Origin of the sequence: Neolewinella lacunae (assembly GCF_014349155.1) — a bacterium.
Lineage (GTDB): Bacteria > Bacteroidota > Bacteroidia > Chitinophagales > Saprospiraceae > Neolewinella > Neolewinella lacunae.
In genome coordinates this window covers 1-57,671 of sequence record NZ_JACSIT010000117.1, presented here as the reverse complement: position 1 = coordinate 57,671, position 57,671 = coordinate 1, and the positions used below count along the sequence as shown (strand labels likewise).

38 protein-coding genes and 1 pseudogene (1 of these 39 running past the window's edge) are annotated in these 57,671 nt (G+C 56.3%); 26 read left to right on the top strand and 13 right to left on the bottom strand.

Going from position 1 to position 57,671, the window contains the following annotated elements; genetic code table 11:
• A protein-coding gene (locus H9S92_RS12965; RefSeq protein ID WP_187467136.1) for a hypothetical protein crosses the window boundary here: on the top strand, positions 1–341 show its final stretch. The gene continues 442 nt to the left of window position 1, outside the view; only the last 341 of its 783 coding nucleotides appear in the window; the start codon falls outside the window, past its left edge; its stop codon occupies positions 339–341.
• Between the two features lie 1,397 nt (positions 342–1,738).
• On the opposite strand, the gene H9S92_RS12960 is transcribed toward H9S92_RS12965, so the two are convergent.
• Both H9S92_RS12960 and H9S92_RS12955 read right to left on the bottom strand, forming a co-directional pair.
• Positions 1,739–4,252, bottom strand: a complete 2,514-nt coding sequence (locus H9S92_RS12960) for a sugar-binding protein (protein ID WP_187467135.1) — start codon at positions 4,250–4,252, stop codon at positions 1,739–1,741.
• A gap of 295 nt (positions 4,253–4,547) precedes the next feature.
• Positions 4,548–6,263 (bottom strand): PQQ-dependent sugar dehydrogenase, encoded by a 1,716-nt coding sequence (locus H9S92_RS12955; RefSeq protein WP_187467134.1) that lies wholly within the window; start codon positions 6,261–6,263, stop codon positions 4,548–4,550.
• Between the two features lie 235 nt (positions 6,264–6,498).
• Here H9S92_RS12955 and H9S92_RS12950 point away from each other — a divergent pair, with 235 nt between their 5' ends.
• From H9S92_RS12950 to H9S92_RS12925, 6 genes are all read left to right on the top strand, one after another.
• Entirely contained in the window at positions 6,499–7,146 is a 648-nt protein-coding gene (locus H9S92_RS12950) for an outer membrane beta-barrel protein (protein ID WP_222936092.1), read from the top strand.
• Entirely contained in the window at positions 7,147–8,739 is a 1,593-nt protein-coding gene (locus H9S92_RS12945; protein ID WP_187467132.1) for an FG-GAP repeat domain-containing protein, read from the top strand.
• 259 nt (positions 8,740–8,998) lie between these two features.
• Positions 8,999–10,783 carry an SLC5 family protein gene (locus H9S92_RS12940; RefSeq protein ID WP_187467131.1) on the top strand — a complete coding sequence of 595 codons (1,785 nt, stop codon included), beginning with the start codon at positions 8,999–9,001 and terminating at the stop codon, positions 10,781–10,783.
• 153 nt (positions 10,784–10,936) lie between these two features.
• Complete coding sequence (locus H9S92_RS12935; protein ID WP_187467130.1) at positions 10,937–12,244, top strand: glycoside hydrolase family 27 protein; 1,308 nt, start codon at positions 10,937–10,939, stop codon at positions 12,242–12,244.
• An 18-nt stretch (positions 12,245–12,262) separates the two neighbouring features.
• Positions 12,263–16,495, top strand: coding sequence for a hybrid sensor histidine kinase/response regulator transcription factor (locus H9S92_RS12930; RefSeq protein ID WP_187467129.1), 4,233 nt, complete (start codon positions 12,263–12,265; stop codon positions 16,493–16,495).
• Positions 16,496–16,523: 28 nt separating this feature from the next.
• A complete protein-coding gene (locus H9S92_RS12925) occupies positions 16,524–17,942 on the top strand; it encodes a sulfatase family protein (protein ID WP_187467128.1) in 1,419 nt (472 codons plus the stop codon).
• On the opposite strand, the gene H9S92_RS12920 is transcribed toward H9S92_RS12925, so the two are convergent.
• The 4 genes from H9S92_RS12920 to H9S92_RS12905 form a co-directional block, all read right to left on the bottom strand.
• Positions 17,939–18,682 carry a 3-keto-disaccharide hydrolase gene (locus H9S92_RS12920; RefSeq protein WP_187467127.1) on the bottom strand — a complete coding sequence of 248 codons (744 nt, stop codon included), beginning with the start codon at positions 18,680–18,682 and terminating at the stop codon, positions 17,939–17,941. The two genes, H9S92_RS12925 and H9S92_RS12920, sit on opposite strands and share 4 nt — an antisense overlap.
• Before the next feature lie 31 nt (positions 18,683–18,713).
• The gene (locus H9S92_RS12915) at positions 18,714–20,294 is read right to left on the bottom strand and encodes a sulfatase family protein (protein WP_187467126.1); all 1,581 of its coding nucleotides are present in this window, start codon (positions 20,292–20,294) and stop codon (positions 18,714–18,716) included.
• 11 nt (positions 20,295–20,305) lie between these two features.
• Positions 20,306–21,913 carry a glycoside hydrolase family 43 protein gene (locus tag H9S92_RS12910; RefSeq protein WP_187467125.1) on the bottom strand — a complete coding sequence of 536 codons (1,608 nt, stop codon included), beginning with the start codon at positions 21,911–21,913 and terminating at the stop codon, positions 20,306–20,308.
• Positions 21,914–22,008: 95 nt separating this feature from the next.
• Positions 22,009–23,685, bottom strand: a complete 1,677-nt coding sequence (locus tag H9S92_RS12905) for a hypothetical protein (RefSeq protein WP_187467124.1) — start codon at positions 23,683–23,685, stop codon at positions 22,009–22,011.
• A 352-nt stretch (positions 23,686–24,037) separates the two neighbouring features.
• Between H9S92_RS12905 and H9S92_RS12900 the strand changes: the two genes are divergently transcribed.
• The gene (locus tag H9S92_RS12900) at positions 24,038–26,572 is read left to right on the top strand and encodes a T9SS type A sorting domain-containing protein (protein WP_187467123.1); all 2,535 of its coding nucleotides are present in this window, start codon (positions 24,038–24,040) and stop codon (positions 26,570–26,572) included.
• A gap of 4 nt (positions 26,573–26,576) precedes the next feature.
• Here H9S92_RS12900 and H9S92_RS12895 read toward each other — a convergent pair whose 3' ends face one another.
• A complete protein-coding gene (locus tag H9S92_RS12895; RefSeq protein WP_187467122.1) occupies positions 26,577–27,593 on the bottom strand; it encodes a threonine aldolase family protein in 1,017 nt (338 codons plus the stop codon).
• A gap of 57 nt (positions 27,594–27,650) precedes the next feature.
• Positions 27,651–28,226 (bottom strand): peptide-methionine (S)-S-oxide reductase MsrA, encoded by a 576-nt coding sequence (gene msrA, locus H9S92_RS12890; protein ID WP_187467121.1) that lies wholly within the window; start codon positions 28,224–28,226, stop codon positions 27,651–27,653.
• A 185-nt stretch (positions 28,227–28,411) separates the two neighbouring features.
• Between msrA and H9S92_RS12885 the strand changes: the two genes are divergently transcribed.
• Positions 28,412–29,593, top strand: coding sequence for a geranylgeranyl reductase family protein (locus H9S92_RS12885; RefSeq protein ID WP_187467120.1), 1,182 nt, complete (start codon positions 28,412–28,414; stop codon positions 29,591–29,593).
• Entirely contained in the window at positions 29,590–29,886 is a 297-nt protein-coding gene (locus H9S92_RS12880) for a 4Fe-4S dicluster domain-containing protein (RefSeq protein WP_187467119.1), read from the top strand. The genes H9S92_RS12885 and H9S92_RS12880 overlap by 4 nt, the downstream gene beginning before the upstream one ends.
• Here H9S92_RS12880 and H9S92_RS12875 read toward each other — a convergent pair.
• Complete coding sequence (locus H9S92_RS12875) at positions 29,883–30,497, bottom strand: hypothetical protein (protein ID WP_187467118.1); 615 nt, start codon at positions 30,495–30,497, stop codon at positions 29,883–29,885. The genes H9S92_RS12880 and H9S92_RS12875 overlap by 4 nt on opposite strands.
• A 208-nt stretch (positions 30,498–30,705) precedes the next feature.
• On the opposite strand from H9S92_RS12875, the gene H9S92_RS12870 reads away from it, so the two are divergent.
• The 4 genes from H9S92_RS12870 (at position 30,706) to ilvN (ending at position 35,833) form a co-directional block, all read left to right on the top strand.
• Positions 30,706–31,359 (top strand): autotransporter domain-containing protein, encoded by a 654-nt coding sequence (locus H9S92_RS12870; RefSeq protein ID WP_187467117.1) that lies wholly within the window; start codon positions 30,706–30,708, stop codon positions 31,357–31,359.
• 317 nt (positions 31,360–31,676) lie between these two features.
• On the top strand, positions 31,677–33,359 hold the full coding sequence (gene ilvD, locus H9S92_RS12865) for a dihydroxy-acid dehydratase (protein ID WP_187467116.1): 1,683 nt from the start codon (positions 31,677–31,679) through the stop codon (positions 33,357–33,359).
• Positions 33,360–33,406: 47 nt separating this feature from the next.
• Positions 33,407–35,170 (top strand): biosynthetic-type acetolactate synthase large subunit, encoded by a 1,764-nt coding sequence (ilvB, locus tag H9S92_RS12860; protein ID WP_187467115.1) that lies wholly within the window; start codon positions 33,407–33,409, stop codon positions 35,168–35,170.
• A 126-nt stretch (positions 35,171–35,296) separates the two neighbouring features.
• A complete protein-coding gene (gene ilvN, locus H9S92_RS12855; protein WP_187467114.1) occupies positions 35,297–35,833 on the top strand; it encodes an acetolactate synthase small subunit in 537 nt (178 codons plus the stop codon).
• Positions 35,834–35,952: 119 nt separating this feature from the next.
• On the opposite strand, the gene H9S92_RS12850 is transcribed toward ilvN, so the two are convergent.
• A complete protein-coding gene (locus tag H9S92_RS12850) occupies positions 35,953–36,654 on the bottom strand; it encodes a DUF2490 domain-containing protein (protein WP_187467113.1) in 702 nt (233 codons plus the stop codon).
• A 247-nt stretch (positions 36,655–36,901) separates the two neighbouring features.
• Between H9S92_RS12850 and H9S92_RS12845 the strand changes: the two genes are divergently transcribed.
• From H9S92_RS12845 to H9S92_RS12815, 7 genes and pseudogenes are all read left to right on the top strand, one after another.
• Positions 36,902–38,698, top strand: a complete 1,797-nt coding sequence (locus H9S92_RS12845) for a hypothetical protein (RefSeq protein WP_187467112.1) — start codon at positions 36,902–36,904, stop codon at positions 38,696–38,698.
• 578 nt (positions 38,699–39,276) lie between these two features.
• A complete protein-coding gene (locus H9S92_RS12840; protein ID WP_222936090.1) occupies positions 39,277–41,571 on the top strand; it encodes a hypothetical protein in 2,295 nt (764 codons plus the stop codon).
• Positions 41,572–41,967: 396 nt separating this feature from the next.
• A complete protein-coding gene (locus H9S92_RS12835) occupies positions 41,968–42,306 on the top strand; it encodes a hypothetical protein (protein ID WP_187467110.1) in 339 nt (112 codons plus the stop codon).
• Positions 42,307–42,441: 135 nt separating this feature from the next.
• Positions 42,442–46,752 carry a CusA/CzcA family heavy metal efflux RND transporter gene (locus H9S92_RS12830; RefSeq protein WP_187467109.1) on the top strand — a complete coding sequence of 1,437 codons (4,311 nt, stop codon included), beginning with the start codon at positions 42,442–42,444 and terminating at the stop codon, positions 46,750–46,752.
• 52 nt (positions 46,753–46,804) lie between these two features.
• On the top strand, positions 46,805–48,091 hold the full coding sequence (locus tag H9S92_RS12825; protein WP_246463847.1) for an efflux RND transporter periplasmic adaptor subunit: 1,287 nt from the start codon (positions 46,805–46,807) through the stop codon (positions 48,089–48,091).
• A gap of 6 nt (positions 48,092–48,097) precedes the next feature.
• Positions 48,098–48,894, top strand: a pseudogene (locus H9S92_RS22280) (cation transporter).
• 19 nt (positions 48,895–48,913) lie between these two features.
• Positions 48,914–51,409 carry a heavy metal translocating P-type ATPase gene (locus tag H9S92_RS12815; protein WP_187467108.1) on the top strand — a complete coding sequence of 832 codons (2,496 nt, stop codon included), beginning with the start codon at positions 48,914–48,916 and terminating at the stop codon, positions 51,407–51,409.
• A 399-nt stretch (positions 51,410–51,808) separates the two neighbouring features.
• Here the strand turns inward: H9S92_RS12815 and H9S92_RS12810 are convergent, their stop codons facing one another.
• Both H9S92_RS12810 and H9S92_RS12805 read right to left on the bottom strand, forming a co-directional pair.
• Entirely contained in the window at positions 51,809–51,970 is a 162-nt protein-coding gene (locus H9S92_RS12810; RefSeq protein ID WP_187467107.1) for a hypothetical protein, read from the bottom strand.
• A gap of 88 nt (positions 51,971–52,058) precedes the next feature.
• The gene (locus tag H9S92_RS12805) at positions 52,059–52,586 is read right to left on the bottom strand and encodes a hypothetical protein (RefSeq protein ID WP_222936089.1); all 528 of its coding nucleotides are present in this window, start codon (positions 52,584–52,586) and stop codon (positions 52,059–52,061) included.
• A gap of 447 nt (positions 52,587–53,033) precedes the next feature.
• Between H9S92_RS12805 and H9S92_RS12800 the strand changes: the two genes are divergently transcribed.
• From H9S92_RS12800 to H9S92_RS22840, 5 genes are all read left to right on the top strand, one after another.
• A complete protein-coding gene (locus tag H9S92_RS12800; protein ID WP_187467105.1) occupies positions 53,034–53,549 on the top strand; it encodes an IS110 family transposase in 516 nt (171 codons plus the stop codon).
• Between the two features lie 126 nt (positions 53,550–53,675).
• On the top strand, positions 53,676–54,245 hold the full coding sequence (locus H9S92_RS12795; protein WP_187467104.1) for a hypothetical protein: 570 nt from the start codon (positions 53,676–53,678) through the stop codon (positions 54,243–54,245).
• A gap of 56 nt (positions 54,246–54,301) precedes the next feature.
• On the top strand, positions 54,302–55,453 hold the full coding sequence (locus tag H9S92_RS12790; RefSeq protein ID WP_187467103.1) for a transposase: 1,152 nt from the start codon (positions 54,302–54,304) through the stop codon (positions 55,451–55,453).
• Between the two features lie 4 nt (positions 55,454–55,457).
• The gene (locus tag H9S92_RS12785) at positions 55,458–56,270 is read left to right on the top strand and encodes a hypothetical protein (protein WP_187467102.1); all 813 of its coding nucleotides are present in this window, start codon (positions 55,458–55,460) and stop codon (positions 56,268–56,270) included.
• 201 nt (positions 56,271–56,471) lie between these two features.
• The gene (locus H9S92_RS22840) at positions 56,472–56,804 is read left to right on the top strand and encodes a transposase (RefSeq protein ID WP_187467101.1); all 333 of its coding nucleotides are present in this window, start codon (positions 56,472–56,474) and stop codon (positions 56,802–56,804) included.
• A 6-nt stretch (positions 56,805–56,810) separates the two neighbouring features.
• Here the strand turns inward: H9S92_RS22840 and H9S92_RS12775 are convergent.
• On the bottom strand, positions 56,811–57,671 hold an 861-nt coding region (locus H9S92_RS12775; protein WP_454557405.1), incomplete at its 5' end, for an L-arabinose isomerase family protein.

The following is a 57,671-nucleotide window of genomic DNA, read 5'->3' as shown; positions in this document are numbered from 1 at the left end:
GCACTTACGATGTGACCTACACCTTCACCGATGCCAACGGTTGTGACGCCAGCCAGACGGTGAGTGTGACGGTTTTCCCCTTGCCTGTTTTGGATTGCCCGATGGATCGGACCTTTTGCTTGACCACCGCTCCCTTTCCCCTGGATCTGGCGACGCCCAGCGGAGGGACCTACAGCGGCCCGGGAGTTGCGGCGGGGATTTTCAGTCCATTAGTGGCGGGGCCCGGCACCCACACCATCACTTATACTTACACCGATGGGAATGGTTGTGAAAACAGCTGTGTCTTTAATATCACCATCCTTAAAGTCGATTGCGGCAGCTTCCCCTGGGACGGAAACTAATGGCCCCGAAAAAAGGTGTACGATCTGTTTTTCTTAACCTAAAAAACTGCCGTAAAAAGTGAATTGAATTACTGTTGTTCACTGTTGTAAGAAACGCTTGCAACATATTGTGTGTAATTATTCACGGCCGGGGCGGCCCTTCAGCTGCCCCGGCTTTTTCCCCGGGGACGGATAACATTTTCGCGGTGAAAGTGGCTGCGGCGGCTGGTAATTGATGATGCATATTTTTTTGTCCGGTACACAAGAGCGGGTGCCGGATGAAAGAGGAGACTATAAAATTTGGGCATTTCCCGCCCCACTCCGTTCGTTTTTATTTATACCTCTCTCGTGAAAAATTATTTGGGTTTCATTTTTCATGTTATGATTTGACATTTTCGGGCGGCCCAACAGGGCCGCCCTTTTTATTGGGGTGCGCCAGGCATGGCGTAAGTCTAACGGTCCACTAGTTATTTGGGGTTGACCCGTGCTCCCTTTAGGAGACTGCGCTTTTCCGCTGCGCGGTTTTTTTAACCACTAAGGCTACTGCTTGACTATGGACAAAAAATTAAGGCTAAGAGCTTGTCTAAATTTTTACTTCCTGATAACCAAGCACTTACGAACCTGGCGTCACAAAAAATGGCTTACGTAGTTCACTATGCGCGCAATTTTTTGTCTAACCAGAACCGTAAGTCATTGATTATCAGTTCTTAAAAACTTTAGACAAGCTCTAAAACCCGCCAAGTCGAGCATCCAGCGCCTACGCAAGTCCGGTGATTGGAGAGGATCGCGATAACGGACACTGCTTTTATGGAATATAAATTTCTAAATCATGACCCTTATCTAATTCTACTCGATTGGGATGCGCTTGATGGAAATACTCCTGCTGCTCAGCGCATTGCTCTTCATCCCCATTCCCTGCACCTGCGGCCGCGCCCACAGGCTGTTGTTGCTCAGCGCCTCCACGCCATTATTTATGGCGGGTTATCGCACGCAGAGCGAATTGAATTAATCCTTCTTCAGGCAGGTATTTTGCGCGGCCGCAGGTGCATAGGAAGTTGGGGGAGAATGGTAGTCCGCCAGCCAGCCCTCGCCTCGGCCGCCAACCCATCCCGCTGGTAGTGGAAAATATTTTCCTGAACTTACCTCCTGTTACTTTTCGCTTGATCATTTGCTGCGCGGATATACTGCAAAATTATCCATGGCCCAGTAGGGGAGGGGGGGGCTATGCGCGCTATGCCCCGTAGAAATGACAAAATCCGCAGCGCTAAATAAGGAGCGCAAGGATAATTCCCCCAACACCCTCACCACTAAAAAAGCCGGAACTACGGTGAAGTAGTTCCGGCTGCTGAGCTTATCAGACTTGTGCGTTACGCCGCAAATTCAGCGCGGTAGTGGATAGCGAATACCCGCCTCAACGGTTACTCGGTTTTCAGCACCATGCGCGTTTGCATGCCGTCGTCGCCGAGCATACGCAGTATGTACATGCCATTGGGCAATCCGGTGAGATCAAAATTTACCTGCCGGGCATTTTCCACCTTGATGGATTGGAGCTGTCGACCTTCCATGGAATAAAGATCAAGGCGGCCGTTCAAGCCATTGCCTAGCGCTTCGACCCGGAAAACGTTGGGGGTAGGATTGGGGTAAACCTTGAAAATATTTTCCACTACCCGCGCATTTTCACGCGTATTGGTCGGGATAAAGGTATTGAAATTTATTTCCCCGAGAATAGATGGTCCGTAGGGGAAGAAACTTTCGTCAAGCTCAACGACGTAATCGCCGGATGCAGGAATAATAATGTCTTCTTGCAGGCGCATCCAGTCGGTCTGGGCATTGCCACCGCCGAGGTTTTCCACGCCGTTGCTGACGCTGGTTGAGTCGGCCGGGAAGTTCGAGGTCAGGTCGATGACCTTTTCGAAAATGGGAAATACCATATTGGCGGGGTCGAAAATCCGAAGGGTATACTTGTGTCCACTGCGCACGAAGGCCCGCGTGTCGGCCCGGTAGTTGTACTTGTAGCGGCCGTCCTGGAAATTGACCGTGTAGCGGGTCCATTTTCCAGAGCCCCGCCAAACTTGTGGGCCACCGTTCCAGCGGATGGGCTGGTAAATGATCTGCGTGAGAGAGTCGCCCCCTAGCGTCGTGTAGTTGTGGGTGTTTTGTCCGCCGCGGTCCGTGGGCATCTGTCCTGCCGCAGGAGGGTAGATGCCAAAGACGACGCCAGAGTCCACGGCGATGTTTGCCGTATCGAGCACCACGTCGAACCAACGAACGTCAATGGTTCCCGGCACCAATGCTCCGTTGGAACCAGCGACGAGATCGGGGCCAGGAGCAGACCAAACGGAATCCGTTACACCAAACGCAAAGCCACGGCCAGCGTAAGGCGCATCAATGGCGGGAAACTCATCAGCGTAGTTAAACGTAAAGTCTCCGTAGATGGTAAAACCGTAGGGAAAGTAGCGTTGGTCCATTTCTACGACGTATTCCCCCGCATCTGCAACCTCGATGGGTACCAGAAGCCGTAGCCAATCGGAACCGGCGTTGCCTCCGCCCAAGTTGACGACCTGGTTTGCGATCGCGCCGTAAGTGGTGGGGAAGCCATCCGTTAAGTCCACGGTATAGGTCCAAACTGGATTATCCAGATCGTCCGGAGCATAGATGTTTAGGTCAAAATTGTGGTTCGCCCTGGCGAACTCCCGCACGTCGCCCCGGTAAACCAGGTGGAAGCTGCCTGCGGGCATATCGACGGTATAGCGGGCCCAGTTGCCTCCCTGCCGCCATCCCTGCACGCCGCCGTTCCAGCGGATGGGGGTGTACAAGGGGTTGCCACTGGTCACGTAGCCGCGGATATCCAAGCCACCCGCATCAGTAGGGGCTGGACCAGTAGGTGGGTAAATGCCGAAAGTCATCGCAGAGTCCATGGCCAGGTTGGGCCCAGTATCTCCCACGATGTCGAACAGTTTAGCGTCTACTACGGTGAGGTTGCGTGAGTTGGTAAATATCCCCGTAGTACTGTCCACCAGCGTTCCGGGCATATCCCAGGCCCGGCCAATGATTTCACCGGCGTAGCCCTTACCCGTATAAGCTTCGCCGCCACCGCCGCCACCGGTGGGGAAAACACCGTCTTCGTCTGCCAGGCGCAATACCGGCCAGTTTTCCATGGTAAAGCGGGGCTCATCGGGCGTAGCAATGGTCATGTTGTTGTCCCGTTCCGTGTCGGTTTCCGCCGTTGGCATCACGTCGTCGTCTTCGTTGGCCATGATGGCAAAACGAATGGAATCCCCCGCGGAGGGCGTCGCACCCATGCCTCCGAGCATGGCGCTCCAGCTGACGTCTTTGTACTCATAATAAATGTCGTTCGTACCGCCCGCAGCCGTAATGCTGATCGCTGCTTCCGAAGGGTACATGCCCATGTTGTTCAACGAGACCAACAGATTGTCTTCGTTGGGGTGTAAACGCTCAAAACTGGAATGGGTGGGGTTGTTGCGGTTGTAGCCCACAACGATGTCTCCCTTGCCGCGCACGTAGAACTCTACGGCGTCTTGCCACCACCAATTGCCATCGGGGCGGTAGCTGATGACGTCGTCAGTGATGTGAATCAGGAGATAAAGCGTGTTGTTGTCCCAAACGGCCTTAAACTCCATATCGAAATCCGTGGGGGAGACAGGGTCTTCGGTGGCGGTAGGGTCGTTACCTTTCCGGAATATCTGGTAGGAATTCCAGGGTACCTCGGCCCAGGCCGCATCATTGGGCTGGCCATCGATGGTGGGCGGGGTGGTTACCTTCCGGGCGGTAAAGGTGTTTTGGTAATTTTCCTCCGTGACGCCCGGCTTGAATTTGAAGCCGTTGGAGAAAGTCTGTGCCTGAAGCGGTAGCATAAGCACCAGGGCCAGCACAAAACCCGCTAGTGTTTTCAGGTAAAAGTTGTTGATCATTCAGAAAGCGTTTGCAGTGACTTTAAGCGAAACCGTTCGGGCTGGCGCGAAGGAAAACGGAAGCCCCGTACGAACGGGGTAAAACAGCAGGAGTAAAGCGTGTTTCAAACCAGAGCGAACTACTCTTAATGCCCCTTAGGTGATAAATACAATGTTGAACAAATGTCATCAAGTCACCCAGCGGGGCTTGGCGGATCTGTTTTGTTCTTTAGCCTTTTTGTACAAAAGGCCGGGATAGCGGGAGGTATAGTGCGAAAAAAAGCTGCTTTGCCCTGCTTTTTACCTTAACCAGCCCTCAACGGTTGTGGAGGACGATCCGCTGCGTCGCCGAAAGGTTGCGCCGTTGGTTTTCGAGCAGAATATGGTAAACGCCGGCCTCTGCATTATCGAGCCGCAGTTCGAGCTTACTGGCGGTAATGTTGCCAGTAAGAATGCTACGGCCAAGGTTATCGTATACCGTGTAATGGCCGTTTTGCCACTGGGCCGCAGTGGAAAGATTTACCAGGCCGGAAGTGGGGTTTGGAAAAATGGTCCAGGGCGCTGTCACACGGGCGGCCCCGGTGGTGGCCACGGCCGGGTCATAGCTTATTTCCAGTATCGACCCTCGGTTCAGTAGCGCTTCTTCGTTGGCTCCCGAGGCAAAGGAGGTGCCCCCAATGCTGTCGGTGAGCAAGTAGATTTTCCGGCCGTCGGGGCTGATGGCCAGGTCGCGGTAGCGGTTGCGGCTGGTGAAAAAGCCAATGGTATCCGATACGATCGAGCTGCCATCCTGGGACAACTGAAGGCGGTATAGGGTGCCCCGTTTGAGGGTAGTCACTAAAAGACTGTTCTCCCACCCAGGGATGCCGTTGGGAAAAGGGTAATGCTCCAGGCTAGAGGGGGCAAAAGTCGGCCAGGTAAAAAAGTCGTCGCAGGGCGGGTTCGCAGCTACGAAATAGGACGCCAGGGGTGGATGAAAGTCGGGGTGGTTAAAAGCGAGCTCGGGGGAAGTCGCCGCGTCGTTGGGGGGTTGACAGGCGCTGGAGGAGGAATTGCCACAATTTGCCGACGAGCTCCAATTGTAGTACTGGTACCCAATGCCATCCTTAAACCCGGCAACGTTTGGCCAACCGTAATTTCCTCCGGCCCTAATCAGTTTGACTTCATCATCCGTACGGTGCCCGTGCTCGTTGCTGTACAGCAGTGCCGGGCGGCCATCCACTGGTTCGCCGAAGGCGATGCCCTGGGGGTTGCGGTGTCCGTAGGAGAAAATGTGGCTGCGTACGCCGTTGATCAGCGGGTTATCAATGGGAATACTGCCGTCGAGGTTCAGGCGCAGTATTTTGCCTTGGTAGCTTGTCCAGTCGGCGCTAATGATGGCCTGCTGCGTCGGGGTAGCCTGCGCCAGGTTGGGGTTACACCGGTTCGCCCCTTGGTTGGCCCCCTGGTCGCCAATGGCGTAGTAGAGTTTTGCATCGGCCCCGAAAAGCAGACGGCCGCCGTTGTGGTCATTGCTGGCGGGCAGGCCATTCAGTAATAGGGTGCCGTTGGAGGTGCCGAGTACGCCCGCGTTTTCGGTGATGGTGTACCGGACGATCCGCAACCTGCGGTTCAACTGCGGGCCATTATCGGCATCGTAGACATAAGCCGCGTAAAGGTAGTCTTCCCCCGTTCCTGCGCCGTAATTGCTGTGCAGGGCGATCCCCTGGAGGCCATCCTGGGCCACGCGATTTAGTACGCCATTGTTATTGGTGTACCGGGTGAAGTGAATGACCGGACCCAGGTCTTTAACCACTTGCCGGAGCCCCGTCGTCGGGTCCACCCGGCTGATCCGGCCTGCCTTGCTGCTCACCCACAAAAAGCCGGCCCGGTCCACCAGTATTTCAAAGGGATGGGAGAAACGGTAACGGTCAGCAGCCGCTTGCGGAAGTTGGTTAATTTCCACCGGGGCAGAAAAGCGCGGTGTTTGGGCCTTGACCTCCACCAGGGATAGGCAAAGCAGAAGGAGGAAAGACAGTAATTGCTGGGGCATGGTCAATTATTGGTGGGCAGTTGCTATCCATCGGCTTTAACCGAAGGAGGAAAGCGGAAGAAAAAAGCCACAGTGGTGAAGTGATCCATGAAGCACCGACGAAAATCCGGGTACTAATGGCCGATGCGTACCAAACTCTAGCGTTATTGACCCGGAATGCCCGGTTCCACTCCTCCACCTCCGGGCTTTGTATAATTTTAGGGGAATCGAACCATCGGGCACTATGCTTAAATTTATGCAGTCCTTTCTCTTTCCGTGTTTTCTTTTCCTCCTGGCTGCCCAGGCAGGAGCACAACGCAGGTTTGAGGCGGGCCTGGTCTTGGGCGCTAATCTGTCTCAGGTAGACGGTGATGCCTACGCGGGTTACCGCCGCCTGGGCATCGAAACGGGCATCAAGGGCATCGTCCGGCTCAGCGATCGCTTTTACTTCAGTGTGCAATGGTTGTACAGCCAACGGGGATCCCGACCGAGTTCCCGCGAAGAGCTTCGGGATTTTGGCAATTCCATCAACATCGGAATCTATTACGTCGAGCTTCCCTTCTTGCTGCACATCGCTCCTGGCGATAAAAAGAAGGGAATTTTTCCCGTCGAATTATTTACCGGTTTTTCGGTGGGTCGCCTGATTCGCAGCAAGATCCAGGAAACTGGTGCCAATGTCCGCTTTTATCCTTTTCTGCAAATCAATGAAATCCGGGACCAATTCAACCCTACTGACCTGAGCCACCTGGTGGGCATTCAGTACAATGTTAGCCAGGAAGTCGCTTTTTACCTGAAGCACACCATGTCCTTACGCAATCTTTACACCCCCCTGGATCGCAATGACCCCTATAACCAACTGGAGCCCTATTACCTAACGGCCGGGGCCAATTATATTTGGCGGTAGATGAGACAATACCCCGCTTCCTCCTGCAACGCGGCTTTTGTGGTGAATGACCTACGCACGTGGGCCAAGGCGATTTTTGTGAGCGGCCTGATGCTGACCTTATACTACTGCGCCGAAGAAGTCCCCGCCTCCAACCTGCCTACTCCCGAACTGGCCCAAAGCACCTGCGGAGGATGTCACGCCTTCCCCGAGCCCCAACTTCTGGATAAAGCCACCTGGGAGCGTGCCGTGCTCCCCAAGATGAAATTCATGCTGGGCTTCCGCACGGGGGTTCCCGACAGCATCCTGCAGCAGTTCTCCGAAGCGGGGCTCGGCACCCAGCTCATCGACCAAGCGCGGCTTTTTCCTACCGAGCCGACCCTGGCCACCGCAGATTGGGACCGCCTCCTCGCCTGGTACCTGGAGCAAGCCCCGGCAACCCTGCCCGCCGCCACCTACCGCAGTACGCCCGATACCACCCTGCCGTTTCGACTTCGCTTGCCCAGCCTCCGCTTTTCTCCGCCCGGAACCACCCTGGCCAAGGTGCTGGAACCGGGAAAGCTCATGACCGCAGACGTCCAAAAAAGCCTGGTATTCCAGTGGAACGACCAACTGGAGCTGGTCAAACAAGCCCCTTTCCCTTCGGGGGCCGTTCACCTTAATACAGAAGCCGATGCCTTGTGGCTGACGGGCATCGGCAATTTCCTGGCGTCCGACCGCCCGGAAGGCTTCCTGATCCGCTACCCTAATGATCCTGCGCTCCCGGCCCAGACCCCGCTTCCCGCCCTGCGTCGTCCCGTCCACGCCACCTTCGGCGACCTCAACGGGGATGGATTGCGTGACATTGTGGTGTGCGAATTCGGCAAATGGCTGGGCGCCCTGGCCTGGTGGGAGCGTACGCCCACGGGCTACCGCCGCCACCCTCTACGGGAAAGCGCCGGTGCCGTCAAGACTTTCCTGCGGGATATGAACGCCGATGGCTTCACGGACGTAGTAGCGCTCTTCGCGCAGGCCCGCGAAGGCATCTCCATTTTTTATAACGACGGGACCGGAGGCTTCCGCGAAAAAAGCATCCTGCAATTTCCCCCTTCCTACGGCTCCACCTCCTTTGAGTTGGTCGATTTTGACGGCGATGGCGACCTGGATATCCTCTACACCGCCGGAGACAATGCGGATTATCACCCCATCCTCAAGCCTTACCACGGGGTCTACCTTTTTCGCAACGCGGGGGAGGATCGCTTCGAACCGGTCTATTTCCATCACCTGCCAGGCGCTTACGGTGCCCAGGCTGTCGACTTCGACCAAGACGGAGATCTTGACATCGCGGCCGTCGCTTATTTCCCCGATTACGGACAACCCGGCTCTCCGGGCTTTGTATACCTGCGCCAGGACGCGCCGCTCCAGTTTAGTCCCCACACTTTTGCGGACCACCGGATGGGCCGGTGGCTGAGCCTCGACGTTGGCGACCTGGACGGCGACGGCGACCAAGACATCATCCTTTCCTCCCTGGCCATGGAAATTGCCGACCGGCGCTACCTGGCCACCCAAGAGCGGTGGCTGCGCGACGGCATACCTTTCCTACTGCTGGAAAACACCCTCCTGACGAAAAAATAGTCCAGCCCGCCTCGCTTCACGCCGCACAAATCCACCGCCGAGCGAACGTCCAGTGGCAAGCCCACCCACCGTCAGGACGATCGGAAGCTGGATAAAACGTTTTCGCCAATGGTCGGTACAAAATCGCTAAGATTCGCCTGAGGAGTGTGAGGACTTTTACCCGGTAGCCAAAAAACTTCGTTTGCTGTCAGTGATGCAGATTCGATTCATGCACAAGTGCTACGCCAGCTTATTCATCACGCTTTAGCAGCATCATTTCATGGGCAATTCTTTTGCGCTCACTCCGTGGGACTACCTTACTTTCATTGCTTACTTTCTCTTGCTCAGCTTTGTCGGCTACTGGTTTGGCCGGAAAAAGGACGAAGACAGTGCGGATTACTTCCTGGCGGGCCGCAGTTTACCCTGGTACGTGGTAGGGGCCTCCTACATTGCTGCCAACATCTCGACCGAGCACTTCATCGGCATGATTGGCGCGGCGGTCATCTACGGCATATGTGTCGCTACGCCAGAATGGAGCAGCATCATCGCCTTCAGCTTTCTGATCTGGATTTTCATCCCTTTTCTCCTCAGCGCCAAGGTTTTCACCGCTCCTGAGTTTCTGGAAAAGCGCTTCAATTCTCAGATGCGCTTCTTTTTCGGCCTGATCACAGTCATCGCCAACATCGTGGCTTTCCTGGCGCCCGTGATCTACGGCGGGGGGCTCATCCTGGAAAGGGTCATGGGCATCAATCAATTGTTGGGCGTAGACCCCGCGGCGGTACTGGACGGTACGGCCACCGATACTGGCCTTTACCTGGGCATTGCGGTCATTGGGGTAGCGGCTGGCGTCTGGGCCATCTGGGGTGGGTTAAAGTCGGTAGCCTGGATGGATTTGCTGACGATTGTCATCATGATTTTCGGCGGACTCAGCGTTACGTTTTTCGGGCTCGCCTACCTCGGGGAGGGAGCCGGCATCCTGGAAGGAACGCGGGTCATGCTCGAACGCAACCAGGCAAATTCCGGCTTATTTCTCGAAGCGATGGATAACATTCGCGCCGGCATTGTCGGGGCCGACACCGAGACCTACAACCGGCTCTCCGTCATCCAGCCGCTGACCCACGAGACGACACCCTGGACGCACTGGATCATGAGCTTCTTCTACATCGGACTCTGGTATACGGTCATTAACCAGTTCATGATTCAGCGGGTGCTGGGCGCCAAAGACCAATACCACGCCCAGATGGGCGTCACCTTTGCTGGTTTTCTCAAGCTGCTCATTCCCTTCGTGGTGGTGATTCCGGGCCTGATCTGGTTTGCCATCCACCCCGAGATGCTCATTGGCCAGTCCCTGGAGAACATCCGCCCGGAGGCCGATAAAACCTACGTTAACCTCATCAGTCTGCTCGTTCCGGTTGGACTGCGCGGCATCCTGCTGGCGGCCTTGTTCGGAGCCATTCAGTCAACGGTCAGTGCGGTACTCACGTCTACTTCCACCATCCTGACGATGGATTTCTACAAGCGGTATTACAAGCCGGGGGCCAGCGAAGACGAGGTGGTGGGCACTGGGCGCATCATTACGGCCGTGGTGCTGGTGCTGTCCATCCTCCTGGGCATCTGGATCTCCACCCTGGGGCAGAGCCTCTTTGTGTACATCCAGGAGCTCTTCACCTTTTTCGCCCCGCCTTTTTCGGCCGTATTCCTGCTGGGAACTTTCTGGAAACGCGTCAACGGTACGGCTGCCTTCACTACCTCAGTAGCCGGTCTGATCTTTGGCTTTCTGGTCAAAGTCTGGGTCAATAGCGGGGGTGCCCCCGAGTGGCTAGGCCCCTACGCGAACCAGGGCCTGCTCAACTGGGCCTTTTGCATGGTTTTGGTGACCGTCATCAGCCTGCTAACCGCCCCGCCGCCGCCGGAAAAAGTTACGGACGACCTGACCTTCAACCTCAAAAAGCTCCAGTTTCTGCCCAAAGACGGACGCCCCTGGTACCAAGGGGTGGCCTTTTGGTGGACCTTGAGCGTGATCCTGATGTTTGCCCTCATTTTTGTTTTTGGCGTGCTTTTCTAACGCCATTCCGGGCGCGGCCGCAGGTGCAATAATCCGTTGAGGAGCAATGGAAGGGCTAAAGACGGCCGGGAGCTCCTACTTCCCCTGCTCCTTTAATTCGGTCCTGGCACCTGCGTCCGCGCCCATCAAAAGCTGAAAAAATTAAGTACAGATATGCAAGTTATCGACCCTTCTTACGCCCAACGCCCACCGATGGGGTGGAATTCCTGGGACTGCTTCGGCGTAAACGTCACCGAAGCCGAGGTCCGGGCCAATGCCGACTTCATGGCCGAACACCTCAAGGTATTGGGCTGGGAATACGTAGTCGTTGACCTGGGCTGGTACGCGCCTGAGGCGACCAAGGACAACTACAAAGGCCCCAAAATACCGATGATCATCGATGCCTACGGCCGCTTGCAAGTAGACGAAACGCGCTTCCCCAGCGCCGCCGGCGGACAGGGCTTCAAACCTTTGGCCGACTACGTCCACAGCCTCGGCCTTAAATTCGGCATCCACATCATGCGGGGCATGCCCTGGATCAGCTACGAGCAAAATACCCCCATTAAAGGCACTGACGCCCGGGCCCAGGACGTTGGAAACCCCAACGACATGTGCCTTTGGTACAATTCCATGTACGGCATTGATATGACCCACCCCGCTGGCCAGGCCTACTACCATTCCCTGATTGAATTGTACACTTCCTGGGGCGTTGACTTCATCAAAGCCGATGACTTGGGTTCCTGGGATGGCGACGGGATGTTCAGCAACTACCGCCTGGACGAAGTCGAAGGGCTGAGTATTGCCATGGCCGCCGCCGAACGCCCTTTGGTGCTCAGCATCTCGCCCGGCGCGGCCTACATCGGCCTGGCCAAACACCTGCGCCGGCACGCCCACATGTGGCGGATTTCCGCAGATTTTTGGGATGATTGGCCAGCCCTCAAACGGCAGTTTGAACGCTGTGCCCTCTGGGCCAGCCGCAGCGTCCCCGGGGCCTGGCCCGATGCCGACATGCTCCCACTGGGGAAAATTGGCATTCGCGGGGAAATCGGCACACCCCGCCAAACCAATTTCACGGAAGACGAGCAGTACACGCTCATGACTTTATGGTGTATTTTCCGCAATCCGCTGATGTTTGGCGGGCACCTGCCGGAAAGCGACGCCCTCTCCCTCCAACTGATTACCAACCCCGAAGTCTTGGCCGTCAACCAGGCCAGTAAAGAAAACCGGCAACTGGAACGCACCGAGCATTCTTGCACCTGGCTGGCGCGGGCCGAAGACGATTCAGCCCTGTATCTGGCCCTGTTCAATCTCTCCGATGAGGGGCCAAGGCCCGTTGAGGTTAATTTCAGTGCCTTGGGTACTGGCAACACCTACGCCATCAGGGATTGCTGGGAACGCCGCGACCTGGGTATTTTCACCGCTGGTTTCGCGCCGGTAGTGGCCAGCCACGGGGCAGGCCTCTACCGACTGGAGATCAAATGATGGTTTAGCTCTACCGACATGCAAAAGATATTATTGTGCTTATTACTGCTGGGTTTTGGTGTGGCGCAGGCACAGCCCCGGGAGTTTCGATTTAAGGAGCTGACCATTGACGAGGGGCTCTCCCATACCGATGCCACTTGCCTGGGAGAAGACGAACACGGTTTTTTGTGGATCGGCACCTACCAGGGTTTGGACCGTTTCGATGGCTACGAGATTAAATCTTTCTTTAACCGGGATACCTCCATCCTCTCTGCCTACAACAACCGCATTGATGACCTGGTCATTGATCACCTCGGGCGAATTTGGTTAGGGACCCAACGGGGGATCAGTTGTTTTTCAACCACCGAGGAGCGGTACATTGAACTGGTTTGGCCGGTGGGCGAGCGGGAAAGGATTGAGCAATTGAGCATCTCGCACGTCCTGTACAACAACCGGCTGGACGTTCTCGTGCTGGGCAGCGAGCAGGGCACCGAAATCTTTGGCGTAGACGCAGCCGGTCGGTTGACGGCCTTGCCGATGCTCAGGGATCAGTCTACCGGGCCCGTTTACGAATTTGCGTTGGACAGTGCCGACCGCCTGTGGATTTTGGCCAGAGCCGGTTTGTTTTGTAAGGAACTCAAGGTCCAGGGCCCGGCGGAACTCAAGCACGTGCAGTTGGTAGATAGCCTGGGAAGAAAGGTGGTGACTTCGGCGGGGTTGGTTTTGATTGGCGACGACTTGTGGGTGGGGGGAGGCCGCTCCTTGCTTACTTTTTCGTTGCCCACGGACGTCCCTGACCAGCAGGTAGTAAGACTGTTGCCCATTGTATTGCGGCATGCGAATAACCAGCTGGCGCTTGAGGCCCGTCCTAGCCTCAGCACGATGCACTTAATCCAGGGTCGGGACGATGAAATCTGGATTGGTTCGCAACAGGGCTTATTCCGCTCGAAGCAAAATAAGGATTTACGGGAGATTGAATTCATTCCGCTCAACGACCGCTACGTTGCCAGCGGCAATGCCGCCTTACCGATCGGGGATTTGTACCACGGCCAGGACGGTACCCTTTGGATGGCCACCTACGGTGGAGGCGTCCAATACCTCAACCTATACGCAAGGCCGTTCTACACCATTCGCCACCAACTGGGAATTGAAAATTCCATTTCCGGCAACTTCGTACGGGCCATTCTGGAAGACAGCAAAAACAACCTCTGGATTGGCACCCGGGGGACGGGCCTCAACCGGATGCAGCTTGCGACCGGACGGATTGAACAATTCAAAGACCCCGTGTTTAGCGCCTCGGGTAGTGTTACCGACTTGCTGGAGGATCGGGCGGGGCGGGTTTGGGTAAGCAGCCCGGAAGGCCTTAAGGTCTTTCATCCCGCCCAGAATTACTGGGAGGATATCCGGGTAGAATTAGGCGCAACGGACGCCATCAGCAGCAAAAGCGTATTCACCCTGGGTGAGGATCGACTCGGGCAAATCTGGGCGGGCTCCTGGGAGCGGGGTATGAACCGTATTCGCTACCGTGGCCCCGGTGATTATACCGTAGAGCAGATTTTCGTCGAAGGGTCAGATCATCGCATCACCTCCAACAAAGTCACCTATATTTATTGTGATACCCTGCGCAACGAAGTCCTGGCAGCAACGGACAACGGGCTCAACCACCTTTTCCTGGACCGCAATGGGGAAATCGTCCACAGCCGCAACTACCAGGCGGGGAAGGATGGGGACGGGGGGCTTTCGTCCAATTTCGTCTGGCCCATCCAACGCACCAGCGACGGGACAATCTACGCGGGCACGCTGGGCGGGGGATTGAATCGCATCAAGCCATCAGCGGGCCAAAATGGCTCTTACGAAGTGCGAACCTACGGGCAGGCGGAGGGCAACCCTTCGCGGGATGTAGAGACTTTGCTTTTGGACCAAGACGGAAATCTATGGCTGGGGGGCAACGGTTTGGCGATGTTTGACCCGGAAACCGAAACTTTCCAGGTTTTTGACCGCTCGGATGGCTTACAGTCCAACAGCTTCAAGATCGGTTCGGCCGCTTGCGGGAAAGATGGGCGCTTATACTTTGGCGGCATCAATGGCCTGAATTACTTCTACCCCCGCAAGGTTCTGGAGCCTCTGGAAACGCCCGACCGCCTGGCGCTCAGCGACATGATCGTTAACCAGCGCAGAGTGGAAGTAGGGCAAATCGGGGAACGGTGGGCCATCCTGCCACAGAACCTCAACGAAATGGAGGAAATCCGCCTATCTCACTTAGAAAATAATTTCACCCTTCGCTTCAGCTCCTTCAACTACCGCAATCCTGGCAAAGACCGCTACCGTTATCGCTTGCTCGGTTACCAAAACGAATGGATTGAGGTTCCGGAGGGCAAGCGGGAGGCAACCTTCGCCAACCTGGATTACGGAACCTATACCTTCCAAGTGGAAGCCGCCCGGGAAAACAGGATTTGGCACGCCGACCGCATTGAGAAAAAAATCCACATCGTGGCTCCTTGGTGGAATTCTAAGGTGGCACGTTTCCTTTACGTGGTACTCTTCCTGGCGGGGCTCGCCATGATTTATTACTACCTCCTACGGTGGGATCGCCTCAAAAAAAACCTGGAGTTTACCCAGATGGAAGAACAGCGGGCGCAGGAAATGCATTTGACGCGCCTTCAATTCTTTACCAACATCAGCCACGAGTTCCGCACCCCGCTTACGCTGATCCTCAATCCGCTCCACGAGCTGTTGCAGGAAAAAGTCCCACCCCGGAAACAGGAAAGGTACATGCGGATCATCGAGCGCAATGCCCAGCGGCTGCTGGACCTGATCAACGAGTTGATGGATTTTCGCAAGACGGAAACCGGGGCCTACCGCCTCCAGGCGGAGCAGACCGATTTAAGTGGCTTCGCCGGGGAAATCTTCAAGCAGTTCCAGGAGCACGCCCTGATCAATAAAATTGAATACGAATTTGAGGCCGTCGGCTTCACCAATAACCTGTGGTTTGAGCGTAAGGCGATGGATAAGGTGATCGTAAATTTGCTCAGCAATGCTTTCAAATACACGCCCGCGCATGGCCTGGTGAAAATGGCCGTTCTCCGCGAAGTTCCCGCCCCCTCCTCACTGCCAGCCCACCATTACCGCGAAGGGAATGACCTGCCCGAAGACACCGACTACAGCTACCTCTGCGTCCGGGATACGGGGGCCGGGATCAACGCCAGCGATTTACCCCACATCTTCACCCGCTACTACAGCAAACCCGCCGAGGCCGATGACAGCGCGGGCAGCACCGGCGTTGGCCTGGCCATGGTCCGCAGCATCGTACAGTTGCACCGGGGGACAATTGACGTCTACAGCGAACCCAAACAAGGTACGGTTTTCCTGATTGGGCTACCCACCGGAAGAAATCACCTCACCGAGGAACAAGTGGTTAAAAGCCACGTCGTTAAAACGGCCACTTCCAATCTTCCGCTGCTGAAAAACCTGCCAGCCGGGGCACCCCAGGAATTCCAACCTGCCACCTTCACGGGAGACCGCCCCTCCGTTTTATTCGTAGAAGACAACCCCGAATTGCGGCTTTTTCTCGGAGAGCACTTCCGCGATCGCTACCTGCTCCAATTGGCAGAAAACGGTGCCGTAGCCTTGGAAATGATCAAAAAACAACCGCCCAATCTGATCGTAAGCGATATCATGATGCCCCAGATGGATGGGGTGGAATTGTGTGCAAAAGTCAAACAAAATGAGGCTACCCGGCACATTCCCATCATCTTGCTCACCGCTAAAGCTTCGGTAGAAAGTCGGTTGGAAGGCATCGGAGCTGGTGCCGACTACTACCTCTCCAAACCCTTCAATTTAAGTGAACTGGAGTTGATTGCCAATAACCTGCTGCGCCACCAGAAATCCCAACAGGATCGCTTCCTGACGGATTCTTTCAGTAAAGCCCGTGACATCGCCATCCGGGAGGAGGACCAGGGATTCATGAAAGAAGTCATGGAAATTATTGAGAATAATTTGGAGAAAGCCGAATTTGACGTCGATTACCTCAGTCGGATGGCCGGCCTCAGCCGCACCAAACTCTACCGCCGCGTAAAAGAAGCTACGGGGGAAAGCGTGGGGCAGATCATCCGCAAAACCCGGGTACAACGCGCCGCCGAGCTACTGGCCAGTAATAACCTGACTGTAGTAGAAGTCATGTACCGGGTCGGTATTCAAAGCCAGAGCCACTTTACCAAACTGTTCAAAAAGGAATTCAACAAAACCCCTACCGAATTTGTGGCGGGATTGTGAGCATAGCTGCTTAAACAACTTATGGCCTATGAAAACATTTTTTTTAGCCCCAGTATTATTATTGCTGGCATGTAGCAGTAAGCCGCAAGCGCAGCATTCTACCCACAATGAGCGTCCTCCCAACGTCATCATCATCTTTACCGATGATCAAGGATATCAGGATCTTAGTTGCTACGGCTCCCAAACAATAGCTACCCCAAATATTGACCAGTTGGCGCAGGAAGGTATCCGATTTACCGATTTTTACGTGTCCGCCTCCGTATGTTCCCCTTCCCGAGCATCCTTGCTTACCGGCCGCTATCCTGACCGCAACGGGGTGGGAGGGGTACTACTCCCCGGTGCTAAAGGGCTGGACTCGGCTGAAGTTACCATCGCTGAGCTGTTACGTCCTTTGGGTTACCGCACGGCATGCATTGGCAAGTGGCACCTCGGAGACCATGCCCAGAGCCTGCCCAACAACCAAGGGTTTGATGTATTCTTCGGTTTACCCTACAGTAACGATATGCATCTCGGAGATGCCCAGCCCTTCGCTGAAAATGCTACCTTCCTCGATGGCTACACCCTAGAAAAAGCCAAGGCTGATCAAGCTTTCAACCGCAGCCATACGCGTCAGGAAATCAATGAAAGCGGCCGTCAGAATTTAGTCCCTTTGATGGAAGGACAAGCGATTACCGAATATCCTGCTGACCAAGCTACCCTGACCAGGCGGTACTTCGAGCGGGCCATCTCGTTCATCGACCCTGACCGGGAAGAGCCATTTTTTATTTACCTGGCACCGACCATGCCCCACGTACCTCTCTTTGCTTCCGAAGCCTTCGCCGGAAGCAGTAACGGCGGTCTCTACGGGGACGTCATTGAGGAAATCGATCACTACACCGGCCAGTTGTTGGCGCATCTAAAGGAGCTTGGGCTGGAAGAGAACACCATCGTCATTTTTACTTCCGATAACGGCCCGTGGTTAGCGTACAAGGAATTAGCCGGAAGCGCCAACCCCCTGCGTGGAGGTAAATTCTCCAACTTTGAGGGAGGGGTACGGGTGCCCTGCATTATGCGCTGGAAAAACAAGTTTGATGGTGGTAGAACCAGTACAAAAATCGCATCCACGCTTGACCTTCTTCCGACCATCGCCCATTACGCCAATGCGCCCGTAGACCCGCAAATGTTGGATGGGCAAAACCTTTCCGCCCACCTGGAAAGGGTGAGTGAATCCACACAGCCGGAGACCATGTTGTATACCAAAAATGAAAAGTTCTACGGCATCCGACAAGGAGAATGGAAGTATTTGCCCTACGGCGGAGCCCGCCGTGAGGAAGACAACCAAGGCCCTGAACTCTATAACCTGCGGGAAGATATTGCCGAAAGTAACAATGTCCACGACGCGTATCCCGAAGTCGTGGCCCGCTTACAACAAGCGCTCGCCGAACGGAAAGCTTCCACGTTACACTAAAGCCGCTTCAACACTACGCTGCGATAGTGTATTTGTGCCCCTTCGGCCTGTAGGATTATTCGGCCTTTGTCAAGCGGCAACCATTCATCGCCAGGCCCGGGATACTCGGCCGCTTGAAGGGCATTAACCAAATGACCGTTTACGTAAAATTCAGCGCCAGCCCCCTTTACGATGACCTCGACGGAGTTCCAGCCCGTCCGTTCCCAACAGTAGGCACGGTGAAAGCGGGAAAAGCGCGGATAAGTACCGCCGCGCTCCTGTATTTTACCCTTGGGGTCGTAGTTCCTGATCACGTCTTGCACGCTTGATTGGGCCCGCGCGCCGATCAGCCAGGCGTCCCCGGTATCTCCTTCCTGGATCTGACATTCCAGCCCGCTGGCCCAAAATTGGGTGGTATCAAAAACGTGGAAAAGAATACCCGCATCCCGCACAAAATCACCGCGCGGCGGGTATTTTCCCTGGCCCCATTTGTATTCCAGCTTGAGGTGGAAATTTTGGTAAACACTATCCGTAATCAATGCAGCATAAGGCTGCGGCGTCTGATCGGGAATACCGGGATAAACCCGTAATTGACCGTTTCGCAGGCTGAAAATAGCCTGGTCTTCGGGGCTGACCACACCCTGGTCTTTGATCTGGATATGCCAACCAGTGAAATTACTTCCTTGTAGTATGGGCATAAATTCCTGGGCGCGGCCGCAGGTGCAAAATAAGAGGACAAGGAGCAGGGGAAGGAGACGCATAACAGAATATTTTTCCCGGCACAAAGGAATTTTATTGCTCGGCGGGCAGCAAGGTTTCGTAGTCCGACCGCACTATCCATTGGGCCGCAACCGTGTCACCAGCCATGAATTTCTCGTAATAGTTCCGCTGCTCCTCCCAGGCGACGGGGTAGGCCTCGTATTCCGCCCCCCGGTTCAGCATGCGGAGATCGCCCTGGTCGGCCAGGGCATTTTCCAGGCGGGTGCGCATCCGTTCGATCGTGGCAGCGTGTTCGGGGGAGGCGGCCAGGTTGTTGACGCAGCGGGGGTCGGAGCCCAAGTCGTAAAATTCGACCGGCGGGCGCTTGCCGAAGTTGAGGTCCCAGAAAGCATCGTCTCCCCGGCGGTGCTGGTTGAGGATATAGCTTTTGGTGGCACTACCGTCGGTATTCAGGTAGCCAGTACGGGGGTCGCCAGCGGGCCAGCGCTCGGGGGCGTAGTTGATGACCAATAGCAGGTCTTTTTCCCGGAGGGCCCGGATCGGGTAACCTTGGTCATTGGGACGGCCAACGTCGTGGCGTTCTTTACCCAGCAGGACATGGTCTGGCCAGTCGGCTGGCGTTTTACCTTCGAAGAGGGGGCGTAAGGACCGCCCATGGAACCAGCCCAGGTCCGCCAGCGCTTCCGCATCCAGCTGGCAATAGTCGGCCAAGGTCGGAGCGACATCGGTGAAATTGACCAAACTTTGCACCTGCGTCCGCGCCCGCTTGATGCCCGGCGGGAAACGGACGATGAACGGCAGGTGGTGCGCGTCGTGGTAGAGCTGTCCCTTCACTCTCGGAAAGGGCATTCCGTTATCGGCCGTCACAATGATGATGGTATTGTCCAGTTCTCCGGAGGCTTCCAGGGTATCGAGGATGCGGCCCAGGTGGCGGTCGAAATGTTCAATTTCCAGGGCGTAGTCGAGCAGGTCGTGGCGCACGCTATCGACGTCGGGCCAGTAGGCGGGGACTACGTCAATGTCTTCCAGTGAATAGCCGCCCACGGCTACTCCGCTGCCGAATTCGTAACCACGGTGCGGTTCCAGGGAGCCGTACCAGAAGGCAAAGCGTTGCCCCGCCGCCCGATCGCGCATAAACGCTCCGAAATTGGCGGCATAATCGACATCGCTAATTTCGGAGGTGGGCGGGACCAATTTGATTTTAGAATAGGCGGGACCGATGAGTTGGCGTTTTTTACCATCTTTCTTACCCGGGTCACCGGGGGCCCAACCTTTGCCCGTGTAGCCCGTGTGGTAGCCAGCTTTGGCGAGTGCTTCAAAAATGGTCCGTACCGAATCCGGCCAGTAGGCCAGGTGGTTGATGGCCTGCCCGAGTTGCCAGCCGTTTCTGCCGGTGAGGAGAATGGAGCGGGAAGGCCCGCACTTGGGGTTGGGAGTAAATGCGTTGGTGAAGGTCATTCCTTCGGCGGCCAGCCGGTCGCAGTTGGGCGTCCGCACCCAGTCGGTACCATAGACTCCGAGGTGCGGAAAACTGATGTCGTCGCCGATGACCAGTAAGACGTTGGGTGGGGCGGGTTCAGCGTCTTGGCCGCAGCCGGTGAGCAGGGCGAAAAGTGCCAGCAGCAACAGCGGAGAGCGAAAACAGGAGTGCATAGTCGAGAGGTTTATTCCCCTGCGTAAGCGAACCAATCGTAGCTGGCGATGGCCTGGGACGGCTGCCCCTGGGAGGTAGCGTACATCCCCACGTACGGGCCATTGAATCCTAAGGATACATCGTCCGAAATCAGCATGAGGTCTTGGGCCTCCCCCAGCGGCTGTAAGCTTTGGGAAGCTGGCCCGCAGCTGAATTGAATACGTCCGTCGCGGGCGGCGGCTTGCAGGACGACCTCCCCACCAGGGTAGGACCGCCGGGCAATTGCTTGCTTGTTGCCTTTTAAACTTTTGTAAAGTACCATCTCTTTGCCTTCCCGCAGCAGTTGGTAGTGATTGCCACTATTGCGGTAGATGATGAGGCCAGCCGCTTCGTTGGTTTTTTCCGGCTGGAAACGCATCGCCACTGTGGCCGTGAAGGTATGGTGCTGGATTCGGCGAGCAATCAGCGATGGATTGTGGAGGCTATCGGCCATCTCGGGCCGAAGCGCCACATTGAGCTTTCCCTCCGCAAGCGTGTACCACTTGGTATATGGGGTCCGGAGAAAGTTCCAGTGGAGCGCGAGTTGCTGGGCAGTAAAATCATCAACGACGGGCTCGGCGGGGTGGGGAGACCAGGGAAGATTGGGGCGTTCTTGTTCAAGGAGCAGCTTGCCGTGGCCGGGGTTGAAAACTGGGAGGGGGTAACCTTCTTCGTTCTGTATCTCCACCGGGGTGAGGAAGGTCTCCCTGGCCAACGGAGTCTTGCCCTGGTAGAGGCGCTTGCCAAGTGTGACAGCCCACCATTCCCCATTTTGGGTCTGTACCAAATCTGCGTGCCCCGTGGAGTGGATGGGGTAGTCCTTCCCGAGGTGACGGTGGGTAAGCAGTGGGTTTGAGTGGTAGGGAAGGTAAGGGCCCCAGAGACTGTCGCTGTGGAAAGCGGTTACCGCGTGCTGGAACCCCGTCCCCCCTTCGGCTACGGTTAGGACGTATTTACCGTTGATTTTGTAGAGATGGGGGCCTTCCGTCCACCGGGCATTGGTAGCGTGGCCGTGGGTGAGTTGCTTTTTCGGGCCAACTAATTTGCCCGTTGCCAAGTCGAGTTCCTGCATCCAGACCCCATTTTTATCCGGCCACATTGGTTCGCCGGAGATGTTGGCGTGCCCCTGGTAATAGCATTTGCCATCCTCCCAAAACAAGCTGGGGTCGATACCCCGGGAATCGAGCCAGATGGGATCAGACCAGGGCCCGGCGGGGTCCTTTGCCGTAAGGTAAAAGTTGCCACCACAAGTGACGCAGGTATTGATGAGGTAGTACGTGCCTTCGTGGTAACGAAGGGTTGGGGCGTACAGGGCCCGGCTGTCTTTGGTGTTGGCGGGAATTTCCACCTGCTCTGGCCGGTGAACACCGTAGCCAATGAGCTTCCAGTTGACCAGGTCTTTCGAATGGTAAATCGGCAAACCGGGATACCACTCAAAAGAAGAATTCACCAGATAGTAATCCTCCCCGACGCGAATAATGGAAGGATCCGGATGGAACCCCGGGAGGATGGGATTTTTGAAATGCGTGGGAGCACCTTCTTGGGCCGAAAGTAAAACACCGACGAGAAAAAGTAAAAAAACTCCGGAGAATCGTAACATGGGAAAGATTGAACGACGGAAAGCATACGGCAATGTTCAGCGGATAACCAGGCCTAAATACCTGATTATCCGCTGAACAATAACCCGTGAAAAAATTAGTGGATTTGGAGGCGGATGGGCTCCAAATTTCCGCTCCTTGGCCGTAAAATGTAGATTCCCGGCAGCAGCGTAGCGGGCAAACGCAGGGACCCAGACTGGCCATTGAACGACGCGAGTACCCGCCCGGAAGCAGTAATCAAATCCAAGGGCGTAGCGGAGACATTTTCCCGGTCCAGGACAAGGGTCAAAGCTTCGCCTGCGGACAAAAGGGTAGGGTAGGCCCACGCACTAAGCGCACCCTGCCCGGTGTACTGGACGGTGATGACCTCACTCAGGTTTTGGGTGCCGTCGTAGTCCACCTGCCGCAAGCGATAAGTGTTTGTGCCCGGAAGGGGTTGCTGATCTTCTAGCGTATAAGCCCGGGCCTCCGTCGTGGAGCCTGCACCACTAACACGACCAACTTCGCTGAATAGGCCACCGGCACGGAGCTTTTCAACGACGATAAAATCGTTGTTCTCCTCGCGGGCGGTGGTCCAAGCCAGCTCAATGACGCCTTTGCCCGCCCGGCCGGTAAAGGAAGACAGCACAATGGGCAACTGCCCACAGTAGTTATCGAGGGCAACGAAATAAGTGCCACCATCGCCCATTTCTTCGGTCCATACCTTGGGGAATTCGATGGGAATAAAACCAATATTGGCGGTCAGGTCCAGCACCCCGGAAGCATCGGATGCGCCGTAATTGGTACCATTTTGGCCGGTAAATTGAAAATAATTGTAGCTGACCTCACCAATATCGGCAAAGCAAGTGCCCCCCATGTCAATGGCAGCAAAATTGCGGTTTACCTGAATTCCGTTGTCGGTAAAATTACCCAGGGCGAATGGCCGGACGCCAGTGGTGTAATCATAGAATGCATTGTTTACGCAAACGCCAGTTGGCGATACAAAGATCAGCTGGTCCGAGTCAGACCGGTAAAGGCCGTCATTGATGAAGGTTCCGTTCACGTTCATCTTGTTGCCGAAAGCGCTCACCACCCCAAGGGGAAGGTTATTGAAAACGGCGGCGGAGTTCGAACCAGAGCCAATCGTTAATGCGGAGGGCAGGTTTTGAAAATTCATGTGGCCGCTGTTGTTGACTTCTACGGCTCCGCCCAGGAACATCCCCTTGAGACCATCTACCGTTATCGTGCCACTGTTGTTAATTATGGCGGGATTCGTGTTGTTCTGGATTGAAATGGCATCATTTCCTCCCGTTATGGTGATTGTTCCTTGGTTGGTAATGGTGAATGCAGGGGCTGCCCCACTTGCGTTGAGCCCGTTTTTTGAACCAGGTGCATTGATGCTTAAACTTCCCGCCGGGCCGACGGTCAAGGATCCGTTGCCAAACGACACCCCGTGTTGATCCACCACTCCATTTCCAACCGCCACGTCTGCGTTGAGTGTCAGCGCGGCCCCGCCTGCCAACAGTATCTGTGCCGGACCAACGGACGGGCCAATGTTGATCACCGGCGTGCCAAACCCAAAACGCGCAATATCGTCCCCATCGGGAACCAAACCGCCGTTCCAGTTGCTGGCGTTGTTCCAATCACCATCTCCCGCCGATCCGTTCCAGGTAATGGTGGCGGTTTGGGCACCCAGGCTGCCCGCTGCAAACAAGCTGAAAACGGTGGATAAGAGGAACATCATACCAGTAGAGCGACGAGCAAAACTGGCGAAAAGCGTAGAGGATAGTCTCATAGAGTATTGATTGAATAAGTTGTTACATCGTACATGATCGGAGGGTCGGATGCTTTTCTGCGGCTCAACGCTAGCAAAGCTTTCAAAATGCGCGGGCCATTTAGCCTGTCCCTTCAGGTAAAAATTACCAATGCAAACTTAATGTTAGTCCGCACCAGATAGCGAGGTCGGCATTAGCGGATACGATTGCTTATTTGGCGATTTTGTGCCTTTGTGACCTCATTGAGTGCAGGCGAGGTGGAAGCCTTCCAACTCACTTGTGCTTCAGGTTTGGGGTCGGTACTTTTGTGTAGGTCGTGAATGGCAAATGTGATTGCTGGCCATTCCTAGCCGTAAACTATCTCCCCAAATTATGAAGTTGATCTCCACCAAACGACTATCCCCCTTGGCAGCCATCCTGTACTCACTGCTGCTCATCCCTTTTTCCGCCGGTGCCAATCCCATTACCAATGTGACGGCGGTCCCAATTTCTGCGGCCTGTGGACTATCGGACGGATCAATTACCTTTCTGGTAAGCGATTTCGGTTCCCGCACCAACATCTATTACAGCATAGACGGAGGGGAAAACCGGCAATTCGCCCCGACGAACGCCCCCTACACTTTTTCCGGACTCCTCCCCGGTGTTTACCCCATCTTCGCCCAGTGGGGAAATGGGGATTGCCCCACGCAGCTGGGAGAAGTCACCGTTGGTGAAAACTGCGGCGGCGGCGGAGGCGATGCCGTCACTACCTTCGATTACCCGGGAGACCGCACGGATGACCCACACGAGATTTTTTCCGACAAATTTCGGGTTTGGGTCCGGCAGGATAATGGTGCAGAAGAAGAGTTGGAAGTACTGATGACCAAGGCCAATACCCGCAGCCTGACGGGGATGCCGCCCGCTCTGGAAGCAGACATGCTGACCCGTACTTTTTCGTACACCCACCTCAACTTCCGCAGCGACCAGCGCTCCGAACTCACTTTTCGCGTTGAGCGTCTCTTCGGCGGAGCGATAGCCGGAGCCTCCCTGCACCCCAGAAGCTATGAGTTGGCCCACTCCGTTAATAACGATGCCAGCGAAATCACCTTTTCTCTCCAGGCAAATCGCAAGCACATTTCGGTCGTTTTTAACGGGCCAGGCAATACCACCACCAACGAAGGCTGGGTACGCCACATGCTGCTCATTTCCGTGGACCCCGTAGAAAACAACCCACCCGCAATTAACGCCCCGGGCACGGTTGTCTATGCTCCCGATCTTAACCCTGCCCTCCTGGAAAGCGCCCAAACGATCTACTTCCCTCCAGGGTATTACAACCTGTATGACTTTGTGGCCAAGAACAATGGCGTGGAGGAAGAAGGCTTCATCACCTACAACGGAGGCATTCGCCTGCGCAGCAACCAAACCGTCTATATCGCCGGTGGCGCGTACGTAGAAGGGTACATCTTTAACAACGGATTCAACGATGCCCGACAGCGGGTAATTGGACGAGGGATCATTGATGGGCGGCAGTACACTTGGCACGCTGCGGATGATTTTGACCGCGACGGTGCCAACTCCCGCTTCCGCGCTATCTGGCAGCCACCCAACGGCGGAACCTTAAAACTTCAGGAATTCCGCCCGGCCAACCCGATACAATTGGGGCTCAACTGTGTGGTCGACGGCATCATGGCTTTCACCCCACCACACCACGGCATCGTCTCCCGAGAAAATGCACTAATGACCAACCTAAAACTAGTGGGATGGCACTTTAATAACGACGGCTACCGGCCAAATCCCGGTTCCATTGTCGATAATATCTTCTCGCGGGCGGTTGATGACCATTTCTACGCCCGGGGAATTCGCGTCACCAACAGCGTCCTATGGCCTGGGCCCAATGGAAGCATCATGACCACTGGTTGGAATTCCTTGCGCCTGGGCTCGGCACGCATGGAGAACATTGACGTGATACATCCCGAATGGCGGGGAGGCCCCAATGACCGCCGCACCAACGAAGGCCTGCTCATGGCCCAGAACAATTTCAATTTCGCCCCCATTGCCCAGGGCGGGTCTACAGACCAAACCAATTACTTTAACAACATCCGCTTTGAGGGCAGTATCCCCCGGCTCATCTCCCTCCACCTCGGCCAAGACCCTACCTATAATCTCCAAACAGGCGATCCCATTGAAGGCTACCTGGGAGATGCGGTATTTGAAAACATCACCGTAGAGAACCAACAATTCCCGAGTCTGATGCTGGGAAGGGAAAATGCCGTCGGTCCCGCCGGCAATTATACCTTCGAGGTAAAAAACATCACCTACCGTAACGTCGAGATCAACGGACAGTGCGTCACCCCCAGCAATAAGTCCAACTTTTTTATCGAGGAATTCACCCGTGACATCGACTACCAAGGCTGCGCAGAAGACAACAACTGCACGGTAAGAGGCGTCCGCGTAGACACTGAGCCCACCACCTGTGGCTCCAAAAACGGTATACTGGTGCTCTCCGTGCCCGGGTTTAATTCCAGAACACCCCTGGAATACAGCATTGACGGAGGCCAGACGTTTACCGCAGGACGAGGACACGCCGATGCCTATGTCCTAACTGGTCTGGACCCCGGCGATTACCAAGTACTCGTTCGGCAGGCCAGCGGTGATTGCACCACCAATTTGGGAACTTTCACCGTAGAATGCACAAATTCCGCTACCACTCCCCTCCGTAACGTCCTTAGCCTGAAGGTTTACCCCAACCCCGTAACCCACGTTTTACGGGCCGAAGCCCGCCTGGGAGCCAACTTTGTCGTCATCAACAGCCTCGGCCAAGAAGTCAGTAAGGGGGTGTGGAGCGGTGAACTCAACGTGCAAGCCCTCGCGAAAGGAACTTACGTACTGCGGATTGGACAGCAAACGGCAAGGTTTGTAAGGCAATAATCACCTACAGCCGCCCCAAGCACTCCTCCACGTATTCAATCATCGCATCCGATACCCCCAGGTGCGTCGTAAAGCGTATGGTCTGGGGTCCGAACGCAACGGCTTTAATATTGTACTCCTCCAGCTTTTCCAAAAATTGACTTGCCGTCTGACTCCCGCTGAGGTGGAAGATGCAGATATTGGTCTCCGTCTGTTCGACGCGGCTGACGCAGGGTAGGGTAGTGAGCGTAGCGGCCAGACGCCGCGCGCGGGCGTTGTCTTCAGCCAGGCGCTCAACGTGGTGTTCCAGCGCATAAAGACCCGCAGCGGCCAGGTAGCCCGCCTGCCGCATGCCGCCGCCGATGACTTTACGGTAGCGGCGGGCACGGTCGATTAATTCCTGAGGACCAAGTAACAGACTTCCCACCGGCGCGCCGAGGCCTTTACTCAGGCAGATGCTGACGGTGTCGAAGAGTCGCCCCCAGTCTTCGGTGCTTTCCCCGGTTTCCACGAGGGCGTTGAAGAGGCGGGCCCCGTCGAGGTGGCAGGCCAGCTTTTGCTTTCGGGCCTCCTGCACCAGGCTGCTTGCCTCGGCCAGGGTATAGATGCTTCCCCCGCCCTTGTTGCAGGTGTTTTCCAGTACCAGCAGGCGGGAGATCGGCAGCCAATCGTAGCGGGGTTTCACGGCCGCCGCGATCTGGCCGGGCAACAACTTACCCCGTTCGCCCTGGATGAGGTTCATGGATACGCTGGAGAGCATGGCGTAGACGCCGCCTTCGTACTGGTAAACGTGGCTTTTTTCTTCGCAGATGACTTCGTCGAGCGCCTGGGTGTGGCACTTGATGGCCAGCTGGTTGGTCATCGTGCCGGAAGGGCAGAAGAGTGCCGCCTCCATACCAAAGCGCTCGGCGGCGCTGCTTTCCAGGCGGTTGACGGTGGGGTCCTGGCGGAATACGTCGTCGCCCACCGCAGCGGCGAACATCGCTTGCAACATGGGTGGAGTCGGCTGGGTAGCCGTATCGGAGGTAAGGTTTACGAGCATGAAGCTGTGGTGGAGCTGTTACGGCGCGCAAGATAGGTTTCGGCGCTCAACCTTAGCTTACTTGCGCAGCTCGGCGAACTGCTTGCGGAATTTGCTGACCTTGGGCGTAATCACAAAAGAGCAATAACTGTTGCGGCTGCCCACCTTACTGTAGTAGTCCTGGTGATAGGCTTCGGCGGCGTAGAAGGTCTCGTAGGGCCGCACTTCCGTCACCGCAGGCGCTCCGTAGAGGTCGGGAACCACCGTGGCCATCACCTCTTTAGCGAGCTCCTGCTGCTCGGTGGTGGTATAAAAAACGGCCGAACGGTACTGCGGCCCTACGTCGTTGCCCTGGCGGTTGGGAGTGGTAGGGTCGTGGGTGGTGAAGAAAACTTCCAGGATCTGCCGTGCCGTGATGACGGAGGGGTCAAATTCCACCAGAACCACCTCGATATGGTCGGTTTGTTTGCTGCAGACGGCTTCGTAGTTGGCCGTCGCTTCGCTGCCGCCGCTGTAACCGCTTACTGCGCGGTGGACGCCTTTGAGCTCGACAAAAACGGCTTCTACGCACCAGAAACAGCCGCCGCCAAGGACGATCGTTTCGTGGGTGGGGGTGTTTTCAACGGTGCTGATGACTTCTGCGAAGTGGGCCATGGGGAACTTGTTTTGGAATACCTCCCTAATAATTGTCCAGCGGCAGAATAGTTTTTCGCGGGGCGCGGACGCAGGTGCAATGTCTTGCTGAAGGAGCAGGGGAAGACTTCCGGCGGCAGACAAATTCAGCCAGCAAGGAACAAGCTCACCCGCCACGGGTTATGAAAGGCAAGAACTGCACATGGATGAATAATTACGACTGCGATATTCTGATCGTGGGTTCAGGCCCAGCGGGTGCTACCCTTGCCCGCTACGCCGCCGCTGCCGGCCTTTCCGTACTGCTGGTGGACAAAAGACAAGAACTCGGTGCCCCCATCCAGTGCTCCGGTGCGGTGAGCCGCCACGCCCTCGAAGAAGTAGGCATCCCCCTCGACGAGGAATTTATCCTTGAGGCCATCTACGGTTTTGCCATTTATGACCAGTCGGGCAGCGCCACCCGGATTGACTACCGGCAACTGAAGGGCGACGAATACGGCGAAGGCGAGGGGAAAAAGCCGCTCGGCTACGTCGTTGACCGCCGCCGCTTCGACCGCTACCTCATGACCCTGGCCGAAAGGAGTGGAGCCGAAACCTGGCTGAAAACCGAAGGATTGGGCTACCGAACCCTGCCCGACGGCCGCTGTGAAGTGAGTTTGCGCAATTTCAACCGCCTGCTTTCTGTGCGGTGCAAAGTGTTGGTCGGGGCCGACGGCCTCCAGTCGCAAGTAGGAAAATGGGCCGGCCTGCAAACCCACATCAAGATCACGGAACTGGCTGGCTGCCTGCAGTTCATCGTTGACCAGGTGGAAACCGATGGCCTGTTGGAAATCATCACCGGCCACGAATGGGCCCCCGGCGGCTACGCCTGGGTCTTCCCCAAAGGACACGGCTACGCGGAAATCGGGCTGGGCGTGATTTCCACCATGACTGATCACAATGCCCAGTGGCACCTCGATAAATTCATCCAGCAGTCTTTTTTCAAGGACCGCTTCCGCAATTGCCGGATTCTGGAGATCCAGGGCGGGGGCGTCCCCCTGGCGGCTCCGCTCCGCACGCAGTACGCCGATAACCTCATCCTCGTAGGCGATGCCGCCCGCCACGTCAATCCCATCACCGGTGGCGGTATCCACACGGCCCTGAGCGGAGCCAAGGTGGCCGCCGATTTTTTGGTCAGCCACCTCGCCGGCGGCCAACAGCAAGACTTTTCGGCCGCCCAACTCAAAGGCTACCAGGATGCCTGGCTGGCAGCCATCGGCAACAAAATGTGGGAGCTCTACCACCAAAAAACAAAGGTGTTTCACCAGGAAGACATTCCCACCCGCGATGCCTACCTCTACCGTACCATGTCGGATTATTTCGACCCAAACTCCCCTTACAAAAAGGTATGAGCAAGCTGCAACCCGTAATTTTCGACATCGGCTGGAATGCCTGCATCAACTGCGGTGCCTGCGTGGCCATCTGCCCCCAGGAGGCGGGCTTCATCAGCCCTTTTGACACCATTGCCGTGGATCGGCCCTGTGACATTGCCTGCCTGCTGTGCGAAAACATCTGCCCGACGGGTACCATCAGCCACCGTCCCGTTGCGGAGGGCGATCCCCCCCGCCCCCCCGAAAGGGGGAGTTGGTTGGCACCCCAACATCCCAATGGAACGAGCGAGGAACGGATGCCGCCTAAACACTAACCTTTCTTCCATATCTCGTACCAGCGCTTTCCGGAGGCGGCCCGTTCTTTCTGCCGTTGTTCCTTTTTCTTCAGGCGCTGCCGTTGGTTTTTCTCGCGGCGGTTTTCTTTTTCCTTTTGTTTGTCCCAGATGTCGTTGCGTTTGGCGATGACGTAGCGGACGCTGACGCCGGTCTGGGCGTAGAGAAAAGACGAACCGCCCCCGACGTTTAGGGCGGGCTTGAAGTCGTAGGACAGGTTAACGCGGCCGATGGTGGCTTCCAGGCCAACGACGCCATCGATGCCTACGGGGCCGCCGATTTCTTCGCCCGTCTCTTTGTCGATTTCGTTGTTCCAGCCCGCGTGGACGCCCGCGCCGTAAAAGAGGTTGAGGCGACGACTGAGCAATGGACGGTGTTGCTTACCCAGCAGGGTAAAGCTGCCTTCATCGCGCTGAAGGCTCGATTGCAGGATGCCTTCCAGGACGAAGTTCTTCTGGACTTGCGGCAGGCGGATCTGGGCGGTGGCTCCCCAGTCCGTCCCCAGGCGCAGCCCAAGCGAAGCATCGTAAGACTGGGCGGCCAGCAGCAAAGGGAAACCGAAGAGGAACAAGAAAAAGGGGCGGATCATCATGGCGCTTGAAACGGTCCCGACGGTCGCTTTGTGTTGCGAAGGGAAGAAAATATTGCAAATTTTAGTCTCCAGCGTAGGGTAAATGCATTCCGGTTCTGCCAAAGACCGGGAAAAAGAAGAAATTCCGGTAGCAAAATCTTAAGCCGTACTTAGGCATGGAGTCATTGCGTTCACACCATATTGGGAAATCTTCAATCATCACTGTACTATGCGGAACTTACTCACCCTTTGCCTGGCCTGCCTCCTGTCTTCTGCCCTCCCGGCGCAGTTTGGCCTCATGCCTGCATTGAACTGGCACGAAACCAGCCAGGACCTGTCCACCGAATTTGAGCCCGGGATATTTGAACTCCAGCCCGGTTATGAAATTGCGGCCCACTACTGGTTTCGCCTGCCTGAGAAGCGGGTGGAATTCCAACCCTCGCTTTACTACGCGCAGGCCAATACAGTCAGGACTGGCGGCAATTACCGGGAATTTGGCCTGCAATACAAGGTCAACATCTACCCCTTTGACTTCGGTACGGATTGTAATTGCCCCACCTTCGGTAAGCAGGGTCCGCAGTTACAGAAGGGCTTTTTTGTGCAGGTAGCACCGGGCTATTCCTACCACCGTCTCAACCTGAGTGAAAGCATCAACACCACCGCCCACGGCTTTACCCTCGGCGGCGGAATGGGAATGGACATTGGGCTGAGCAACTTGCTTACCCTGACGCCCATTGCAGGACTACGTTACCACTTTTCAGATTTTCTGGGGGACTTTGTGCAGACCGATGGAACGGGCATGGAAAGCACTATCGACGCCCGCCTGCTGACCTTCCAGCTGGGTCTCCAACTCACCTTCCGTCTTGACGAGCGGCGCTACTAAGCCTTTCTTTACCGCTCCTTTGGCATCGTAAATGCGGTGCAAGTGAAGTTTGGCCGAACGCTGCACGGCGGGCTACCTTAGTGGCCTAAACAGAACAAAATGTACGGTTTGCCCCTCGTGGTGGTTCTTCTGGTACTGGTGGTGATCCTGATCACGCCCCGGAGGAAGGCCGCGTAAGCAAACGCCAAATTGAAAAGCCGCTTTCCTCCCCCGGGAAGCGGCTTTTTGTTTACCCCAATTTTTTCACCGTGGGGTAGTTCCTTAGCCTAGGACTTCCCCCGCTCCCAATCCTTCCCACCGCACCTGCGGCAGCGCCCATGGCCCACGAATTAAACAAGTACAGCAAAAACGTTACGAGCAACTCCGAGCAGCCCGCCGCCCGGGCCATGCTCTACGCCACTGGCATGAGTGATGCGGACCTGGACAAGGCCCAGGTGGGTATCGTCTCCACCGGCTGGGAGGGCAACCCCTGCAATATGCACCTGAACGGGCTGGCCGACGACGTGAAACGCGGCGTTAATGAACAGCCCGACCTGATTGGCCTGATCTACCACACCATCGGCGTCAGCGACGGCATCAGCATGGGCACCGACGGCATGCGCTACAGCCTGCCCAGCCGCGACGTGATTGCCGACAGCATCGAAACGGTGGCCGGGGCACAGTGGTATGATGCCCTGGTGACGGTGGTGGGCTGCGACAAAAATATGCCCGGCGCGATGATCGCCCTGAGCCGGCTCAACCGCCCCGCCATTCTGGTGTACGGAGGAACGATCAGCCCCGGTTGCCACGGCGAGGAGAAGCTCGACGTGGTCTCCGCCTTCGAAGTCCTGGGCAAATTCCGGACGGGGCAGATCGACGAAACCCAGTACCGCAACGTCATTCGCCACGCCTGCCCCGGTTCCGGTGCCTGCGGAGGAATGTACACCGCCAACACGATGGCCACGGCCATCGAGGCGATGGGCATGGCGCTGCCGTACAACAGCTCCATCCCCGCCAACCACCCCGATAAGCTGGCCGACACCAAGCGGGTGGGGGAATACCTGCGCCATTTGCTGGAAAAGGACATCAAGCCGAGCGATATCCTGACCCGCAAATCTTTCGAAAACGCGATGGTGACCCTCATTGCCCTCGGTGGCAGTACCAATGCGGTGCTGCACTTGCTGGCCATGAGCCACGCGGCCGGGCTGGACATTACGATTGATGACTTCCAGCGGATCAGCGATCGCGTACCCTTCATCGCCGACCTTAAGCCGAGTGGTAAGTACGTGATGGAAGACCTCTACTACGCCGGGGGCGTCCCCGCCGTCATGAAAGCGCTTTTGGCACAAGGCTTGCTGCACGGCGACTGCCTGACGGTGACGGGCAAAACCCTGGCCGAAAACCTGGCCGAGGCCGCCCCGCTCCGGGAAGGGCAGGACATCGTAAAACCCTTCGACCAACCCATCAAAGCAACTGGCCACTTGCGCATCCTCTACGGCAACCTGGCTACAGAAGGCTCCGTGGCCAAAATCACCGGAAAGGAAGGTTTGCACTTTATGGGCCCCGCCCGCGTGTTTGATTCCGAACTGGAAGCCAATACGGCCATCGGTGCGCGGCAGATCAAGGAAGGCGACGTCATTGTGATCCGCTATTCCGGCCCCAAGGGCGGACCGGGGATGCCAGAAATGCTCAAGCCCACCAGCGAGATCATGGGCCAGGGCCTGGGCAGCAAAGTGGCGCTCATTACCGACGGCCGCTTCAGCGGTGGCACCCACGGTTTTGTGGTGGGCCACATCAGTCCGGAAGCCATGGTGGGCGGATTGATCGCCCTGCTGGAAGACGGCGACATCATCCGCATCGACGCGGAAAACAACGTTCTGGAGGCGGAGCTGGACGATGCCACCATTGCCGCCCGCCGGGCCCGGTGGACACCGCCGCCGCCGCGGGCCGCCTTCGGCATCCTCAGGAAATATGCCCAATCCGTCAGTAGTGCTTCCCTGGGCTGTGTGACGGATTTGTAAGATCCGGCTTGCTGACACCAGTTGCTCATTTTACCAATTTTAAGCTTATGTCTCCCAATTCCACTGCTACCTTAACGACTGCGCGCAATGGCCAGGCTCCCGGAACCGTCCGGATGACGGGCGCTGCTGCCGTATTGGAATGCCTGGTGCAAGAAGGCGTTGAGACCATCTTTGGCTACCCCGGCGGTGCCATAATGCCCATTTACGATGCCTTGATCGACTACGAGGACCGCCTGACGCACATCCTGCCCCGGCACGAGCAAGGGGCCATCCACGCCGCGGAGGGCTTTGCGCGGGTGCGGCGTACGACGGGGGTCTGCATGGCCACCTCCGGGCCGGGGGCAACGAACCTGCTGACGGGCTTATGCGACGCCCAACTGGATTCTATTCCACTGGTGGCCATTACCGGTCAGGTACCCGGCTATCTGCTGGGCAGCGATGCTTTTCAGGAGGTGGACGTGATCAACTGTACGATTCCGGTGACGAAGTGGAACTACCAGATTACGGACCCAAAGGACATTGGCTGGGTTTTCAAGAAGGCTTTTTTCATTGCCAATAGTGGTCGGCCGGGCCCGGTACTGATTGACATTACCAAAGACGCGCAGCTGGCGATGACCGACTTTGCCTACCCGACGGAGCACACCATCCGGAGCTACCGGCCGCACCACAAACCCAAAAGCAGTGCCCTGGCGGCAGCGGCCGAACTCATCAACGGGGCGGAGCGACCGATGATCCTGGCGGGCCACGGCATCCACATTGCGCACGCGCAGGAGATTTTCCGGCAATTCGTGGATAAGACGGGCATCCCCGTTGGCGCCACCTGCCACGGGCTTTCGACCCTGCCGAACAGCCACCCCCTGTTCATGGGGATGCTGGGTATGCACGGCAATTACGGGCCCAACCTGCTGCAAAACGATGCCGACGTCATCATCGCCATCGGGATGCGCTTTGACGACCGGGTGACGGGCAAACTTGATAAGTACTTGCCCACCAGCGAGGTCATCCACATCGAAGTGGACCCCGCCGAGCTGAACAAAAACGTAAAAGCGGCAGTCCCCATTCTGGGCGACGCCCGCGAGACCCTCGAAAAACTGTTGCCGCTGGTGGAACAAAAAACCTACCCGGCCTGGGTCGCCCGCTTTGAAGAATGCGCCCGAACGGAGCAAGCGCGGGTCATTGACGAGGCGGTGTCTCCAACGGCAGATGGACAACTCCGGATGGCGCAGGTCATTCGGGAAGTCAGTGCGCAAACGGAGGGACTCGCCATTGTCTGCACCGACGTTGGCCAGCACCAGATGATGGCAGCGCGTTACTACGAGTTTGCGGGCCACGACCAGTGGGTGAGCTCCGGGGGGGCAGGAACGATGGGCTTTGGCCTGCCGGCTGCCTTTGGTGCCAAGTATGCGGACCCAACGCGGGAGACAGTGGCCTTCATCGGCGACGGCGGTTTCCAGATGACGATCCAGGAACTCGGCCTTTGTGCGCAGTGGAATGTGGGGGTAAAGATTGTGTTGTTGGACAACAACTTCCTCGGTATGGTACGGCAGTGGCAGGAGTTGTTCCACAAGCGGCGCTACAGCTCGGTAGAACTGCAAAACCCCGACTTCGTCACCATCGCCAGGGGCTTTGGCGTAGCGGGGCGGACGATCAAAGACCCCGCTGACCTCAGGGCGGGCGTAGCGGAAATGCTGGCCCACGACGGGCCCTACCTGCTGCACGTCCACACCGTAAAAGAAGACAACGTATTCCCGATGGTGCCGAGCGGAAAAGCGGTAAGCGAGGTGATCCTCGGACCCGAAGACCTGCGCTAACCTCCCTTGCTCTCCCCCTTTGGGGGTTGGGGGGCCAACATACTCCCCCCTTCGGGGGGGCGGGGGGGAGCACCTGCGGCCGCGCCCCCTTTAACACCCTGCACCCTGAAAATCTGGCTAAAAATTATGAGTGAAATCAAGCATTATACCATTACGGTATTCACCGAAGACCAGGCGGGATTGCTCTCCCGCGTCGTTGGGATTTTCAACCGGCGCAACCTCAATATTTCCAGCCTCACGACCAGCCAGAGCAGTGACCCGACCATTCACCGCTTTACCATTGTAGTGGCCGTGAGTGAGGAAATGGTCATTAAACTGGTCGCCCAGCTCGATAAGCAGGTGGACGTGCTGAAGGCGTTTTACTACGACGACAGCCAGATTGTGCACCAGGAGATCGCCCTTTACAAAGTGCCCATTGCGGCGTTCAGCCACGGAAACGAGGTGGAAAGGATGATTCGCCGCCACAATGCCCGCGTACTGCTCATTGAGCCGGAGTACGTGGTGATTGAGAAAACGGGACACGAAAGCGAGACCCAGGCTTTACTCTTGGAACTGAAAAATGTGGGCATTTACGAGTTCGTCCGCTCCGGTCGGGTGGCCATCGTGAAGCCCATGGAAATGCTGAACAATTACCTGGCTACTTTGGGCAGGGGAGAGGATTAAGGGAGAAAAGGACGAAGGGAGAAAAGGATTAAGGGAGTAAAGGACGAAGGGAAAAGGGGCGCGGCCGCAGGTGCAAGGGAAAGGACGAGGAGCAAAGTAGACACAGATGGCTAATTTCTCTACCAGGTAATCCGCCGGCCGAAGGGGTTGCGGGCCTTCCAGCTTCGTTCCCGGCCGCTGGGGAGGGTGTAATCGGCGTAAAGACCTAGAATGATGTCGCGGGAGGGGCTGGCCTGGTTGATGCGGTCCTCCTGCCGCCAGAACAGCTCCAGGGAGATGCGGTCGGAGACGACGTATTCCAGGCCGGTGGTGAAGCGAACGCGGCTCCACTCGTCGCGGCTATCGAAGCGGAAGCGCCCCTCCATCTCGGCGATAAAGGACAGCTGCTCGTTGATTTTGGTAGCCACGCCCAGGCGTGGTCGGATGCTGACGCGGCGCAGGCTGCCATCTTCGCCCAGGGGCCGGTCTTGTTGGTACCGCAGGCGGCCTTCCAAGGTGAAGGGTGACTTTCCAAGTGGCAATTTGTGGTTCAGGTCGCTGAAAACGCGCAGGATGCTGGGATCCTCGGCCGCGCCTGGTCGTAGGCGGGTACCGAGGGTGAGACTGAGTTTTTTGGCCAGCGCGAAGTTGCTGGCCAGCAGGATCAAATACGTTTCTTCCGGGTCACCCGCCAAGGTGCGGCGATGCTCCATTTCAAAGAGATAGCCGTAGTTTTTATTGACTTCGTTTTCTAATGCAACGCCCGTCCAGGCTTCCCATTGGGCAGCGAGCGGGACTGGAATCAGTACCGAAAAAAGCAGCAGGACAACCAAGTGACGCATACGGCGGGGTAGGGGAGTGGTAAAAAAGTCGGCAAAGGTAATGATTTTGCCAATCCGGGAGTAAAGCCCCGCAAAGATGGCTTCACGTTTAAATTGCTTGAAAGGACGGACGAACGGCACCGGACGCCGGAATTTTAGCTTGCAGAAAAATGGAAAAGCGTTAATTAATATTTAATTTACTGGATAAAGCGCCTCAATGCATTATCTTTCCCTGAAACTTAACCAGTCGCTTAAAAACCCCCTGACCATGCGTAAACATCTACTTTATCCCATATTTCTCATTTTGGTTGTATTCAGCAGTTGCCGCGAGGAAGGGGTGAACGTGACTACCATTACGGGCGAAGTCCCCACGCCAGCCATCGTCACGGCCACCATCACGGCGGTAACGACCACCCGGCCGGGCAATACTTTGGTTGATGCCACCATTAGCGGTATTGGCTCGGAAGCCCGGGTCAACCCGGATGGTTCAGTGACCTTCCGCGCAGATCAGCTTGACCCGAACGGGACTGCCGTTACGGTGACCAAACCGGGCTTCTGGCCGGAGCACCGTTTCCTGCTGCCCGCCGGCGAGGGGGAACTCCGGGAAACGTTTGTCATGGAGCCTAAAGTCAAGGCCGGGGACATCAACCCGGTGGCCGGCGGCACGCTTGAGCTGGGTGAAAACTTCTCCGTCAAAATTCCGGCCGGCAGCATCGTTACGACCGAAGACGGTACCCCCTACACCGGAGAGGTGGCCGTATTCATTAACCACGACGCACCGGAAGACCCCACCGAAATGCTGAACAGTGCCCTCAACTTCCCCGCCCGGTCGGAATCCGGCGAAACGGTCGCTCTGGAGAGCTACGGGATGATGGACATTGCGCTTGAGGCCGCCGACGGCACCCCACTGGTATTGGATGGCAGTACCCCGGCGGAGGTACGTCTGCCCATCAAAGCCAATACGGAGGAAGGCGCGCCCAGCCAGGTGCCCTTCTGGGTGCTCGACCCCTCCGGCTTTTGGTTGCCGAACGGGGTGGCTACGCTGGCCCCCGGTTGTTACGTTGTGTTCATTACCCGCAGTGGCACCTGCAATGTAGATGTTCCGCACCCCGTAACGCGGATCTGTGGTCGTTTCGTGGATCCCAACGGACTTCCCCTCACGCATACGCCCTTTCTGGTGAGCCTGGATGGAGGGATGAATTGTTCGGCGGCCCGCGTGGATTGCGAAGGCTACTTTTGTGTAAATGTTGTGGCGGGTTCCCCCCTGTTTTTCAACGTCACCGACCCTTGTACGGGAGAAATCTACGTCTTTGCAGTCGAGCCCCTCGAAGCCAATACTTCACGCAACGTTGGAGAAATTACCGTTGACCTGACTAACCCCGTCTTCGTCGCCACGGTCCGCGATTGCAGCGGTGCGGCACTTCCGGATCAGGATAAAATTGAAATCTGGGTAGGCGGAAACGGGGGCAACAACGGGGAGTTCTTCGCGCCTAACGGCGACGGCATGGCGGTCATCAACCTGATCGACTGCAGCGGCGACGACCTGCTCGTCCAGGCCTTCACCAACGACTATAAAGCGGCTTCCCGCGTAGTACGCCGCTCGGCCAGCGAGGAAATGCCGACCGAATTTGTCGTATGCGGTGAACTCGGAGACAACGAATATTTTGACCTGACCATTGGTGGCGTCTCCATTCCGATTACGGAGTTGGTACCGATTTACTGGCCCGAAAACGAAGCCTATGACTGGTTGGTGCGGGCAGCCGGTACGCTGGATGGAGAAGAGTACAGTGTATTCCTCCAGTTTGCTGATCCGCGCGAAGGGGCTTTTGCGGACGGAGAAAGCTCGGCGGCGATCTACCGTCTCCTCCCTGGCCAAGATTACGGTGAGGGGAAGGTATACGTGGACCCGGCCCAAAAAATCGGGATGCAGGGGATCCGTCTTTCCCAGGATGGCATGACCTTCGAAGGGTCCTTCAGCGTAGCGATGAACCTGCAAAATGACGCCAGCCGAACGGTAGAAGCCACTGGCGTCAACGTGCAAGTAGCCTTCCGGCTGGAGCTGTAAACTAGCCATTTCCCCTATCTGTGCTATTGCTAGTTCCCAAGCGGAAACTGTTGAGCCCGGATGGCGGATACCTCCCCCGATCACCTAAGAGCTTGTTTGGATTTTTACTTCCTGATAACCAAGCACTTTGCTGCGCAGTACTTCGTGCTGTGAACCTGGCGTCACAAAAAATGGCTTACGTAGTCCACTATGCGCGCATTTTTTTGTCTAGCCAGAACCACAAGTCATTGATTATCAGTTCTTAAAAATCCCAAACAAGCTCTAAAGCAATCTGCCTTATGCAGAGTAGCAGTCCTGGCCATAGCATTAGTTCCTTCATGATGTCATTCATCATGCGGGCTAATCGTGGTTGGGTTGGTGCGTGGGCATGGTGGCTGGAGGGTAGGGTAGGGGAGCCCTTTCGTCTTTTGCTGGCCTCTGGATTAATGCTCCTTTTATCGTGTGGACTTACGGCCGCATCCGGGAATTTTGAGCCTGCGCATTTGACGCTTGCGGATTCCCTTCCGCCGCCCCCCCGAAAAGCCAAAGCGGAAGAAACTTTCCGGCAATCTTCGCAGGAGGAAAGGGCGCGCACCGCCGTGATCCTCAAGCACACCATCCTGGGTACACCTCCGCCACCGGAGGAAGAGTTGGAACGCCAAAGAAGAGAAAAAAACCAGCAAGTTAACGAGCGGCTGGCCCGCCACCAGGCGATGATCAAAGATCGGTTAGAGCGGAGGCAGGAACGCCTCGATGCTTTAACGGAAGACGGTGCTGCCGATCCGTCACAGCTTACCTCCAAAGCCGCCCGCAAACGCGAGGCATCCTTATTGAAAGCCGAACGCGACCGAGCGAAAGCCCTGGCCAAACTGGAGGCAGATATGCTCAAGTCGGAACAAAAGCGGCTCAAGGCAGTTGCCAAACGCGAAGCCGAACGCGCAAAAAGAAAGGCAGAAAACGAAAAGCTGGTGGCCAAACGGGAAGCCAAGCGATTGAAAGACGAGCGGCAGCAGGAACAAGTCTTAGCCGCACGGGAAGCCAGGCGTTCGGAGGAGGAGCAGCGGCAGCAACAAGCCCTGGCTACACGGGTAGCCAAAACTCCCGAACGTGCCACCCCTAAGCCTCAACTGGTAGCCAAAGGCGTAACGGACCCGCCAAAGGCCAAAGCACCAAGGGATACGGCTCCCCCCAAGCCGAAAGCTGCGCACAAGGAAAATCCCGCAAAAACAGCGCGACTCGCCGCCCGGCAAGAAGCCAGGCAAACGCGGGAACTACGCAAAAGTGAGCAACTCGCCGCCCGGCAAGCCGCAGAACGCCTGGCAGCAGAAGCCGAAAACGCCCGGCGAATGGCGCAGCGGGAAGAGGAGCAACGCGCCAGCGAAGCAGCCAGGCGATTAGCGGAGGAAGAACAGGAACGGCAGCAACAGGCCGCAGCGGAGGCGCGGATTGCCCGACAGGAATACGAGCGTACACAAGAGCAGGAGCGGCAGCGTAGGGAAGCGCTTCGCGTGGCCGGGCTCGCCACACAGCGTGCTGAAGAGGCGCGCAATCCTCCTGCCATCGTTACGCAAGCCGCCGTACCCCCATCAGTCGCTCCCGCACCTGGTGCCCCCCGCCTCAGCGCAGCGGAAAGAGCGAGCATTGCGCGCAGCAACCGGGCCCGCCTGAAGCAGCAATTCGTGGAACAACAGCGGGCCAGGAAATTGGCGGCACAGCGCCAAAAGCAGGAACAAAAAGCCGCCCGGCTAGCCCTCCAGCAGGCACGCTGGGAACGCAGGGCCGCGCAGCGAAAAGCCGCAAAGGATGCTGCGGCCGACCGATTGGCCCAACGCACGAAGCGACAGGATGAGCTGCGTCAACGCCGCGAAGCCGACCAGGCGGAACGCGCGCTGCGTAAGGCGGAAGACAAGGCCGAAAAGAATCGTCGGGCCATGGGCCGCGACCAGCGCCGGGATGATCGCCGGACGGAGCGCAAGCAGCGCCGCGCCGAACAGCTCGCTGCGCTGGAAGCCCGCAAAGCCGCCAGTTGGGCCGAGAGGGCAGCACGAAAGTTGGCCCGCGATCAGCGCCGGGCCGAAAGACTGAAGTACCGCCTGGAACGCCGTGCCGAGCGACTGGCCAAGAAAGAACTTCGTCGGGCGGAGCGACTGGCGAGGAAAGAATTGCGTCGGGCTGCTCGAATGGCCCGCCGCGCCGCCCGACGCCTGCGGCGGCAGCAGAATCCGCCTTACTGGACGGCCGAGCCCGGTGTGGCCCTGAGCCTGGCCGCCCGCTCGGGTGGATCGCAGGGGGAGAAGTCGCTCGAAGCCATTACCGTCCAAGCGCTGGCGGGGCACCACCGCCCCAATGGCCTGAGCCTGCGCGCCGGCCTGGCGGCCACGGTGATCAATTCTAAGGTGTCGAGCGTGGAGACCAGCACTACGACTGTGTCCCGCACGGCAGTGGTCCGGATCATTCAAAACCCGGACGGTTCGCGTACCGAGGAAATGGGCACGGTTCAAGTTCCCCAAACCACCATCCGGGAAACCCGTTATTACAACCAGTTAAGCAGCATTGATTTTCCCGTGCTTTTGGGGTACCGCCTCAAGGGGAATCGCCTTGGACTGCTGCTCGAAGCGGGCCCTAGCCTGAATCTATCGAGTGGCGGCAATGCGCACCTGAAAGTCGGAGATACCTTCCGGGCCGTAGGCGGCGGGCACTTCCTCGGCCGGCGCCCGGGCATCGGTTTTGTGGGGATGCTGACGGGTGAATACCAATTGTCGGAGAAAAATGCCCTGATTGGCGGCCTGCGCATCCAACATTTTGGAGGAAGTTTTGTAAACCCGGAAGTTTCTGGTAACGCTACCCAGGTGACGACGATTGGTTTGCAGATAGGATACCGCCTGAGATTTTGAGGGCTTGAACAGCTTCTATTATTATGTTAAGTAGAGTGTTCCAGTTTTCTTCATCAGAACAGGGGGAGGGAAGGAGGAGCGCTTTTCGGAGCGTTAGGCCAACCCTCGGGTGGATGGGTCTGGTGGATGGGTCTGGTGGATGGGTCTGGTGGATGGGTCTGGTGGATGGGTCTGGTGGAGAGGAGAATACGCAACGTGAATGGGTTTAATTGGGTTAGAGCCGAAGGGCGTGGTGCGGCGGACTGGGAAAGGATTCGTTTGGGCGGACTGGTCCTGCGGCCAAGTATGCAAGCCGAAATTTGGGGGTAAATATTTGCCCATAATTTATATTATGTTAAGTAAAAAATTAAATATCCCTGTCAAAACATTCCCTCCCAACCCAGCGTTAACTTCCAAATGCGATTACTAACCCGAATCTTATCGCTTTACATCCTCCTTCTGGCCTTCGTTCCCTGCCAGGACAATTTCTTCTTGATTTCCAACGAGGCTCCCGCTGCCGTACACGCTGAAAACCCTGAGCACGAGCACCCTGATTCCGAGCACGAAGACCACTGCACCCCCTTCTGCATCTGCGCCTGCTGCGGTGCCGTCCTCGACGCTCCCCCAACCCTGCTGACGCTGGAGGAGGAACCAACTCCCCTGCCTCCTAAGGGCAGCACTCTGCCCCGGGCCGTTCAAAATTGGAACCCCGGCAGCTACGCCAACGGCAGCTGGCAACCCCCGCGATTCGCTTAAACCAATTCCAGGGATATCCATGTCCCACTCTAACCCATTGGTTTAATCCGTGGGCGGATCGCTCGTGCCTCGATTTACCAGCGTGATAGGTTGCAGTATGCACACCCCACGAACCGTCTCCGGCAATTACTTTTTATGTTTGATAAGATTATTGCTTATTCCGTAGCGAATAAGCTGGTGGTCGGACTGTTCGTCTTGGCCCTCATCATCTGGGGAGTTTTCTCCCTCCGCCAAATTCCCATCGATGCCGTACCCGACATCACTAACAATCAGGTACAAGTCATCACCTCCTCGCCCACCCTGGCCACCCAGGAGGTAGAACAATTCATTACTACGCCCATCGAGCTGGCCCTGCAGAACCTGCAGAACCTGGTCGAAATACGCTCCATCTCCCGGTTCGGTCTCTCGGTCGTAACGGTTGTTTTTGAGGAGAGTATGGACCTCTACCTCGCCCGCCAGCTGGTGAGTGAACACCTGCGAGAAGCCGAGGAAAACATCGCCGAGGGGCTGGGGAAACCTAGTATGTCCCCCATCTCTACCGGCCTTGGTGAGATTTACCAATACGTCGTCCGGCCCGTTGAAGGCTACGAAGATCAGTATTCTACTACCGATCTGCGGACGATACAGGACTGGATCGTTAGCCGCCAACTCTCTGGCATCGAAGGCGTCGTTGAAATTAACACCATGGGCGGCTTTCTCAAGCAGTACGAGGTAGCCGTAAACCCGGAACTGCTGAAGGCGATGAACGTCAGCATCAACGATGTATTCACCGCGCTCGAAAACAGCAACGAGAATACCGGTGGTGCTTACATCGAGAAAAACCCCAGCACCTACTACATCCGGACTAACGGCCTAGCGGGGAGTCTGGAAGATCTGCGAAAAATCGTCGTCGACGTCCGGGGTGGCAGGCCCATCCTCGTTCAGGATGTTGCCACCGTTCAGTTTGGTAAAGCGCCTCGTTACGGCGCGCTCGTCCGCAACGGTCAAGAAGCCGTCGGTGGTCGGGTAATGATGCTTAAAGGGGCTAACTCAGCCGCCGTCACCGAACGGGTAAAAGAGCGGGTGGAGCAAATTCAGAAGTCGTTACCCGAGGGCGTAATGATCGAACCGTACCTGGTCCGTGATAAATTGGTGTCTACCGCCATCGGGACGGTCCAGACCAACCTCATCGAAGGCGGACTCATCGTCATCTTCATCCTGGTGCTGCTGCTGGGCAACTGGCGGGCCAGCCTCATCGTCGCCTCCGTCATTCCCCTGGCGATGCTCTTCGCCATCTCGATGATGAACCTGCTGGGCATTTCCGCCAACCTCATGAGCCTGGGCGCCATCGACTTCGGCCTCATCGTAGACGGAGCCGTCATCATCGTCGAATCCATCGTTCACCGGCTCACCAAGGGTTACGGAGGGCAGCAGCTTACCCAGCAGCAAATGGACGCGGAAGTGACCACCTCCTCCATCAAAATCCGTAGCTCCGCCGCCTTCGGGGAGATTATTATCCTAATGGTCTACATCCCCATTCTCGCCCTCGTAGGTATTGAGGGAAAGATGTTCCGGCCCATGGCACAAACCGTCATGCTCGCCATCGCCGGTGCCCTGATTCTCTCGCTCACCTACGTACCGATGATGACGGCATTGTTCCTGAATAAAAAAGTCAGCATCAAGAAGACTATTGCAGATAGAATCATAGGCTTTTTCCAGCGTTTGTACAGCCCCATCCTGCACCTGGCCTTACGGTTTAAAGCCGCTTTCGTGCTGGCTACCATCGTCCTCTTTTCGGCTAGCCTTTGGGTATTCTCCACCATGGGGGGCGAGTTCATCCCCACCCTCGAAGAGGGAGATTTAGCAATGCAGCAGATCCTTCCGCCGGGAACGTCCCTCACCCAGAGTGTTGAAATGACAAAGCGGGTACACAAGAAGTTACTCGCCGACTTTCCCGAAATCGAAGAGGTCGTCACCAACATCGGTGCCGCCGAAATTCCCACCGACCCCATGCCGGTAGAGATCGGTGATTATACCATCGTGATGAAGCCTAAAGACGAATGGACCACCGCAGATAATCGCCAGGATTTCTTCGAAGAAATTGAAGAATCCATGGGGGTATTCCCCGGGGTTGGTCTCGAGTTCTCTCAGCCCATCCAACTACGCTTTAACGAACTCATGACTGGCGCTAAGGCCGACATCGCCATCAAACTCTATGGTGCTGACCTCGATGTAGCTTTCGAAAAAGCCAAGGAAGCAGAACGGATCATTGCCGGCATCCCCGGCGCGGGAACGGTCAACGTAGAGCAAACCGTCGGTATGCCCCAGATTCTGATCGATTTCAACTATCCCAAAATGGCCCAGTATGGCCTTCAGGTGAAAGACATCAACCGCGTCGTAGCGGCTGCCTTCGCCGGAGCCAGCGCAGGAACCATTTATGAAGGGGAGCGCCGTTACGATCTCACCGTACGCCTGCAGGAAAAGTACCGCGCGGGTATCGACAATGTAGCGGACCTCTACATCCCCCTCATGAACGGCACTCAGGTTCCCCTGCGCGAAGTCGCTACGGTAGATTTGGTGGATGCCCCCATGCAGATCAGCCGGGAAAACACCAACCGCCGCATCGTCATCGGCGTCAATGTTGGGGATACCGACGTGGAAACGCTGGTCAGCGACATTCAGGAAGCCCTGGATGCTAACGTGAAACTCCCTCCGGGCTATTACTTCACTTACGGTGGTCAGTTCGAGAACCTCCAGGCAGCTTCCGCCCGCTTGATGATCGCCGTACCCGCCGCTCTTGCGCTGATCTTCCTGCTCCTCATTTTCACCTTCGGCAGCTTCTCCCAGGCGGCACTTATCTTCATCGCCATTCCCCTTTCGGCAATTGGCGGCATCCTGGCTTTGGAGCTGCGCGGCATGCCCTTCAGCATCTCTGCCGGTATCGGGTTCATCGCCCTCTTCGGTGTGGCGGTGCTTAACGGAATCGTACTCATCGGTTACCTGAACCAACTCAAAGCAGAAGGTTGGGACGACGTCCGTGCCCGCATCCTGGAAGGCACCAAAGTGCGCTTGCGCCCCGTCATCATGACGGCCGCCGTGGCTTCCCTTGGTTTCCTGCCCATGGCGCTTTCCAGTTCCGGCGGCGCGGAAGTGCAGCGGCCACTGGCTACCGTTGTCATCGGTGGTTTGGTCACGGCCACCTTCCTCACGCTCATCGTGTTGCCCATCCTTTACAGCTGGTTAGAGAAATGGCAGGACCGCAAAACGCCACCTAGCATCGCCGCGCCTTTACTCCTTCTCCCCTTCTTCCTTTACTCATTTGGGGCGCGGGCGCAGGTGCAAAGTTTAGGTTTGGAAGAAGCAGTACAAGTCGCCGTAAGCAATAACCCCGCCGTCCTGGCGGCGGATCAGCGGACCGACCAAAGTCGTTCCCTCCAGAATTTGAAATATCAACCCGGACTCACCGACATCAGCTACCAGGGCGAAGGCCTCTTCCGGGAGAACGGTCAGCGGGTCAATATGCTCACCATCGTTCAGGAGTTTCCCAACCCTGCCACCATCCGTGCAGCAAACGCGGTACAGGATGTCGTCGTCGCTGGCAACCTGGTCCGAAGTCAGCTGACCCGCGCTGAGCTGACTTATCAGGTACGACAAACCTACGTCGACCTACAGCAGCGCGAAGCCCTGCTACGGCTCTACCAGCAGCTCACCAACACTTATTCCGAGTACCTGCGCATTGCTAACGTCCGCGTGGAGGCTGGGGCTGCCAACCGTCTTGAAGTGCTTAACCTGCAAGCCTCCCTGAGCGAGTATGAATCGCTGGCGGAACGCACGCGTATGGAGATAGCTTCCCTGCAACGGCAACTCGGCAGCCTCCTGGCTACTGACCAACCGGTTACCGCCGCCGATACCCTTTCGCTGGCCCCATCTCCCCTGCTACTCGATTCTACCCCTGCTGGCTTATTCGTCCAGCTTGCGGAATCCGACGTAGCTAATGCAAGGACAGGCATTGCGAGTTTGCAAGCACAACTAAAACCAGGCTTCCGTCTTGGGTATTCCGCTCAGCAGTTTTTTGAAGGGGGTTACCTGACCGGTCTCGAAGCGGGTGTAACGATTCCGCTGTTCAACAAGGCCACCAAACGCCGCGTCGAAACCCAGCGGCTGGGAGTCACCGTCGCCGAAACCCAGTTGGAAGCCGAACGACTACGCTTTGAACGGGAGCAGCTCGCTACCCGGTCCGAGATTACCCGTAACGCGGCGGCGGCAGACTATTACCAGCAGCAGTTGGCGGTCGTCAATCCGGAGATCATCCGCATCTCTCGCCTCAATTACCGCGCCGGCGAGATCTCCTACCTCGAATTGCTCACCGCCCTCCGGCTCCTGGGCACCAACGGCCGCGAATACCTCAACACCGTCCGTGACCACAACCTCGCTGTAGCTCGTCTCCAGTACCTCCTCAACCAATAAACTATCCCGCTACCCTCTCCTCATGGGAGGTCCGCGTAAAATATAAATCAAGATGAAAAATTTTCTTTTCACTACCCTCGCCCTGCTCCTCTTAACCTTCCTCAGTACCTGCGGCCGCGCCCAAGAACACCAGGAAGGCGACGGCTACGATCACGACGCACCCAAAAAAGAAATGGCGGCGGAAGAGCATACCGACGACCATGACCACGCGGAAGGCGACGGTCACGATCATGACGATGAAGAGGATGGCCACGCCCACGGCGAAGCTGGCGACGAAGGCATCCACCTCACCACCGAACAGATCGAAACCATGGACATCAAGTTCGGCGACTTCTCCCAAATGAAAGTCAACGGCTACCTCAGCGCCACCGGCACTCTCGGCCTTCCACCCAATGCCTACGCCGCCGTCAGTGCCCGCGCCGCCGGCTTTATCCGTAACGCCCGTAACTACGTCGAAGGTGACTATGTCAAACGCGGAGCCGTTATCGCTATTCTCGAAAACCCGGAGTTCATCGAGCACCAGCGGCAGTACCTCGAAGCTACCGCCGAACTCATATTCCTACAACAAGAACTTGACCGCCAGGAAACGCTCGCCAGTGCCGACGCCGGCATTCTCCGGGAAGTCCAGCGGCTACGTAGCCAGGTTGCCGCCAAAACCGCCAACGTTAAGGGGCTACAACAACGCCTTCGGTACCTCGGCATTAAAACCGATGAGCTCACACCCGATAACATCACCCAGCGGATCACGCTCTTTGCTCCCCGCTCCGGCTACATCACCTCGATAAGCCTCCACGACGGTATGTACGTGGAGCCCAGCACCCAGCTCATGGAGGTCATCGACGAACAGCACCTTCACCTTGAGCTGGACGTTTTTGAGCGTGACATTGCTAAACTAGAAAAAGGCCAACGCGTCACTTACCAGATTCCAGCCCTGGGTAGCCAGCGGTATGAAGCCGAGGTTCACGTCATCGGCAAGGAATTCAACGCGGAGAACAAAACCGTTCGCGTTCACGCTCACCTTAAGGGCAATCAACCAAAGTTCATCCGTGACCTCTTCGCCGAGGCCCGTATCTGGCTGACCGACCAAACCGTCCAGGCACTCCCCGAAGCGGCCGTCTTGCGAGAAGGAGAAAGCTCCTACGTATTCATCGCTCCCACCCAGCGCTCCGGCGATGAAGTGGAGTTTGAAAAGCTACTGGTTAAACCCGGCGCTACCGACGACGGGTACACCGCCGTCGAATTACTCAATCCCCTACCCAAAGGAATGCAAATCGTCACGGAAGGCGCTTACTACGTCTACGCCCAAAGTCAGGCGGGAGAACTCGAACACGAACACTAGGCCTCCATGAATAAATCCACTTTCAAAGTTACCGTCATGGATTGCTCCGCCGAGGAGCAAATGGTACGCATGAAATTAGAGCCGCTCTCCCAGGTAGAGCGGCTCGATTTCGACCTGCCCGCGCGTAAGCTCGTGGTATATCACCACAACGAAGCTGCACCAATCGCAAAGTCACTCGGCGAACTGGGGCTGGGGAAAGTTTCCTTAGTACGGAAGCCGCCGACCTACCCCTCCACAATAATGAAGATGACGCCCAGCAAAAACGCATCCTCTGGTGGGTGCTCGGCATCAACGCCGCCTTCTTCGTCGTGGAGATGGCTTTCGGACTGATCTCCGGGTACATGGGCCTCGTCGCCGACTCCCTCGATATGCTCGCCGATGCGCTCGTATACGCGCTCAGCCTCCTGGTCGTAGGTGCCGCCGTTGCCCGCAAAAAGCAGATCGCTGGCTACAGCGGCTACCTCCAACTGGGGCTGGCCATTATGGGCTTTGCCCAAGTCATCCGCCGCTTTTTGGGCTACGGTGAGGTGCCTGACTTCAAGGTAATGATTGTAGTGGCGGCTTTGGCGCTGATCGGTAACGCCGTCTGCCTCTGGCTCATCCAGCAAACCAACCGTGGTGAAGCCCATATGGAAGCCAGTTACATCTTCACCTCCAACGACATCATCATCAATTTCGGAGTAATCATCTCCGGGGTGCTCGTCTACCTCACTGCTACCCGTTGGCCCGACCTTGTTGTCGGAAGCATCGTCTTCGCCATCGTGCTGCGGGGTGCTTTCCGCATCCTCAAACTATCTAAATAATCCATATCACCACCTAATTATGAGAAAGCTAGAACTGGACCTCCCCGTCCTCCTCCCCGAAGTGCCCGGCGAACGCGATCTGTGTGTCACCCGCCTGCTGTCCGCCCTTAACGCCGAAGGCGGCATCGAAAAAGCCCATCTGAAGGACGGTACACCACCGCAGGTGTGTATCCACTACGATCCCGACCAGGTCGCATTGGAAAAAGTGAAGGCCATCGCTCGCCGCGCCGGAGCAGAGATCACCGAACGGTATCGACATCTTCTACTGGACGTCACCGGCATTCGCCACCAGCGGCACGCCCGCCAGGTAGGCGCACAGATTGGGAAAGCCAGCGGAATTACCGAAGCTGTTGTCTCCGGAACTGGCGTAGCCCGCGTCGAATACGATACTAATCTGACCGACGAGAGCGCCGTACTAGCCGCCGTCCGCAAGACGGACATTCAAATTATGGGAGATGCCACCGCAACTCCACATGCTGACCACGACGACCACTCCGGTCATGATCACGGCCCCGGCGAACACGATCACAAAACGCACGGTGGTGGCCACGGCCATAACCACGATCACAGCGGCATCTTTGGCGAGAATACCGAACTCTACTTCGCTATCGGTAGTGGTGTATTTTGGCTCGTCGGGCTTATCCTCAGTTTTATAGGTGGCGTGCCCGAACTCGTCTCTACGCTCCTGTACGGCATAGCTATTCTCCTGGGTGGGTATTTCATCCTTATCGAGGCTTTTCAGACCATCCGTCAGGGTAAGTTCGAGATCGACTTTCTGATGTTAGTCGCCGCCGCCGGTGCCTGCGCCCTCGGGGAATTTCAGGAGGCAGCCCTTTTACTTTTCCTCTTCAGCATTGGCCACGCCCTAGAGAACTACGCCATGGGCCGCGCCCGTAAATCTATTGCAGCCCTATCGGACCTGGCTCCCCCCACCGCCCTGGTCAAACGCAATGGCTCCACCTCTGAGGTAGGCGTAGCCGAGCTGGTGGTCGGTGACATCATCGTCGTCCGCCCAAATTCTAAGATCGCCGCCGACGGCGTTATCATCAGTGGCACTTCAGCCGTCGACCAAGCCCCCATCACCGGGGAAAGTGTCCCAGTGGATAAGCTGCCCGTCTCCAACACTGAAGCTGAGGTCGACCTCGATACCCTACCTGCGGAACACCGCGCCTTTGCCGGTACCATCAACGGCAGTTCCCCGCTCGAAATTCGCGTGCTTAAGCTCGCGGGCGACAGCACCCTTTCCCGCCTCGTCACCCTGGTGAAGGAAGCGGAAACCCAGCAGTCCCCTACCCAGCAGCTGACCGACAAGTTTGAGCGCTACTTCGTGCCCGCCGTCATCGGCCTGGTCTTCTTACTGCTCTTCGCCTTCCTCGTCATCGACGAGCCGTTCTCCAAAAGCTTCTACCGTGCCATGGCCGTCCTGGTCGCCGCCTCTCCCTGCGCCCTCGCCATCTCTACCCCTTCTGCCGTCTTGGCCGGAGTGGCCCGCGCCGCCCGCCAGGGTGTACTGATTAAGGGCGGTCGTCCGCTGGAAGATCTCGGCGGCATCACCGCCCTGGCTTTCGATAAGACCGGCACCCTCACCGAAGGCAAACCCCGCCTGACCGAAGTAATTGCCTCCGGAGAAGCCACCGAGTCCGAACTGCTGACCGTAGCCATTGCCGTTGAGGAACTGAGCGATCACCCACTGGCCGCCGCCATCGTTACTGGTAGCAAAGAACGCTTAGGTTCCAGTGCCTCTATCCCCGCCGCCGAGAACCTGGAAGCCCTGACCGCCCGCGGCGTCAAAGCCACCGTAGCTGGCAAAACCGTACACATCGGTAACCGTCGCCTGTTCCGCGAACTTACCGGTCAGGAAATCCCCACCGATATCGACCAGCAAATGGCCAAGCTGGAAGACACCGGCAACACCGCCATGATTGTCCACCAGGACAACCGCTACCTCGGCATCATCGCCGTTATGGACGTAGCCCGCCCCGAAGCAAAAGCAACCCTAGCCGCGCTCAAAGAAATTGGCATCAAAAAGATGGTCATGCTCACCGGCGATCATCAGAAAGTCGCCGACGCCGTTGCCGCTGATATCGGCATCACCGATCCGCTGGGCAGCCTTCTGCCGGAAGACAAAGTTGCCGCCATCGAACAGTTACGCGCTGAAGAAGGCATGGTCGCCATGATCGGAGACGGGGTGAACGATGCGCCCGCCATGGCCAAGTCCACCGTAGGCATCGCGATGGGTGCCGCCGGCTCCGAGGTCGCCCTCGAAACCGCTGACGTGGCCCTCATGGCCGACCGGCTTGATAATCTCCCTTTCGCCATCGGTCTTAGCCGTAAGGCTAAAGCCGTCATCTGGCAAAACCTCGTATTGAGCCTTGGTATGGTCGTTATTCTTATCCCGCTTACCCTGCTGGGGATTGCGGAGATCGGGCCGGCAGTGATAGCGCATGAGGGGTCTACGCTGGTGGTCGTGGGGAATGCATTGCGTTTGCTGAGGTACAAAGGACCGAGCAAATAGAAAGGCCACACTTGGCAGGCTGTCGGGATAACTCCATCTAATAACGCGAATCAAGAGCTAAATGGTAGCTAGCTTACGTTGACAGATGACGGCGGCGATTTTACCGTAGATGTGAACGAGTAGTCCTCGATAGGACCTTACCCTAGAAGCCCGTTCAATATCTGCAGCTTCGACGAGCCATGCAAAGATGGTTTCAATAGGTTGCCTAAACTTAGCAACAAGCGTGTTGGCTAATTTGTAGGCTTAGCTGTACGTTGTTGAAATTCCTGCGTTGAGCTTCTTCCAAAACGTGGTGGCGTTATTAATTCGCTCTTGTTCTGCTTCATCACTTCCTCTAATTGGCCTGTCTACGTAGGCTTTATCGGCAATTACGGTTGTGTTTATGAACTCTGCTAACTCCTATTCTTGAGCGGTTTTATCGTAAATAGATGCAGGAGCGACGATCAAATAGGCAGGCACAGGAATCGTACCCGCTTGCTCAAAAGCCCCCATCTGAACTTTTCTCCGTGAAACCACATGGCCTTTGTTGCACATCTCCCTTTGTTGATAATCACTGCGCATTTACTAGGATGGCGTTTCCCCGAGGCGGTAACGACGGGAAAAGAGTCGGTTAGAGTTGCTCATAAAATCGTGGCAAGCTTTTGGACCGTTACGTTTTCCCAACCCGTTGCAAATAGATAGCATGTAAGTACCTCACAATCAGTGAATTTTGGCTGCACTCCATTTTTTGTGTGTCGAAAGTAGTGTTGAATGAGATGATTGTCATAAACTTCGCAAACGCGGAAGTAGAGTTCGATGAGTTGATTGACCTAAACCCATAGTCATAGTGCATCAGCCCACCCCATTCGCCTTCCGTATCCTTCTCCTTACCGTTGAAGCCATAGCGGTAGCCCTCCGTTGAGGACGCCGTAAAGATACGGCCTGGCATCTCCATGCCAAAGGGATAGTACTCCTGGGCGGAGTGCAGCGCGGCCGTGTAGTAGTCCGCCGTCCCGTCGCTGTTGCTGTCTACCCCTGCCTTGCGATCCCCGATTACCGCCAGCACGTTGCCCAGGTGGTTGCTCAGCTCGTAGCTCTTGCCGGTGCTGATCGTCTGGCTTTCTGCCCATACCGGTGCGGTCAGCCCCGTCAGGTCCACTTCGGGGTGCAGTACGCCCAGGCGGCTAGATCCGTACAAGGTCTGCTCCCGCCAATACAAAGCATTGCCTACTAACGTGTTAGAAGGCCGCTCTTGCCCAACAGTCTTTACCAGCCTGCCATCTAGCGACATTCCTTCAAATTGCCTACGCTGCTGCCAAGCGGCGGTCACGCATTCGCTCATTCACTCCTTTATGTTTGCATCGTGGTTTTACAGCTACTTATTAATTTTTCGCCTATGTATAAGTGAAAGTACTCTCGCCGCTCAAAAAAGCGGCGGCGAGAGTACTTTCACTGTTCATTCGTTCACCGCGAAAGGCGGACGACAGGGGTAAAGCGCCATTCACTCTGGGTTAACAACCCGCGAATGATTCCAACCTCTGTCGTCTTTATGGCTGCCAAACTCGTATAGCAATCTGGGCTTACAACCCGCTAACCGAGGAGATGAGTAGCGGCCATTTGCCTTCGCATAAATGCACTGCAAGATATGCATTTCAATTATTTCCTGGGCTTCGATGTAAGCCGTAACACGCTTGACTATGCTTTGATTGGTCCTGACGGAGGGCTGATTGAAAGAGGCAAAGTCGACAACAAAGTTGCCAACATTCGTCAACTTCTCAGCTCGCTGGTTAGCCAGCTGAATGGTCCTTCCTCCTCTTTGCTGATCTGCGCTGAAGAGGGCGGGCTTTACACCAATTTCCTCAAACTGGTAGCTGCTCAAGAAGAGTATTCGCTTTGGATGGCTGACGCTTTGGAGCTCAAACTCCGTAGTGGAAGAAGGAAGGAGAAGAGTGATCCTGCGGATGCTTGGATGATCCCTAACTTTGCTTTGCGCTACGCCGACCAAGCCAAAATCTACCAACTTCCCGAGGCTGCAATTCGTCAAATCAAGCTCGCCAGTCGTCAGCGCCAGGCTTTGGATCCAAGACATTGTAGGCTGGAAAAACAGGCTCGGAGAACTCCAGATCTTTGGTTTAGACCTAGGCTGTTCCCTTTGTTGTAGCAAGCCCGTAACAGAAAGTAGTCAATAGAAAGTGTGCTCTACATCCATTAGCTTTGAGTTACGACACAACAAGCAAGGATGAGAGCACGCCTCAAAGCTAAGGTACAGCGCTGGAAAAACACTGCTATGGCCGCCACCAAATCTCGGCGGCTCCTTCAAGCACAGCTGAGACGTAGTCAACAGCGGGTAATCAGTTTGGAAAATAAAGTTGCTGGCCTCCAAGCCTTGGCTGCTCCTATTCCCGTTACCGGACACACCTATCCAGCCCAGCTCATTGCTCTAGGCATCTTTATTGTCGTGCATGCCAACGGTTCGCTGCGTTGTGCGGCCAAAACGGTTGGTTTTGTAGCCCAACTGCTGGGCTGGAGTTTTGGTACACCAAGTCACACCAGCGTTCGTCGTTGGGTGATGCGCTGCGGACACTTTCAGCTTCAGCAGGTGGCTCAACTTAGTGGTAACTATATTGCCTTACTCGATGAAAGTATCCAGATCGGGCGTGAGAAATTACTGCTCTTGCTAGGGATAAAAATCGAAGCCGACCGCAGCCACTGCCAGCCCTTGCGCGCCGACGACGTCACCGTTCTAGGACTGGAAGTGCAGTCGTCCTGGACAGGAAAAGACATTGCCGACTTTCTCACCCGTAACCTCGACCGATTGCCCGACGTCAATATCATTCACCACACCGCTATACATTGAGCTAAAAGCAGCAGCCTGAGACGGTTATCTTTGGGGTCGACCAAGACTTACAAAGAATGATGCTCAAGCCGCTACTCGACAAAATTACACCTTATCTGCCGAACCAAGACTCTTCCACGGTAACAAATTTGCTGATCTTGGTAATGGCGATGCTGGACAAGCGCACCGTCTGCGTCAACAAACTGAAAAGCGCAGTCGGTGGCATTATTGACAAGCCCGAGACAAAAGTGCAATCACACTACATTCGCTTGATCCGCTTTTTCCGGGCTCACAGCTCTGGTGACCTTTGGATCCACATCGTGCGCTGCGGTTTACTACTACTCAAGTTTGATTCTCGCTACCTCGCTTTAGACGGTAGCAGTTGGCAATCCGGTGGGGTTTGGCACCACTATATTACCCTTTGCGTAGTCTACCGTGGAGTTGCCATACCCATATTTTGGACTGATCTGGCAAAGCAAGGCAGTAGTTCTATTGCCGAGCGGATCAGTTTGTTTGACCGGGCATTGAAGTATTTTGTTTTGCAGGGAAAAGTCCTCTTAGCTGACCGCGAGTATATCGGGGTTGATTGGTTTAAATATCTGATTAACAAGCAAATAGATTTCGTTATTCGGTCACGGGACTACTCTTACTTCGCCTTGATTGACGAGTTTTCATCCGGCAGAACGGTGGAGGAAATGATTGCCAAAGCAATGCGCAGTAGTAAACCAAACAAGGCGATATCGAAAGCTTTCCGACTTTCTGATGATGGGCCGACGCTGTGGATCGTAGTGGCCAAGAACCCGCATCCGCAAGGCAAGGAGGACTTCATGATATTGATAACCTCATTAGACCAGAGTGCCTACGCAACCGTTACCGACTACCTGAAACGCTGGAAGATCGAGCACTGCTTCAGACAACTCAAGTCGAATGGCTTCGACTTGGAAAAGATGAACCTTGGCAATGTGAAGCGTCGGCGTTTGCTCATGGCCGTTGTCGTATTAGCATATACCATCGCCTTGGTTGAAGGACTGAAAGACTACAAGGATGCCGTCCCGTTCAAATCTCATGGCCGCCAAGGTCGGGTTTACAAAGCGATCTCATTGTTCCGACATGGCATCGATCGTATTCTTCAAAGTGCCGTCAGACTACCGCAGTTCGTCGCCTACTTTGTGGGAGAAATCCGAAGAGCGACAAGGGGTTACAGATCATCTCAACTTCTAAATGTATAGCGGTGTGATCATTCACTTCATCACCGACGGTGGGACCAATTTGGCCAAAGCCTTGTCCACCAAGGGGTTTGATGTTGTCTCTGATTGTACACACATCCTAATGAACGCCGTCAAAAAACTGCTCGGTACCGATGCTAGCTTAAGTCAACTACACGCCGATGTGGGGCAATTACGCCGCCGGCTCATCCTAACTGAATTTGGCTACCTACTACCTCCGAGCCTACGCGATAAAGACCGCTTCATCCGCATTTTTACGCTCGGAAAGTGGATTAATCGCATTGATCGATGGTGGCCAAAACTTTCCCAAACCGCTCGGGAGCATCTCCATTTTTTGGAACAGGCGCGACCCCGGATACAGTGCATGAATGAGTTAAGAACAGTGGTCGAAAAGGCGGCCACCTTGCTCAAAGGTAGTGGTCTAAGTACCGCCACCCGTCGCCGCTGGGATGAATACGTAAAAGAATGCCGCCAAAAAACCGACCGTGCCCCCGAGGTGGATACCCTACTCAATACCATTACCGATTACTTTGAAAATCACGCCGAGCTCATCGACCGCCACGGGCGACTACTATGCTGTACAGACATAATCGAAAGCACCTTCGGACGGTACAAAAATAAAGGGGGGACACCGACCATCAGTGCCGACGTACTGGCTATCCCTCTGTACTCGGTGACCATCACTCCACAGTTCGTTCAAAACGCATTGGTAAGTACACCGTACAAAGTCGTTCACCGCTGGGAGCAACAACGGACGTGCGAAAACCGCTACGCTCAGCTCAGGCGCATGGAACAGGAGCTAGAATCAGATGCGGCTTGATGGCAACAGGGGGAACAGCCTAGGTTTAGACCCCCTCCCAGAGATCGAAAAGATACTCAAAAGGTTCCTAAAACAGGGCGAGCAAGCCCTTCAGAAGATGGATCAAGAGATACTGCGCATGATTAAGGCCGACAAAGCAACCAAGCGGAAGTACGATATCGTTTTGTCAGTGCCAGGCTTCGGGAAGAAAAACACCCTCAGGTGTTCACCAAAATAGATAACGGCAGGGCATGTGCTAGTTACGCTGGTCTGTGCCCCTATCTATTCAACAGTGGAACTAGCGTTAAGCAAAGACCCCGAACATCAAAAGCATGCAACAAACGGCTCAAGACTGCGCTTCACCAAGGAGCTAACAATCTACTCAAGTCAGACAACCTCTTTGGTGATCTCTATCGACGATTGCGCCAGAAGGGGAAGACTCGTCTACAAGCCGTCAACGCCGTCAGGAACAAGATGGTCAGGGTCCTATTTGCCTGCCTAGAAAGTGATGTTATATATGAAAAAAATTATCATCAACGCTTGCGTGTTCAATAGCAATCATTAGCTCTTTCCCAACGCCAACCGCCGAAACTCCGCCAACCGCGTATCCCGGTCAATGAGCAGGCACTCGACCCCCGCCATAGCGGCGTAATCCTGCAGCTGTTCGGCGCTCAGGTTCTGGCTGTAGCAGGTGTGGTGGGCCCCGCCGGCGTAGATCCAGGCGGCAACGCCCGTTTCCATGTCGGGGTGGGTTTCCCAGAGGACGCGGGCGACGGGCAGCTTGGGCAAATCGGCCGCCGGCGGGTGGGCGGTGACGGTGTTGAGGACCAGTCGGAAGCGGTCGCCCATATCCACGACGGACGCATTGAGGGCAGGACCTGCGCCGCCGGTGAAGACCAATCGGCAGGGATCGGCCTTGCCACCGATGCCCAGGGGGTGGCACTCCAGGCGGGGCTTATCCGCAGCAATGCTCGGGCAGATCTCCAGCATATGGGACCCCAGCACCCGCTGGTTGCCGGGCTCGAAGTGGTAGGTATAGTCTTCCATAAAACTGTTGCCACCGGCGAGGCCTTCGCCCATCACCTTCATGGTGCGGACGAGCGCGGCCGTTTTCCAGTCGCCCTCCCCGCCGAAGCCGTAGCCCTGGGCCATCAGGCGTTGTACGGCCAGGCCGGGGAGTTGCGGCAAGCCGTGCAGGTCTTCGAAGGTATCGGTGAAGGCCGTGTAGCCGCCTTCGCGGAGGAAATCGCCGATGCCCAGTTCGTTGCGGGCGCTGACGAGCAGGTTGCCCCGGCGGTCTCCCCCCGGCTGCACGTTGGCGGCCAGGGTATACGTTTCTGCGTATTCTTCCAGAAGGGTTTTGACGCGGCTTTCGGAGACGGCGTTGATGCGTTCCACCAGGTCCCCTACCCCGTAGCCATC

What these genes read in the sequence shown, in the direction of transcription:
- H9S92_RS12960 (WP_187467135.1), bottom strand. Translation starts at nt 4,252, where the DNA reads ATGATCAACAACTTTTACCTGAAAACACTAGCGGGTTTTGTGCTGGCC.
- H9S92_RS12955 (WP_187467134.1), bottom strand. Translation starts at nt 6,263, where the DNA reads ATGCCCCAGCAATTACTGTCTTTCCTCCTTCTGCTTTGCCTATCCCTG.
- H9S92_RS12950 (WP_222936092.1), top strand. Translation starts at nt 6,499, where the DNA reads ATGCAGTCCTTTCTCTTTCCGTGTTTTCTTTTCCTCCTGGCTGCCCAG.
- H9S92_RS12945 (WP_187467132.1), top strand. Translation starts at nt 7,147, where the DNA reads ATGAGACAATACCCCGCTTCCTCCTGCAACGCGGCTTTTGTGGTGAAT.
- H9S92_RS12940 (WP_187467131.1), top strand. Translation starts at nt 8,999, where the DNA reads ATGGGCAATTCTTTTGCGCTCACTCCGTGGGACTACCTTACTTTCATT.
- H9S92_RS12935 (WP_187467130.1), top strand. Translation starts at nt 10,937, where the DNA reads ATGCAAGTTATCGACCCTTCTTACGCCCAACGCCCACCGATGGGGTGG.
- H9S92_RS12930 (WP_187467129.1), top strand. Translation starts at nt 12,263, where the DNA reads ATGCAAAAGATATTATTGTGCTTATTACTGCTGGGTTTTGGTGTGGCG.
- H9S92_RS12925 (WP_187467128.1), top strand. Translation starts at nt 16,524, where the DNA reads ATGAAAACATTTTTTTTAGCCCCAGTATTATTATTGCTGGCATGTAGC.
- H9S92_RS12920 (WP_187467127.1), bottom strand. Translation starts at nt 18,682, where the DNA reads ATGCGTCTCCTTCCCCTGCTCCTTGTCCTCTTATTTTGCACCTGCGGC.
- H9S92_RS12915 (WP_187467126.1), bottom strand. Translation starts at nt 20,294, where the DNA reads ATGCACTCCTGTTTTCGCTCTCCGCTGTTGCTGCTGGCACTTTTCGCC.
- H9S92_RS12910 (WP_187467125.1), bottom strand. Translation starts at nt 21,913, where the DNA reads ATGTTACGATTCTCCGGAGTTTTTTTACTTTTTCTCGTCGGTGTTTTA.
- H9S92_RS12905 (WP_187467124.1), bottom strand. Translation starts at nt 23,685, where the DNA reads ATGAGACTATCCTCTACGCTTTTCGCCAGTTTTGCTCGTCGCTCTACT.
- H9S92_RS12900 (WP_187467123.1), top strand. Translation starts at nt 24,038, where the DNA reads ATGAAGTTGATCTCCACCAAACGACTATCCCCCTTGGCAGCCATCCTG.
- H9S92_RS12895 (WP_187467122.1), bottom strand. Translation starts at nt 27,593, where the DNA reads ATGCTCGTAAACCTTACCTCCGATACGGCTACCCAGCCGACTCCACCC.
- msrA (WP_187467121.1), bottom strand. Translation starts at nt 28,226, where the DNA reads ATGGCCCACTTCGCAGAAGTCATCAGCACCGTTGAAAACACCCCCACC.
- H9S92_RS12885 (WP_187467120.1), top strand. Translation starts at nt 28,412, where the DNA reads ATGAATAATTACGACTGCGATATTCTGATCGTGGGTTCAGGCCCAGCG.
- H9S92_RS12880 (WP_187467119.1), top strand. Translation starts at nt 29,590, where the DNA reads ATGAGCAAGCTGCAACCCGTAATTTTCGACATCGGCTGGAATGCCTGC.
- H9S92_RS12875 (WP_187467118.1), bottom strand. Translation starts at nt 30,497, where the DNA reads ATGATGATCCGCCCCTTTTTCTTGTTCCTCTTCGGTTTCCCTTTGCTG.
- H9S92_RS12870 (WP_187467117.1), top strand. Translation starts at nt 30,706, where the DNA reads ATGCGGAACTTACTCACCCTTTGCCTGGCCTGCCTCCTGTCTTCTGCC.
- ilvD (WP_187467116.1), top strand. Translation starts at nt 31,677, where the DNA reads ATGGCCCACGAATTAAACAAGTACAGCAAAAACGTTACGAGCAACTCC.
- ilvB (WP_187467115.1), top strand. Translation starts at nt 33,407, where the DNA reads ATGTCTCCCAATTCCACTGCTACCTTAACGACTGCGCGCAATGGCCAG.
- ilvN (WP_187467114.1), top strand. Translation starts at nt 35,297, where the DNA reads ATGAGTGAAATCAAGCATTATACCATTACGGTATTCACCGAAGACCAG.
- H9S92_RS12850 (WP_187467113.1), bottom strand. Translation starts at nt 36,654, where the DNA reads ATGCGTCACTTGGTTGTCCTGCTGCTTTTTTCGGTACTGATTCCAGTC.
- H9S92_RS12845 (WP_187467112.1), top strand. Translation starts at nt 36,902, where the DNA reads ATGCGTAAACATCTACTTTATCCCATATTTCTCATTTTGGTTGTATTC.
- H9S92_RS12835 (WP_187467110.1), top strand. Translation starts at nt 41,968, where the DNA reads ATGCGATTACTAACCCGAATCTTATCGCTTTACATCCTCCTTCTGGCC.
- H9S92_RS12830 (WP_187467109.1), top strand. Translation starts at nt 42,442, where the DNA reads ATGTTTGATAAGATTATTGCTTATTCCGTAGCGAATAAGCTGGTGGTC.
- H9S92_RS12825 (WP_246463847.1), top strand. Translation starts at nt 46,805, where the DNA reads ATGAAAAATTTTCTTTTCACTACCCTCGCCCTGCTCCTCTTAACCTTC.
- H9S92_RS12815 (WP_187467108.1), top strand. Translation starts at nt 48,914, where the DNA reads ATGAGAAAGCTAGAACTGGACCTCCCCGTCCTCCTCCCCGAAGTGCCC.
- H9S92_RS12810 (WP_187467107.1), bottom strand. Translation starts at nt 51,970, where the DNA reads ATGCGCAGTGATTATCAACAAAGGGAGATGTGCAACAAAGGCCATGTG.
- H9S92_RS12800 (WP_187467105.1), top strand. Translation starts at nt 53,034, where the DNA reads ATGCATTTCAATTATTTCCTGGGCTTCGATGTAAGCCGTAACACGCTT.
- H9S92_RS12795 (WP_187467104.1), top strand. Translation starts at nt 53,676, where the DNA reads ATGGCCGCCACCAAATCTCGGCGGCTCCTTCAAGCACAGCTGAGACGT.
- H9S92_RS12790 (WP_187467103.1), top strand. Translation starts at nt 54,302, where the DNA reads ATGATGCTCAAGCCGCTACTCGACAAAATTACACCTTATCTGCCGAAC.